The sequence below is a fragment of the Peribacillus sp. FSL H8-0477 genome, assembly GCF_038002765.1.
Lineage (GTDB): Bacteria > Bacillota > Bacilli > Bacillales > DSM-1321 > Peribacillus.
Genome location: NZ_JBBODE010000002.1, coordinates 1,843,156 through 1,900,826 on the forward strand (window position 1 = coordinate 1,843,156; position 57,671 = coordinate 1,900,826).

Genomic DNA, 57,671 nt, shown 5'->3' on the forward strand with positions numbered 1-57,671 from the left:
TCTGAATAAAAGTCTCCACGAGCTTGAATGTGAAATACTTTTTTATCATGAAGTAAGCCTACAGCACCAGTTTCTGTATATCTAAACGTCTTACCAGGTACAGCTACAGCATCAATGTATGTTTTCACAACTGCTGGGAATGAGAAATTCCACATCGGCGTTACGAATATCATTTTATCCGCTGAAATAAATTGATCGAGAACTTCGTTTAGGCGACTGACTTTTGCTAATTCCTCAGTTGAAAGAGCGTCCATTGGCTGTCCTGCACGAAGTTTTCCCCAACCACTGAAAACATCTGCATCTAAATTTGGAATATCGTCCTTAAATAAATCTACGGTTATAATTTCATCCATTGGGTTTGTTTCTTTATACGTTTCAATAAATGCCTTTCCTGCTGCCATACTAAACGAATAATTTTCATCGTTTGGATTTGCTGTAATAAATAATACCTTAGTCATAATAATCCCTCAAATTCATTTAAATTTACAACAACTGTTGTTAAACCTAGTATAAAATGATTGATCAACGAAACAAACCATCAATTTTATCAACTTGTTGCAAATCCAACATTTAGCTGGTAATAACTAAAAAGTGAATAATCAAAATAATGTTCAATTAGGTGTCTTGTCATTACCGATAATAGGGGTTTATGTTAACTAGGTTGTTGGGAAAATTACATTGATGTAATAGCTAAAGCTAAAAGCAATAGACCAAGTAGACCAAACCCGAAAAGCATAACGATAAAAGCTAATATCTTGCCGAATAGACCGATATTCACTGTAATCATAATATACACACCAATTATGACACCGAAGAGTCCTGCCGTAATCCAATAGGTATCTGCAAAGATACTATTAAAATCTACTAATTGATCTGTAAAATAGGTGTATAAAAAGCTAACTTGGTAGAAAAAAGATAAAACTAAAAGGACAAACCATACTTTAATCTTGTTCATTTATACCCTCCTGTTTAACAATAAATGGTGCTTTCTTAATGTCATATTACACTAATAGCAAAAATCTTTTAAAAAGAGCCTTTAATTATAATGAAAAACACTAAAGGTTTTTAAGACGTTATTGCTTTCTTCTTCGGTAAGGATCTGATGGGTGGGTAGACGGAGAAGGTCTCCAACACGCAGACCGGTTTCGCAGCCGAGGATTAAGAGGATGTAATCCCGTTCTGAACAGTGGCGCTTAAGCGCCCATTTCATATCGTCTAGTTGCTGCTGATTCCGGATCGGCTGCACATCTTTTTCTGCTTTCATGATTTCTCACCCTTTCGGTCGACATTCAAAAATAGGGTCTTGAAACCCTTGGTGTTCAACGATTTGAATGTATGATTTTTTCTCTTTTTTTAGTATAAGGAGAAAAAGAGAAAAAAGTCATGAAATCAAGGGTTTGAATGTTGATAATTACATAAATCATACATTCAAATTCAAGTAAAATAAACCCTTGTTCAACGATCGGAGTTTAGTGGAAGAAGGAATTTTATATGCAGATAAGGAATTAATATTAAAGTTATAATGTCGGAAAATCCAATTTTATATTAAGGGGGGAAGAATTTTTTGAAACTAAAATCTATGGTATTTATTTTCTTGAGTATGTTTTTTTTCGTTGTAGGTTGCTCTACAAATGAAACAGTTGAAAGTAAAGTGATTTTACCTAAAGATATACCAGAGTTTGTTGAAGAAAGTGATTTCGAGAAAATTGATTGGGATAAAAAAGCAGTGACGTTGGATGACAATATTATTGGGAATATAAATAAATCAGGAGTTATTGGTGTCGATATGCCAAGTTTAAACGGCCAAAAGTGGATGTGGCACCTTTGGGGGATTAAGAATCCTGAGGAAACCAAACTAACGGTCGTTGGTGTTCATAGAGAAACGGGAACTGTCCATCAAATCCTAACAACAGGTTGGACGATAAATCTCGCAGGAGAGAATAACGGAGCAGATGCACACGCACCTTCAAGTGTAAAGATTCCAAAGGCAGGAGAATGGGCAATATTACTTTATACGGATGAAAAATTATTTGACGAATTAATTTACGAAATTAATGAATAATGAGTTATGCTTTATTATTCTTTTTTTATAACGAAGTGCAGTAGTGGCATGAAAAGACCGCCAATTTGCGGTCTTTTCAATGTATGATTCTTAAACAAATCATACATTCAAATTCAATAAATACGATTTTTTCAGAAAAACTAAAAACTATAATAATAAAATATGGTACTATTTGTAAATAAACCTTGGAGTGTTGGGAGGGTTAATTTTGCTTAATTCTGTTATTTTTGTCTATTTTCCAATTGTTATTTCTTTACTAAGTATTTGGGGAATGTTTTGGGTGATTAAAAACAAGAAAAAAGAATATATTTCACCATTAATTCTTGTGAATTTAGGTATCGCAACGCATTTTGTTGGTTTGGAGGTAATTAGGGGATTTTCAGGAATGGGAGTTAGTATAGTAGGGGCAATTATTTTGGGAATAAGCATAATAATTTTCCTTTTAATATTAATTACAAAATTAAATAAGAGAAGAACCATTTGAATAAAGCCTTTTAAAAGTAGTATCCTCATACAATTCATTCAACTCTAAAATCCGGCCCAAGGCCAGCTTCCTAGATCAGATCTTATGTTAACTTAGCGAAAGAAAAAGGCTGCCAATGATGTGACCCCTAAAAGTTAGAGTTTATATTACGCAGCCAATTGGTTGGTGTGAAGACGGTATTGTACCGGGCTCATACCAGCCAATTTCTGTTTGATGCGTTGATTATTATAATAATGAATGTAGGACTCAATAGCCCGTTTCAGTTCCTCGTACGTGCGAAGTGGTTCACCATAATACATTTCTTGCTTTAATAATCCGAAGAAGTTCTCCATAGGCGAGTTATCTAAGCAGTTTCCCTTTCGGGACATGCTTTGGAACACGTTATGTTTTTTCAATGTATGGACCCATTTTCTATGCTGATAATGCCAGCCTTGATCTGAATGGATGGTCGTTCGGTATCTTGCCTCTTTTACTACTCGAAGAGTTTCCTTCAAAGGCTCTATTACAAAGTCCAGTGTCGGATGCATACTCATCCCATATGAAAGAATTTCACCATTATACATATCCAAAATCGGACTGAGGTAGAGTTTACCTCCATCCGCACACTTGAATTCTGTGATGTCGGTGGTGAGTTTTTGATAGGGAATAGGGGTCTTAAACCGGCGATGGATTCTGTTCTTCGCTACCGTGCCAATTGTTCCTTTGTACGAACTAAATCGACGTGATTTACGGATGAACTTATCCCCCTTTAACCCAAGCTTTCTCATGATGCGTTGTACTTTCTTATGATTCACTATGAGCCCCTGGTTCTTTAAGGCTAAACGAATTCTGCGATACCCATAGTTGCCATTATGCTCATCAAAAATAGATTGAATGATTTCTTCTATTTCTTGATGAGGGTTTTCTTGCTTCATTTTTTTCACATGGTAATGATAAGAAGATTCGGGAATACCTATGAACGGAAGTACATCCTTCAGTCGGAATTCTTCTTTGAGTTCGTATGATAGCGCTGCTTGTGCTTTTCGAGATAACCGTCCGGATCCATCTGAAAAGCGCGCAACTTTTTTAGGTACGCAACCTCCAAACGGAGAAGTTCATTTTCTCGTTCGAGTTTCTGTTCAACGGTCATCTCTTTTACAGGCTGTTTTCTTCTTTGACTGTTTTTCGCTTTGTCTGACATGGCTGGTCGTCCTCTCGGTTTGTCCAGGCTATCAGCACCACCCTCAAGAAGTTTTTTATTCCACGAAGCAATCATCGGTGGATTCGTTAACCCGAATTGAAGAGCTGTTTCAGTTATAGATGCGCCTGTCCTTTTCATAAAGCTTAGTACATCGAGCTTGAATTGAACAGGATAAATTTTATTGGTTTTTTTCCTAGAAAGTCCAACTACACCATGTTTCTTGTATACACATACCCAATTTTTAAGTTGCGTTGGAGATTTGATTTCGTATTTACGCACGATTCGTTCGTAGCTTAGGGGACCATTCAGATACTCTGTCACAACCATCAACTTAAACTCATCACTATATTTAGACATACTAAAACACCCCAAAGGTTAGATTTTGACTCTAACTTTTGGGGTGCACTTCACAATTGGCAGCTTTTTTGAATGTACGAGACTTACTAAAAATAATACATTCAAAATCAGATAAAATAACCCTGTTACTTTATGGTAAAATTAGTGAGTTGTATAGTTTTAGAGGGGGATATTGAATAAATGAGAAACTTTGTATACATCCTTTATGCTTTAATTTTAGGGGTAATATCTTTATTTACTGGGGAGATAGTTACTTTTGCTTTGTTGGGGGTTATCATTATTGCTTTGAATAATATAAATTCGACTCTCAAAAAGATTTATCTTCAAAATAATGAAAGAAGTGATTACAAAGATAAATAATTTGTTTATTCAAATTCACGTGAATAGATCCTGATTAACAATCAGTTTGGGGAAAGGGGTTTTTAATTGTTAAAGCTTTTGCACATTATATTAGCTATAACCACCATATCACTTGCAGGGTATGCATTGATTACTGAGGATTATACGATTCAACCATATATGATGTTATTTTTAAGTTTATCGATGCTCGTAATGGGATTAAGAGAATTTCAAAAAGGACACAAAGGGTACGGCTGGTTATGTATAGGTGCATTTATATTTATTTTATATGTATCAATCACAAGTTTCTTATTGAAATAACGGGGGCATTAGCTCCATAAGGAGTCCGCCAATTGGCGGACGTTTGAACGTATGATTCTTACACAAATCATACATTCAAACTGCATTTCAGATACCTCTAACTTAGTCACTTTTCTTAGGTATATCTTCAAATTCAATCACTTTCTCGTTTTTAATACCGAAATCATATGATCGTTGTGGTTGTTCTTTTAAAATTAAAGTGCCACCATATTTACTGTCACTAGATTCTTTCCAATTATACATCCCTTTAATTATCATAATATCTTGATTACCATATCCTTTTTCATTAATTAAGTAGTCTAATACAATCTCTTCTGATTCTTTTATTTTTTGAGGATTACCATAGATAAAATACTGATAAAGATTGTATATCCCCCATAAAGAAACAAGTAACATTAACATAAAAACAGCAATTTTTGATTTTTTTTTCATATTGAACACTTCTTTCTTCAGAATATTGCCTAATCCATAGATTATACAATATTTTCTAAAGAGTAATACCAGTTACTTTCTTTCTTAAAAACAGCAATCTGTATTTAAAAAATCCGGCATGGTCAGATTCCTAGATCAGGGGTTATGTTAAAAAATAAGAAAAAGGCTGCCACTGTGTAGTGACCCCTAAAATTTAGACTTTTTATGGAGAGGAAAATCCTCTCTATTTTTTTATTTTTATTTTCAGTAAACGATATACCGTCATTACCGGACTAGCTCCTCAAAAGAAGCGTGCGAATACTGCATTAAGTCTTGTTTCATAGTAGCTATATTATATGACTGTTTATTATTCACTAGGCTGCTTGGTTTTGCTGATAGTGTTCTCTGTACGTAACGGGACTTTGCCAATCTAATTTTGACTTCATTCGTTCAAAATTATAATAGTTGATAAATTGATCAATGGCTGTTTTAAGTTCTTCAAAGCTAGTATACGTATTTCCGTAATACATCTCTTGTTTCAAGATTCCAAAAAAGTTCTCCATGGGTGAGTTATCAAGGCAGTTGCCCTTTCGGGACATACTTTGAAAAATACCATGGTCCTTCAATTTGGTCCTTCAATTTCTTGGAGTAGCCCTTCATTTGGTAAGGCCATCCTTGATCAGAATGGAACGTTCGGCGGTATGGACAGTCAGAAGTGATTTGAATGGCTTCTTCAAGTGCCTCATTAATGGCTTTAGCTGTTAGTTTCTCTGTTACTCGATAAGACAGAATTTCCCCATTAAACATGTCCATGAAGGGATCTAGGTACAGTTTCTTAATATGAACGGAACCAGTTAGACTCTTTACGAAATACTTGAATTCTGTGGTATCAGTGGTGATTTTTTGGTGACAGACACTCGTATAAAACCGTCGGTGAATTCGATTTTTCGCAACGGTTCCCACTGTCCCTTTATAGGAACTATATTTTCTTGATTTCCGAGTATAGGACGTGACTTGAAGGCCCAATTTATTCATCAAACGTTGTACCTTTTTCATATTAATATGAATGCCACGATTTCGTAGCTCTTGTGTCATTCTGCGATAGCCATAGTCTTTATGTGAAGAACGTATCTCTTTCATTAGGAACTCAATTTCTTCATCCTTATTAGGCTCATCAAATCGTTTTACCCAGTAGTAGTATGTTGCCTTTCGATAGCCTGTTGCTTCAAGGATCACTGTTAATTTGAAGTCTTTGGTGAGTTCTTTGATGACTCTGGCTTCTGTTTTAGCAGTCGGCTCGGAATATTGTGCCCTGAAGCGCGGAGCTTTTTTATGAAAGCTAATTCCGCCCGTAGTTTTTCCGCTTCATGTTCCAACTCTTTTCTCGTCATATCTTTAAAATCACTACGTGATTGTTCTGTCATTTTTGAACGCCCCTTCGGTTTAGGCATCAGCCCCTGAGCTCCTCCTTGTTCAAATTTCTTCATCCATCTGGAAATCGTATATGGAAGGGTAAGTTTGAAGTGTTTGGCTGCTTCATAGGTTGATTCACCTGTCTCTTTCATCCAGTTTACGACATCCATTTTAAATTGACCAGAATAGATAGTTTTAGTGTTTTTCCGCTCTAAACCAGCTCGTCCAAGTAGGTTATAAGCGTTCACCCATTTTCGAACCATAGAGCGATCAATGGTGTACTTTTCACCCAAAGTCCGATAGCCCCCAACACCTGCCAAGTAGTCATTGACCACTGCTAATTTAAAATTCACATCATATTTAGCCATAAAAATACCCCCGAAAGTTATTGTCTAACTTTCGGGGGTCACATCAAGTGGCAGCCTTTTTGAATGTACGGATCTTACACTAATCATACATTCAAATTCAAGTGAGAAAAAACCCTTGGAGCTCTAAAGATCATCTATGAAATTGACTCGGGTATATGGACTAAAATCTTATTTTCTTAAACGCAATAATCCTGTCTTATTTTCGTCAATTAGTTAAAAATAGTCCATTTATCTACCATTTAGGTATATAACAATGTTTCCAAGGTAGATACTGTTGAAAAGAATATTTATATATTTCAAACTTTCTTCACAGTTCTTGCCTATAATAAAAATGAAATATCAGTATTGTGGGGTTAAATGCTATGGAAATTATCAAGACTGCACTTTTTCTACTCATTTTCTCTTTTTTTCTGCCAATTAATAGTTATGCAGATGAAACACTACAAAGTAGAATAGATCATGCTTCAAAAGGAGAAATAATTGAAATTGAAGAAGGTATATACGAAGAATCGCTTACCCTCAAAAAATCAATTAAGTTGATTGGCAAGGGGGATGTTGTGATTCGCTCCTGTGAAGAAAAGCCAGTCATTAGAATTGGAGGCATGAATAATACCTTAGAGAACATAAAAGTGGAACATTGCAGCGATGTAGAAAAGACCACTGCTATTTATGTAACCGGTTCGCGCCATATGCTGCAAGATATTCAGATTGATGCAGAACAGTTTGGAATTAAATTGGACAAGGCTAATCATATAACGATAAAAGATAGTTACGTCCTTGGTCATCGAAAAGGAAACGGCATTGATTTATGGGAGTCTACTTCTAATACTATTCAAAACATGAACATTTCAAGATTTCTCGATGGAATTTATATGGAACAAAGTAATCGCAATTTATTAAGAGAAAATACACTCACTAGTTCTCGTTATGGCATGCATTTAATGTATGCCAACGACAATATCCTCCAGAAAAATAGCTCTAGAGAAAACCTGACAGGCACGATGTTGATGGAAGCTAAAAGAACATCTGTTTTAGATAATGATTTTTCTTTAAATCTGGATAATGTGAATGCTCAAGGGTTACTCATGTACTATGTGACTGATTCTAAGATTATTGGAAATCACATGACGGAGAACCGTGTGGGAATCTATATGGAGGATTCCCACAATAATACGATGAAGTCTAACAAATTGACCAATAACTATATTGGGGTCCAATTTAAAAGATCGATTGATAATCAGATTACCCTCAATACATTTGCAGGGAATGTGAATGAAGCCCAAGCTATCGAGAGTTCGAAAAATACATTTATAAAAAATTATTGGGAAGCTTCCGCAAAAATTGATACAAGTGGTAAGGGAATAAGTGCCGTTCCATTTACTGCGGATCCTTATTTTTTGACCCTTACAGAGGATCTACCAGAGTATCAATTGTTTTTCCAGGCACCCGGACTCTCCTTGCTTCAAAAAATGCTAAAAAGTTCGAAGAATCAATTGTTACTTGATTCTTCCCCCTTAATGAAGCCTTCTGTGGAAATCGTAAAAGATGACTCTTCAGGCTTAATTTTATGGGCAATTAGTATCGTTATGTTGTGTGTAAGTTTACTATTATTTGTTTTTGGGAGGAAAAGAATATGATTAAAAAGATACAAGGTATCCTGCTCATGAGTATTATAGTCATTTTGGCAGCATGCGGGGATGAAGAGATTAAACCGGTTGCCATTGATGAAGCAACCGATACTTGCGCGACATGTAATATGGCTGTTGTGGATAATCAATTTGCCACACAGATTATTTTAAAAGATGGAAAATCATTTATTTTTGATGATATCGGGTGTATGTACGAATGGATGGAAAGTAATGAAGATAAAGAAGTCGAAGCAGAATTTGTCCGGAATTATGATGACAAAGAATGGGTTTTAGCTGATAAAGCTACCTATGTATATAATCAATCAGTAAAAACACCAATGGCTTATAACGTTATTTCGTTTAACGATAGTAAAGAAGCGGAAAAGTATGTGGCTAAGCATAAAGATAGCACGCTCATGACAGCTGAAGAATTAGGTGATCATTCTTGGGAGAGAAATCATGAAATGATGAAAAAAATGAAAGAGATGAATCATGGCAAAGGATCTGACCATTCTCATTCAGAAGATGGTGAGATGGAAGATAGCCATTCAGACGGTGATATGTAAGAATTATTGATTGAACACCGGCCTTCGTTTGGTCGGTCTTTTTTATGGAATGGTTTAAAGAATAAGTTAAAAAGGGGAATGACGATGTGGAATATATGGCGGTCGGAGCTACGAATGACGGTAAGACAAGGATCCTACTATTCGTTTTTAATTTTATGGGTGGCTGTTTTATCACTTTTATTTTTACTGCAAAGTAGTGCACCTTCTTTAACAGGATACACGAATACGACCGGGACTGTTGTCAATGTAGCATTGTATATCATTCCTTTGTTTATGTTAATTATCGGTTCGTTTACTATTGCTAATGAGATGGAAAACGGCCAATGGCGTTTATTAAGTACCTATCCACTATTTACCCTTTCCTATGTATTGGGGAAAATCGGGGGGCAGTTTACTTCTCAAATTATAGTGTTTACATTCAGTTATGGTGTTAGCTTGGCGATTGGTCTTGCATTTGGATTAGCATTTGCGGTCGAATGGCTGTTAGCCATATACTTTTTTTCTATTTCGCTTATTTTCTTCTTTCTTATAATCGGTATAATCGTCGGGACAATTGTTTCAACCAGATGGCAGGCGTTGTCAGTATCGGTAATAATTTGGTTTTTTCTAATAATGATTTGGCCAACTGCCTTAATCGGGGTGTTGGGGTTATTCCCTTATACAATGATTGAGACGCTCATGAAGGTAGCTTTATTCTTGAATCCGGCTGAACTGGTGAGAATCGTTTTAGTGATTGAACTTGATGGAGGTTCTGTATTTGGTCAAGCCTATGACTCGTTAGTGACCTTTATGGAAACCCCTGGCGCTACTCTTATTTATATTCTTTATGTGATAGTATTTCTAGCCATTAGTTTATTGTTTACGATGAGTATGTTGGAATGGAGGAAAAGAAGATGACTAAGTTTAGTGTAGAAAAAATATCAAAGGTATATAAACAGAAAACGGCCTTGAAGACAAGCTCGTTTGATGTAGAAGATGGAACGTGTGTCGTTTTGTGCGGTGGAAATGGTGCGGGTAAGAGCACCATGCTACAAATAATGGCTGGGATTATTGCCTCATCAAGTGGAAAGACTTCGATAAACGGTAAGGACCTCCAATATGATAGGGATAATTATCTACATGAAATTGGCTTTATGCCTGATGATTTTCATGCTCAGGAAACGATGACGGTCGAGGAATTCCTCTCATTTTACGGCTCTTTTCGAAAAGTGGGTAAGCAAAGGGTTGCTGAAGTTATTGAGCTGATTGGTTTAACCGAAAAAAAGCGTGAGTTTATTAAAAGCCTGTCGAAAGGTATGAGACAAAGACTGCTTTTTGGTCAATCAATTTTAGCAAAACCCGCCGTTTTATTAATGGATGAACCGACAAACGGACTTGATCCCTATTGGGTAAACCGATTTGTAGAGATTCTAAATGAAATGAAAAAAGAAGGGACAATTATTGTCTTTTCCACACATATGATGGATGTTGCTGCAGAAACAGGCGATGTCATTCTATTCTTGAAACAAGGAGAAATTTTTCAAACCATTAAAAATGAAGGAAAAGCAGAAGATACAACCATGAAACTAATGAAACTGCATCGCTATGCGTAAACAGCAGGTCTACTCTTTATGCTACTTTTGCGGGAATTCTTCTGCAGTAAGAATTTCTTCATTTTCAATATCTCTTAATCATTTTTTTATAAAGAAAAGAAAAAATCAATAAAATTAAGAATGATATGTATGAGTCTGGATCCATGAAATAGTTAACGAAATTATCTTATTTTTAGTATGTAATTAAATGCCTCTACAATAGGTATCCAGCGTTTGGAACTATAGATAATGTGGATAGAGAATTTAAGCATCTAAAAATCGGGCACATGGCCAGCTTCCTAGATCAGGGGTTATGTGAACTTAAAGAAAGATAAAGACTGCCAATTGGCAGCCATGAATGTACGAGGTTAGTATAATCATACATTCATATTTAAGGAGAAAAATGCTAATGAAGTTGGCTTATTTAGTTAGGGAAACCAAGAACATTTACTACCCTAACGATATTTCATATAATGAATTCAATAGCTATAATCAACATAATATTATAGTGAGGTATTTTGACCTTTTTGGCAAAGACCTATGTATTGCAGCAGATTATCACGGTTCATCCCCACATCAAGAAAGAGTAAAGAAAGGACAGGAGCCGCAGCCTGCCCTTTCTTTATGATATGAGGATATACACGTGATGAATTTACAACGTTCATAGGTTACAGGTTGACTCTCAAGGTGCCCAGCGCTTTAGCAATGTTCGGATCACGGTACGATAAGAAAAGACTTTTCTCCGTATCAAGGCTGGAAATTAACGCGATGTCGTCCGCGCTCAACTCAAAATCGAAAATGTCAAAGTTTTCGACGATCCGCTCTTTTCGCACCGATTTAGGAATAGCAACGACATCAAGCTGCACAAGCCAGCGCAGCACAACTTGAGCGACGGACTTGTTGTTTTTTTCAGCAATCGAGGTCAGCACTTCGTTGCCGAACATGTTATTTCGCCCTTCAGCAAATGGTCCCCACGACTGGTGCTGAACTCTCTGCTCTTTCATAAAAGCTGCGCTCTCAATCTGCTGATAGAACGGATGCGTTTCAACCTGGTTGACGGCGGGCACAATTTTGTTATGCACGATGAGATCCATCAGGCGGTCAGGTAGGAAGTTGCTGACTCCGATTGCCTTAATCTTACCTTCACGGTACAGGTCTTCCATCGCTCGCCAAGCGCCGTAGTAATCGCCGAATGGCTGGTGAATAAGGTACAAATCAAGATAGTCGAGTTGTAATTTTTCCAAGGATTTGGAAAAAGCTAGTTTAGCACTCTCATAGCCGGCATCCTGAATCCAGAGTTTGGTCGTGATGAACAGCTCCTCACGTGGTACACCGCTGCGCTTGATTGCGCGGCCGACCGCTTTTTCATTCAGGTAACCTGCTGCGGTGTCAATTAGGCGGTAACCGGCCACCAGTGCTTCGTATACTGCGTTCTCGCATTCTTCAGCATTAGGAATTTGGTAGACACCGAAGCCGATAATCGGCATCTTTACTCCATTGTTTAATGTTACGGTCTGCATTATTATTCCTCCCTTTGTTCAAATATGAAACAGCAAACAGCACGCATCGCAGGAATCCGGCAACGCAGCAATTCCAGTTACGGCTGATTTGAATTACTATCAGCATAGTACCTTCGTGTTACACGAAGGCAAGACGTTTTCAAAATTTATTTTCTAAGGAGGATTCGCATGCATACGGTCAAAGAAGCTGCCTTGATAACGGGACTAACCATACACACCGTACGCTTTTACACAGATAAAGGACTGGTGCCAAGCGTACAGCGTAATAAAGACAATATTCGATTGTTCGACGAAGAATCAATCAATTGGCTGTATGGAGCCAAATGCCTCAAGAAGACCGGGATGCCAATTAAAGTCATCAAAATGTATGTTGACCTCTGTCTTGAAGGGGATTCGACGGTTCCGCAACGTTGCGCACTAATGATGGAGTATAGAGAAGCGTCGCTCGTTCAGCTCGAAGAAGCAAAACGGCTCGTCGTCCATTTAGAACAAAAAGCAGCCCAATATCAGGACATTCTGGAGCATCGCACCCCAGACATAACCAATCCTGGAAACTGGCACAAAATTAAAAATGAACACACAGCAGCCGATTGAGAACCATCAAGTGCACATGTCTATTGTACGCTTGTTTCAACCACTCCCTTCGAAATCCGATTAGGTTTTAGATGAAGAATGTGTTAGTTGCGGAAAACTGCATTATATTATTCATGTATATGGTTTTTTTTGAATTCTGAAAATATTGGATATATATGCTATTTTTATTGAAAATTACGGTACAGAACTGGGGGAGGGGATGTATATGCTACAACAAGTAATCGATAGATTTAAGTTGAATGTGTTAATGATTGAGGATGTTCCGCAGTCTTTTAGTTCTTCAGTTTATAAAATCCGACTAATCGATCATCGTATAGTCTATATAAAAATTCCTTTTTCTAAAGCAAAGCTTGAACTTGAGTATACTGTACTTAAACGATTACGTCATGAGCTGCCTGTGCCAGAAATATTAGACTATTGGGAAGGGAATGAGGATGTTACTGGTGCTTTATTATTATCCGCAATTAAAGGTGTACCGATTAGAGAGCAAGTGGATACAACTCTGGCTTATGATATTGGAGTAAACCACGCCATGCTGCATTCAATCGTTCCAAATGAGCAGGATGATAAAAGTGCTGTTTCCAATGAGTATGGTCAATGGTTTGAGTTTATTAGGAGGCAATTTTATTCTTTTGCAGAAGATGTAAAAGAAGTAATTGATTCTCGTGTATACGAACAATCATTAAAGCACTTTGATCGGCAATTGAACGTACTTCCCTCTCCAGACGGACCTAGCTTTATACATATGGATTTTCGGCCAGGCAATATATTAGTTCATGAAAATCAAGTGGCTGGAATCATTGATTTTGAAAGTGTCCGCATTGGCGCAACTGAGATGGACTTCACAAAAATTAATCGCGATATTTTTATGAAGTTTCCTGGAACAAGGGATGCCTTTCAAAAAGGGTATGAGTCCATTCGTCCACTTATTGATTTGGAAGAAGTTTTACCATTTTATCGTTTTGCCGATGCATTTAATTCAATTGGTTGGTGTAAAAGAAGGGGAATTGAAAAGCATCAACCTTTTTTACAAGAAAACTTAACCTATTTAAATGGATTGTTAAATAGACATGATAGCTAAAAAATGATTAACCAGCTTAGTTATAGCTAGATCATCCAAATCTTTTGAAGAGTCCATAGCATGGGTTCTTTTTTTTTACGAAAATAGTTACATTTTGTGGCATGAAGTTATCATATAACTCTAGAAACTTATATCACATTATGATATATTAGTTTTAGATATATGTCGTTTTGTGATATATCTAATAAGATGGAGAAGGTGATTGGTTGAAGAAAAATGAACAATTAACGGATTCAATGTTTAACATTATGGCTGCTCTCACTAAACCTAGGCATGGATACGCTATTATGAATTTAATTGAAGAAACAACAAAGGGGGCAATAACCATAGGTCCTGCCTCAATGTACACCATTATTAAAAAGTTATTAAGTCAAGAGTGGATTTATTTGTATGACGGGACAGATTCAAGACGTAAAACGTATCTGCTTACTGAAAAGGGCAGAGAAGTATTGGAGGAAGATATTAAGTTAAGAAAACTAACGATTCAGTTAGCGGAAACTGGATTGAAGGAGGTTGAGTAATGAGAAGAACAAAATATATTATATCAGGTGGGTTAGCTTTTTCAGAGGATAAGGACATGGAAAAATTACGCCGATTTTCTTTGAAGGGTTGGCATGTCAGTGATTTTAAATTTATGGGATATTCACTTGAAAAAGGAGAAAGTTTAGATTATATCTATAGTGTAGATTACCGTTTAGTACAAGAGGATGAAGAAGATGAATACTTTGACTTTTTTCTCTCTTCTGGATGGTCACATATTGCCTCAAACGGAGATATTCATTTATTTCGAGCCAGATCTGGTACAAAACCGATTTATAGTGACCGAGATACACTGGTTGAAAAGTATAAAAATTTAAATAGTTCCATGAATTATGCAGCAGTTCCATTAGTTTTATTAACCGTATTGACCTGGGGTGGAACAATTCTAAGCTCAGGTCTCTTACAATCTATACTGCAGGTAATAGCTGTTATTCTTAGTGTGGTCGCCCTCCCAGCAGCTTGGACTGTAATCGCAACATACGCTAACAAATGGAAGGTAGAAGGAAAAAAAGGATTAGTCAATGTATTGAAAACGATACCATTCCTTGTGCTCTTACTAGCCATTGTTATTTTGTTAGTATTCGATGGGGTAGACAGTGCAGTTCTTATCTTAGTATATATGGTATTTGGAGCAGTTGCCCTTCCAACTATAATTTGGATTGTCATGTCTCTTTATCAAAAAACTGGGCGGAATAGTGTCAGAAAATAAATGTTTTAGAAAATGAGCTAAAAGGGGATATAGTTCAAAAAACATTTAATCTCATCGAATTAAACCAAAGCCTTATTACCTTCAATTGTAGTAAGGCTTTGGTTAGTAAAAATACAGTGCTTTCTCCGTAATGAGCTATACACCCCACAGCGTAAGCAGAGAAAGTGAATCACCATCGAATAATTTACCACTTGTTGTAATATGAACCTTCGGGATGATATAAGAACTTAAAACCGTGTTTTCTAGCCAATTGTTTGCTTTTTTCTTCATCTTTAAACGCAATGGTTACAACTTGTGTGTGGTATCGATTTCTTATTTGTTTTAATTGATCCATTTTTTCTAGTGCCCATTCATCTTCTCTAACAACCGAATACGAGAAGTCCTCCCACATAATGAAATCAACATAAGGTGCTGTATACTTGGCCAAGGTATCGAATCCCCAATTTTGAGCGATTGATAGATTGCCATTTTCGTTTTTAATTTTTTTTACAAATGATGTTAAGGCCTCATTTTGTGTTTTTTGTTCACTACCTGAAAGATATGAATCAATATTTCCTACGGTATCTAAAAAAACACCATCTAATTTTTTATCAGTAATTTGCGCTTTGATTTCTTCGAGCAGGATATGTTGATAATGTTCGGAAGACATATCCATTAAATATGAATCCCATTTCTCAAAGTACATCTTATTTCCATTTTTATCTTTATAAAAGTCATTCTCTAACAATTGATGATACAACGCTTGATTCCACTTATCAGCTTCCATCGAATTGATATACCCGTAAACAAGCGTTCCGCTGTCTTGAGCAGCAGTAATGTACTCTTCCTGCATGAGTATAGGTTCAATGATCACTAAATCAACCTTTTTCATTTCTTCACCAATTGCCTGAGTTCCTTCATCCAAGTAATAGTTGAACTGTTCTACTTCTGCCAATTTTCCTTTGATGTCTTCTGACTCCTTGAGCCTTTTTTCTTCCCCAACACCTTCCTCTGAAAATCCTCCGTTTAGCATATTTCCAATTAAAAGCGCACCTGAAAATAAAACAATAAGTAATCCAAATACTCTTTTCATAGTTATCACAGCCTATTTTTGTAGTGTTATTACATAGTATCTTATAGAAATCGATATTATGGAATTCATATAGTAAATCAGGAACTGTATGTTCAGAGGGGAGTTAATCATATTTTCCTATAGTAAATAATTGGGTTTATTAGTAAGCTGTTAAGGTACATTTAAAATCATGAATGTGAGTATTTCAATTAAAAGGAGGGGTTAAAGTGGATGGGATAAGTCTACTAGATGCTATCCTACTTTATTCAGTCTTATTTTTACCTATCGTAACTATGATTTTGTTATTTGCTTGGGGCGCTGCAAATATGAAAAATTCTTCAAAAGTCCAGTTACTTGTCGTAATTCTCGTATTCATACTTGGACTTCTGACCATTAACTCAATCATACTACCTATTATGATTGTTTCCATGATCTTGTTATTTATCTGGATATATATCAATAGGAGTGGGTTCGTACAAGGCCAATTACTTTTCATTTTTATCGTTTTTGGATTTCAACTACTGTTTTACTTCTTAGGGTTTTCAGTTATCGGTTTAGAATCGTCCTGGGCATTTATCATTCTCCTAATAGCACCAATCGTAACGATAGTTTTGCTGTTTCCATGGACATTGGGACGTAAAAGTACCTTAGCAAAAGGTCGAGTAATCGTTGTTATTGCGTTCATACTCCAGGTGAGTTTATTAAGCTTGTGTGTGTTTTTTTGGATATCAGCTCTTATGTAACCTCGCTACCTAGAACACTGATCTAACAACGTTCTAGGTGGTTTTTTTATTATTAATAAGCAACCAACTATATTTCATGGAAGTCTCACATTAACATCGAACATGTTTTCGTTTAAATCCAATTCGATTGCGTTCAGCTTCTTTTATAATATTTTCATATGCGTGAAGTATACTTGGTTTTTTATTGTCACGCTTTATTTCAATGGGCCCAACAATTTGTGCAATTTCAAGTGCTTGTTCATGTAACGGTTTAAAGGAAACACCAACAGTCGTTAAGAAATTATTCATTGAAACTTTTGCACGGTCTGGTGCTTCATGTATCGTGTTTTTGACAAGTTGTACCATGTCCAGTAATTTTGGAGCGGAAAATTCCTCATCTTTTCTACTCCCAAGAAGCCAGCAATAGCAGCTCCATCCAGCTGACATTTTCAGCTCATCATCACTTGCAATCCATTCATCGGCAATGTCTTGAGCAATAGGAGACTCGGCTAAGGTAACGGCAACAACATAGTCAGACAGCATATAAAAATAAGCAAGATCAATCCAACGGTTAAAATCATCATGAGTCATTTGATGAGGATCTGCAATAATCCCTGCAAAATACATCGCATCATAATTACCTGTAGTATAAAGCTGGTCGGCAAGAGGCTGATTGATTTTAATTAGTTTGGCGAGGGGCTTCATAGCACCCGTGGCGACACCAAATACAGGTTCCCTAGCTCCGTTAGATATGTATATTTTTTTCGTACGTTCTTTCCCTAACACTTCAAGTTGCTGCATCACTGATTCACTATTCATTACCACACCACTTCCTAAAATTTGGTATATCCTTTCTTGATAGAAATTGGTTTCTACGTAAAAAAAGATGGATAACTAGTTTCCTTAGATTTTTAGTAGTCACTATTTCAACTTCTTCCCACTCATTCAAGATACTCCTTGTTAGAGAAGGAAAAGAAGTTTGTACAAGCAAGGCGTATCTTATCTACTATTGTAAACTTCCTCTACGAAGTATAAACAATTTTATTTAGTGTGGTTTCAATTCCTCGATAACAGGAATATGGACAGCAATTTGAGCAAGAAAAAGCAAAAGCTTATCTTGGTAAGTCTTCACGGGAACTTGGGGAAACCGCAGATAAATTAGGATCTAGAAACTTCGCATTCTAGTGTAAAGATTACTCTTGCTAAAATGAACATAAGAAATGAGCTGGAAAATGTATCTCCTAGCTCGTGTGTTTTGCTGTCCAATTTTCACTAAAGCACCTGTTAGTTTATTATAGACTTATTCTTTAAAAACCGTTGTTTTCAATGTAATTGGTGATTAAACAAGTGTACGTTTTTTGCGATTTTTCACAATTAAAATGATAGAACAAAGCAGACTACCAACGATACTGACTATCACCATGATTTGTGCCTCTAACATAACAATTCCGTATGTTTCAGAATCAGGATTTTGAAGGATATTATCACCAAAGTCGTTTTGCAAAGTATAACCACCTGCATTGAGTCCCCAGTTCAAGTAACCAAACACTACTCCAAGTAAACTACTAATAAGAATGAAGAAAAAATTTGGTATGAAAGAGGTTCTCTCTTTTTTTATAGCCATTTTGTAATTCACTGTCAACAGTAGGAAGGGGGTAAATAGTTCAAATAACATTTCAATTAATGAAATATTACCAGTTTCATTTAGTCTTGTATTTGGTGTTAAGAAAAAAAATAAAGAATGGATAATTACGACAGGTAGTAAATTAATCGATAACAGCTTAAACATTTTCTTTACATCGCCTCTAAGTTGCTTATTTTATTATACTTTAACATAATTCTTCACAATCTATTGATTTTTATTGAATAGGATTCGGTTATGTTCTTAGAAGCAATATTTAGAAAACGAAGTAGAGCACGTTCAATAAAAGTCGTAAGGATTTCCTTCTATTATTTTTAGATAAGTGAACATTAAGATTTGTATTTTTTACATAGTAAAAGCTAACTAGCAAACCAATATACAGTTTTGAAAATTAGTCTATATAAGTGGATAGGATTTACTTAAGCAGATAATGTATTGTAAACTGATTTTATCGACTAATACATATAGAAAAAACCAAATACAAGGGGAAATGAATGTGACAAAAAGGTATGAAAAGGAGTTATCACCAGAGCAAAGTCAAGAATTAATTAGTGTATTGAAAGTCCGTTTTGAGAAAAATATGCCACGTCATAATGATATAAATTGGGCTAAAGTCCAATCAAAGCTGGTCGCTGTCCCTGAAAAAATGTGGTCGCTGAATGAGATGGAAGTAACCGGTGGAGAACCGGACGTTGTTGGGTATGATGAAGCTAGGGATGAATACATTTTTTATGATTGTTCAGCGGAGAGTCCTAAAGGTCGTAGAAGTGTTTGCTACGATCGTGAAGGCCTGGAGTCAAGGAAAAAACATAAACCAGAAAATAATGCGATTGATATGGTAACGGCCATGGGATGTGAACTTTTAACGGAACAACAATATCGAGCTTTGCAGAAACTGGGGGATTATGATTTGAAGACGTCCAGTTGGGTACAAACCCCCGCTGATATTAGAGAACGTGGGGGCGCTCTTTTTTGCGATTTTCGTTTTGGCCACGTATTCTTGTATCATAATGGTGCGGATTCCTACTATGGTGCCAGAGGCTTTCGTTGCTCTCTAAGGGTCTGAATTTTCTATTAGTATCTTGATAAGCATTCCTTCAGTGCGAATAAACAATGGAAAGTAATGACCTAGTTTGTGTTAAAAATTTGGTGCATAAACGTATGAATGTATATGTCTAATGAGAAGGTTGAAAAATGAGAAATTACTGTGTTTTTTTTCTGGTATTTTTATTAATTGGTTGTGAAAATGAACCAAATAATAAAGGATTAAAAGAGCCAGAAGTGCCTAATGTTAATGGAAATTCATATGGTAATATAATGAATGACGGATTTGTCTCTAACCAGGAAAACTTACTAATTTATATGAAATACAATGATTCAAAAATGCCTCTATTTAGCCATAATGATATTATGATCAAACAAGAAGATGGGAAAAATGAGGTAAAACTCACGTCAAAAAGTTTTGGGGATATAAATGTAATGAAGGAATGGATTTACTATACAGTAATGCCAATCTCGGATATACCAATGTTATATCGAGTGAAACTAGATGGAACAGCAAAAGAAAGATTAGTCAAAGGTGCAGAGTATGTTCAAGTGAAAAATGATGGAATTTACTATTACGATACGATTAAGAATGGTATTTATAAAATGAATTTGGATGGGACAAATACAGTTCAAATTTATTCACCAAAACAGGAAGTTACCATGAATTTCTTCGTTGATCGTGAACAGATTTACTTTTATAAACCGATAGATGAATTTGGTGCAGAAGGAAACCTATATAAGATGTCCCAAAACGGAGAAAACATAAAAAAAGTAAATGATGAAGTTTCGTATTCACAGATAATTAGTGATGCAGACGAGAAATATCTCTATTATATAGATGTAGATGAGCACTTGTATAAGATAGATAAACAAACCGGTAAGGAGATAAAAATAACTGATCAAAAGGTTTCGTCCGTTATTGGAGATGAACATTGGATCTATTACTCGAATCCAGGTAATCACTATTATTTATATAAAATGAAAAAGAATGGGGAACAAAATCAATTACTAATCGATCAAGAAGTATCAGACTTAAATGTAATCGATAATAGAATTTACTACAAAATAGAAGGAAATGAAGACGTCTTCCAAGTTAAAACAGATGGGACAGAAAATAGATTATTTTCTAAGCACAAGTAAAGTAAGGCTCTTGTTTAATGTTCCAATAACTAAACTCTCTCGTGCAACATATATTCTGTGTTGATTTTTTCGGTATAAGTGTCCTTTTAGTTATATAATTAGATGATTGATTACATAGAGGAGTTGAAAAGAAGTATGTTTACAAGAAACAAAGTATTATTTCTTGTCATTAGTGTAATGGCGATTTCTTTTGTTTTGGCAGGATGTGGTTCTGCAAAACAAGAGGAGAATAAGGACAATAAAAACAGCGCTAAAACGGACTATTCTACAAAAGTGAAAGAGAATCCGATTGTGACGATTACAATGGATAATGATGAGAAGGTAGTTATCGAATTAGAGCCTTCAGTAGCGCCCAATACTGTAGCGAATTTTATTTCTTTAGTTGAAAAAGGCTTCTATGATGGTCTTATTTTTCATCGTGTTATCCCTGACTTTATGGTTCAAGGAGGAGATCCTTCAGGAACTGGAACAGGTGGACCAGAGTATTCGATTAAAGGCGAATTTTCTTCAAATGATTTCGAGAACACCCTGAAACACGAACGTGGTGTTATCTCGATGGCACGTTCTAGTGACCCAGATTCTGCAGGATCACAATTTTTCATTATGGTAAAAGAAACAACAGATCTTGATGGAGAGTATGCTGCATTTGGGAAAGTACTTGAGGGAATGGAAACGGTAGATGCTATCGTTGGTGTAGATCGAGATAGCGCAGATAAACCAGTTGAAGAGCAGAAAATGAAAAAGGTTGAAGTGGATACAAAGGGCTTCGACTACCCAGATCCTGAAGTGCAAAAATAGGGATGTCGGTGAAACTAATCTTAGCCCTATAAAAAAAATTAAAGCCGGTTTCCATTTTTGGAGATCGGCTTTTATAAACTCTGCATTTCGATGAACCGATTTACTTTTCTGCTAATTCTAGGGTTTGTTCATAAGTAGCCGGATTGTTGAAGTCTTCTTTATCTATTTTTAGACTGTTACAAGCATATTCTAAATGTTCAAGCCAACAGTAATCTTTTTCTGTTAACGCTTGTTCACATTCTCTTTCTATATATGAAACACTTATCTTTTTCCCTATGTCCCTAAAAATTTCTATCGCCTCTAATGAACCAGGCCAATTTCTATCTTGTAATAGTCTTGCTAATTTAGGTAAAGCTTTTTTATTTCTTGGATAACCGATTTCTTTTAAAACAGTCACGCCATTTTGCCAACAATTTTGTCCATACTTTGGATTAATCAAATCAACTTTATCAGGTGAAAGTTGAATTAGGGTTGCCATGGCCCGCTGTTGGATATCTTCTGGAAGTAACCAATTTAAGTTGTAGACATGATAAATAATCTCTTCATCTTCAATCTCAATATATTCCATATAAAATCACCTTCCACATTGAAGTTACTTGGGGTAATGAAAGTTGTCCTAGGGTGTTTTTTCCCTAAGGGAATAAAAGTTTAATAGATTTTGATTAGTATATTACTTTATTATTAGTACCTTGTATAATGAAAATAGTTAGAATTGTTCAATTTTGAGTGTTTATCTACTGTACATAAAGGATGATGTGAGAATGAACTATAATCGTGAAAAAGTAACCCTTCAAACAGAAAGGCTCCTCCTTAGATTATTTCAAACAGGCGATGCGGAAACAGTCGTAACGCTGTGCCATAACTATAATCTTTATAAAAATACCTTGTATCTGCCTTATCCGTATACTTTAAATGATGCTCTAGCATGGATAGAACATCATCATGATCATTTTATGGCGGATAAATCGTATGAGTTTGCGGTAACAGACAAGGAAACCGGTGAATTATATGGAGCCATTGCCTTATCGAATAATAAACGTTTTAACCAAGGAGAGATTGCTTATTGGATTGGCGAGCAATATTGGGGAAATGGTTATGCGACAGAGGCAGCGCAGTCAATATTACGATTTGCTTTTGAAGAAAAGAAGCTGCACAAAGTGTTTGCCCGCTATTTTTCATCGAACCCGGCTTCAGGACAAGTGATGAAGAAGGTTGGTATGAAGCAAGAGGGGATATTAAAGGATCATGTCATAAAAGAAGGTACATATAAGGATTTGATATACTACGGAATAATTAATGAGAAGGGGTAAAGAATGTCTGATATCGGGCATGGGTCACGAGTTACAGTCTGATTTTAAGCCCAATGCGTGTTTAAAAAACTTACCAATTGGTTCGTAAACTAAGGCTGTCATAATTATTGGCAGCCTTAGTTTTTATTTTGTCCTTCACTAATTAGTTACACCTACAATATATCCAAAATTTACTTGACAAATTATTAAGAAAATATAATAATCATATAGTTAAGTATAATTGAGAACGATTATTATTATCATTATTTGGGAGGAGATAATAGTAAAATGCGCATGCAAGTTAGTAATGTTGAAGTTGGTTACGACAGAAAAGTAATTGTAAATGGGTTAACAATTGAGATTCCTGATGGGCAAATTACTACCATTATCGGATCGAATGGATGTGGGAAATCAACTTTATTAAAGGCGATGACAAGAATTATTCCTTATCAGAAGGGGCAAGTTTTCCTTGATGGAGCTGAAATACAAAAGAAAAATACAAAAGAGCTGGCAAAGGAACTATCCATACTGCCGCAGACACAAGATAGTGCTGTTGGGCTTTTAGTTGAAGAATTGGTTTCTTATGGACGGTTTCCTTATCAATCAGGTTTCGGAAACTTAAAAAAAGAAGATAAAAAAATCATTGATTGGGCTATGAAGTCTACTAATACATATGAGTTTAAAGATCATTTTGTGGATGAGCTTTCTGGTGGACAAAAACAACGGGTTTGGATTGCTATGGCTCTTGCACAAAATACAGACATCATTTTTTTAGATGAGCCTACAACCTATTTGGATATGGCACATCAACTCGAAGTTTTAGAGCTTTTACAAAAATTAAATGAACAAGAAAATCGAACGATTGTTATGGTTTTACATGATTTAAATCATGCTGCAAGATTTTCACAATTTATGTTAGCGCTTGATAATGGGAATCTAGTGAAAGCTGGTACTCCAGAAGAGGTTATGACACCGGAAGTGTTAAAGAGAGTCTTTAAAATTGACGCCGTCATTAGTAAAGACCCTCGTACATTCAAACCAATTTGTACTACATATGATTTAGTAAAGGGAGAATTATAATGAAAAAATGGATTTTATTTTTAGTAGCCGCTTTAATGGTCGTTTTAACAGCATGTGGTAATGAGGATTCAGCCTCTAATGAACCAGCTAAAGAGAAAGATGATAAGAAGGCTTCTGATACGATTACATATGAAGCAGAATCAGGCCCTATTAAAGTACCATCCGATCCACAGCGCGTGGTTATATTATCAGGGTACGTAGGAGATATGCTTGAATTAGGTATAAATGTTGTAGGAATGGATTCATGGTCATTTGATCATCCTGATTTCGCTAAGAAATACCCAGATGCTGAAGTCGTAGAAAGTTCTGATTTCGAAAAAATCTTAGAGCTTAATCCTGATTTAATTATTGGATCATCTGATATTGAAGATGCCGATAAACTGCAAGAGATTGCGCCAACAGTTTTATATACATATGGTGCGGTAGATTATATCGAACAACGTATTGAAATTGGTAAAGTCGTAAATAAAGAAAAAGAAATGAGAGCTTGGGTAAAAGATTTCCAAACACGTGCTAAAGAACTTGGCGAAAAAATTAAAGCTAAAATTGGTGAAGATGCTACCGTTACTATTGCAGGAAATTCAGATAAGCAAATCTACTTATTTGGTGATAGTTGGGGACGTGGCACAGAAATTATCTATCAGGAAATGGGCTTGGAAATGCCGAAAGCGGTAAAAGACGTAGTGAAACCAGGATACTTTGGGATTTCTGAAGAAGTATTAGGTGATTATGTAGGTGATTATTTCGTGCTGAACTTACTTAAAGAAGGCCAAGATACATCATTCCTAAAAACGGATTGGTATAATGATATTCCTGCCGTTAAAAATAAACATGTGTTTTATGCGGAAGGTTCTTCATTTATTTTTGCCGATGCCTATTCTTTTGATTACCAACTAGACTTCTTTGAAAAATCTTTTTTAGGTAACTAAGAAAGGAGTATTCAAATGAAGGCTTCCTATTCTTTTATAAGTAAAATGCTCCTCTCACTCATTATTTTGTTCCTTATCGTGTTAATCGCCTTAGGTTATGGTGCAGCAAGTACAAGTTTTCAAGATTTGTATGAAGCAGTGGTGGGTAAAAGCGGTGGACAATATTATAATATATTAAGAGAAATCCGCTTTCCTCGTGTTATTGCAGCATTTTTTGTTGGTGCTGCTTTAGCTGTTGCTGGAGCCATTATGCAAGGAATGACAAGAAATCCACTTGCTGAACCAGGGTTACTCGGTCTAACGTCAGGGGCTGACTTAGCGCTGTCGCTAGCTTTAGCCTTTATCCCTGGTATCAGTTTTTTAATGATTATGTTTAGTTCTTTTGTAGGAGCAGGCATAGGTATGCTGATTGTATTTGGAATAGGTGCCACATCAAGAAACGGTCTTTCTCCACTTAAACTAGTTTTAGCTGGAGCGGCCGTCTCTCTGTTTTTACAAGCTATCTCAAGCAGTGTTGCCATTCTCTTTAATGTTGCTAAAAATGTCAGCATGTGGACTGCTGGAGGGTTAATCAGTACCTCATGGGATGCTTTGATCATCATCCCTTTTATCGTAGTGGGATTATTTATAGCCATTCTATATAGTAAACAATTAACAATTTTAAGTCTAAATGAAGAATTAGCAAAAGGACTTGGACAAAAAACCAAGTTAATTAAGACCGTATTAATGATGGTCGTCATTATCCTAGCTGGAACAGCCGTTGCTTTAATAGGGAATTTAACCTTCGTAGGTTTGTTTATTCCGCATATTGTCCGCAAAATTGTTGGTGCAGATTATCGATTTATTATCCCGATGTCCATTATTGTCGGTGGGATATTTATGATTGGGACCGACTTTATTAGTAGAATGGTCATTGCTCCTTTAGAAATCCCTGTTGTTGCACTTGTTGCATTAGTAGGCTTACCTTTCTTCTTATTTTTAGTTAAGAAAGGAGGTCGTACGTTCTTTGCGTAAAAAATATAACATACGGTTTATGTATATTCTCATGATCGTATTACTACTCGCCAGTATCATAGCTGGTATTAGCTTAGGCCCATCAGCGGTTGGAATCAAACAAATTATACCGACGCTTTTTGGAAATGGGTCATTTAAAGAGGAGTTTATTTTATTTTCTATTCGTATGCCGCGAGTATTCGTGCTTACCTTAGCTGGAATGGCTTTAGCACTCTCAGGAGCGATATTACAAACATTGACGAAAAATGATTTAGCTGACCCGGGTATCATTGGCATTAATGCAGGAGCTGGAGTTGCCATTACAGTTTTTTATTTGTTTGTCGATGCGGGTTCAAAATATTATGCGTATCAATTACCCCTAGTGGGCTTTTTAGGTGCAATCATTACAGCTGGGTTAATCTTTATCTTTACGACTGATAAACAAAACGGGATCCAGCCAGTCAAGTTAGTATTAATGGGCGTAGGAATTGCTTCCGCTTTGTCAGGCTTAATGGTAATTATGATTTCCGGAGCTAAAAATGAGGATGTACAATTCATCACAAAGTGGCTTTCAGGTAACATTTGGGGAGCAGATTGGCCATTTATATTAGCGCTTCTTCCATGGTTAATTATAGCTATTCCCATTCTTCTTTGGAAACAAAAATCGATGAATTTGTTAGTGCTGGATGAAACCGTAGCAAAAGGATTAGGTGTGTCGATTAACCGTGATCGTATCCTTTTATTAGTCCTTGCTGTGGCATTAGCAGGTTCAGCAGTTTCTGTGGTAGGAAGTATTAGCTTTATTGGACTCATTGCTCCGCATATTGCCAAACAATTGGTTGGTTCAAAACATCAAAATTTTCTGATGTTATCACCCATAATCGGTGCTGCCATATTAGTTTTTGCGGATACGATTGGCCGAATTATCTATACTGAAACGATCCCAGCAGGTATTATTGTTGCCATTATCGGAGCACCCTATTTCTTGTACCTATTAAGAAAATCTATCTAGATAATTTCTTTTTCTTCCTTACCTATTGACGTAAAGGGGAAATTTGAATAAAATGTAAAAAATGATTAAAGGCAATGAAGAGAAAAAGTAAAATGAGTTGTTTTTCCTAAAGAGAGCTTCGGTAGCTGAAAAGAAGCAAAAACATTCATTTGAACAATGGTCTCTGAGCTTCGTACCGAACATACTTCACTAAGTAGGATACGACGAGATTTGGCACTCGTTATAAAATGTCACAGTATACGAGTAAGAAATTTTACTCCGTACTTGTCGAGGCAAATGGTGTGAGCCATTTGCGAAATAAGGTGGTATCACGTGGAAAGATAAACCCCGTCCTTAACTAATATAGTTAAGTGCGGGGTTTTTTGTTTTTTAAATGAGCTAGGAGGGGTATATTTATGAGTATTTTTATTGGTGGAGCATGGGCTTATGCTAATGGCTCCTTGCATTTAGGACATATTTCTAGTTTACTACCTGGTGATCTTTTAGCAAGGTATTATCGTTTGAAAGGTGAAAAGGTTTTATATGTTTCTGGTAGTGATTGCAATGGGACTCCGATTGCGATACGAGCAAAACAAGAAGACGTTACGCCTAACGAAATTGCAAATCGGTACCATGAAGAATTTGTAGATTGTTTTTCAAAATTAGGATTTTCTTACGATACCTACACAAGAACGGATACAGCCCATCACCATAAAATCGTTCAAGAGATCTTTTTAGTGTTGCTTGAAAATGGTCTGATTTATAAAAAAGAAATAGAACAAACATATTGCGAATATGATCAGCAGTTTTTACCTGATCGCTATGTGGAAGGGATTTGTCCTAATTGCGGTGCGCATTCACGAGGTGATCAATGCGATAGTTGTTCAACTGTATTAGAACCACTTGCGCTATTAAATAGAACATGTAAACTCTGTGGCAATCCGCCTTCAACTAGAAAAACAGAGCACTTTTTCTTTTCGTTAAGTTCTTTACAATCCAAGTTAGAAACCTATGTGAAAGAAGCTGAAAGGAATAATTTATGGCGGGAAAATGCGCTTTCATTAACCAAAAGGTACTTAAAGGAAGGGTTGCTGGATCGGGCCGTATCAAGGGATCTGCCCATCGGAGTGAATGTCCCGGTAGCTGGGTATGAAGATAAGAAAATCTATGTGTGGATTGAAGCAGTGTCAGGCTATTATACAGCAAGTAAACTTTGGGCGAAAGAGACCAACAATGATGACTCCGTGTTTTGGGACGCCTCTGCCACATCCTATTACGTTCATGGCAAAGATAACATCCCATTCCATTCCATTATTTGGCCGGGCATATTGGCAGGTATAGGGAAAGAATCTTTACCTACTCATATTATTTCAAATGAGTACCTGACATTGGAAAAAAAGAAATTATCAACGAGTCGTAATTGGGCAGTTTGGGTACCGGATCTTCTGAACAGATATGATCCGGATTCAATCCGATACTTTTTAACGATTAACGCACCCGAAAGCCGGGATGCTGACTTTTCTTGGAAGGAATTTATTTATAGTCATAACACAGAATTATTGGGGGCGTATGGAAACTTTGTCAATCGGACGTTGAAATTCATTCAGAAGTCCTTTAACGGGATTATTCCTGCAAACGATATTACTCCGGATATCCAAAATAAAATTACCCGATTATATGATGAAGTAGGAAGTTACATAGAAGCCGGTTCATTTAAACAAGGTTTAGAGAGAGTTTTCGGTATTATCAGATTCTCGAATAAGTTTTTTGACGAACAAAAACCCTGGATACAGGTTAAGGATGACCTTGAGTCTTGCCGACAATCACTGGCAGATTGCGTCTATCTTATAGCTAATTTAGCTCACATCCTTTCTCCATTCCTCCCTTTTTCAAGTAACAGGGTTAAAAAAATGATTAACACAACAGAAGATGGATGGAAGCCATTCATCGTTACACCAGGTCAACTGTTAAATGTTGAACCGTTATTTGTTCGAATCGATCTTGAAAGAATTGAAGCTGAACGAAATAGGTTAGCTGACCAAACTATTTGAGGTGTATCATGTTGGGGATTTTTATTGGTAAACAGCGACATCAATCATTCAAAAAGAATGATGATAATGAGCGTTTTCGATCCAATTGAAGGTGTCGTACATATGATAATCAAACGTACTAAACACGAATGCAGATTACCTCTAGAAATAGATAGCAGTAGGGTAGACAAGTATCATGCTATCTACCTTTAAAGTCATGTTGTTCAAAAAAACTAACTGTGTGATAATGTTATATAGTATTTTGGAGAAGAATAATGAGAATCAGACAAATACAAACTACAACATTGGTGACTGCTAAAGGAGATCATGATGGGGAAATTGGAAGAAAGTTATCTACTAGCAATCGAACAAACAAAATATAAAATTATACAAGACATAGATCGGTATTTAGAGGATAAAGAAAAGATGCCTGTATATACGGAGTATATTTCTGACCGACATACCTATTTAGAAGGTATTTGGTTAAATGTGTGGTTGAATAAAGCTTCAAATGACGTGCCTAGGAAAGAAAAAAGGTCCTATCTTAAGAGTAAGGGATTGAATACGAATGATATTCCACATAAAGTTCTGAATACGATGTTCCGTAACGAATTAAAAGGGTTTGATCCTTTTCCGGTGCAAGAGTGGGTTACGCAAATGTTTGCAGAAAATGCTAATGGATGGGAACAGCGTTATCTCGAGGCTAGAGCAAACTTTTTTAAAAGGCAGAATGAAAAAAAACTTGCAGAAGAGCGTTGGAATGTTCGCCTGCAGTTGCAGAGTGCGGTGCATGACTATATAGATAATCATTCTCTTCTCCTATATATATATGTGAGAAATCATGTGGCTGTAAAGTTAGTTGAGGATTTCAAACATAATCAACGCTACCAGAATATTGAACTGTTCGAGCTGGAAGAACGATTAATCGAGCAGGGGTCATTTGATACGAAGGATTATATTATGGTTGATGAATTCTTTGAAGAGTTAACAGGAGCGGTGCATTCTGTTTTTGATTGGGGCAGGAGCCGTTATGAGTATGAGACGTATTATTACCGTTATGAAAAAATAATACAGGATTTCCTTTCAGAATTTGTCCCTGAACTAGTGATTAAACATATACCGGAAGAGCTGCTTCAAAAATTTGCAGAGGTGTATGAGGAAAACATAAGTACGGTAGCCATTAAAGGACTATTAGGTGATGAGTTAAACGATTTCGCGGAAGCGTGCTTTGAAGAAATTCAAGACGAATACCTCTCCGATTTGGTAAAACTAATTGCCATTCCTTTTGACGAAGTCGTTCATCTTGAAATTTTTGAAAAAGATGAACAAGAGAGAGAACAAAGGAAAGCAGAAGCCCTGGCTGAACAGGCGAGGAAAAAGGAAGAAGAAGAACGGATTTTAAATGATATCTTTGGAAAGGCCTATGCCCCTTCCTTAGGAAAGAGCATTAAATATATTTTACACATCGGTGAAACGAATACGGGGAAGACGCATCAGGCGCTGCAAAAAATGAAGGAAGCAGAAAGCGGACTGTATCTTGCACCACTAAGACTTCTTGCCTTTGAAGTGTCCGATAAGCTCAATGCAGAAGGAATTCCTTGTACATTAAAAACAGGGGAAGAGGAAAAGGTTATAACAGGTGCTAAGCACTTTTCTTCTACAGTAGAAATGTTTCATGAGAAGGACCATTATGAGGTCATTGTCATTGATGAAGCACAAATGATTGCTGATAAAGATCGAGGCTTTTCATGGTATCGGGCCATAATGAATGCGAACGCAAAAGAAGTGCATGTCATCGGAAGCTGGAACATTAAAAATATGCTTTTAACACTTTTGGAAGAAAGTAATGTAGAAGTATACGAATACAACCGGGAGTTCCCTTTAGAAGTGGAATCAAAGGTATTCAGTCTTCGAGATGCTAAAAAGGGAGATGCACTTGTCTGTTTTTCAAGAAGACAAGTTCTCGAAACAGCATCAAGTCTGCAGCGCAGCGGTCATCGAGTAAGTATGATTTATGGCAGTATGCCTCCTGAGACGAGAAAAAAACAAATGGAACTGTTTACGAGCGGCGAAACGAACGTTGTGGTAGCAACTGATGCAATTGGTATGGGCTTGAATCTGCCTATCCGCCGCATTGTCTTTCTAGAAAATGAGAAGTTTGATGGAACGAGCAGAAGAACCTTAACGTCTCAGGAAATCAAACAGATTGCTGGACGTGCAGGGAGAATCGGTCTGTATGATATTGGCAAGGTAGCTTTTACAGGTGATATTAAGAAAATGGAGGCATTGCTTGAAAAGGTAGATGAACCGGTTCAAAACTTTGCCATCGCTCCAACTTCAGCCGTTTTTGAACGTTTTCAAAAGTACTATCGAGACCTTGGTACGTTTTTCGATTTGTGGATGCAGTTTGATCCGCCAAAGGGAACAAATAAGGCCTCTCTTATTGAAGAACGGGAGCGTTACGAGCTGGTTCGCGATACAGAGATAGAAGCGAGGTATTCCTTAATGGATTTATACGGATACTTGCATCTGCCATTCTCATCAAAAGAACCTGCACTCATTCGTCAATGGCTAAACACACTTGAAGCAATTGCTGAAGACAGAGAACTTCCAGAACCACTCATCAAAACGAGGAATTTAGAGGATATGGAGCTTTCCTATAAAGCAATCGGTCTGCATTTACTCTTTTTATATCGGTTAGGCAGAAAAACAGAAGCTGTATATTGGGAACGAGTCCGTGAAGATATTAGTAACAGCGTACACGATCACTTAAAAGATGAATTACAGAACTACCAGAAAAAATGCAAGCGATGTGGGAAAAAGCTCCCCGACGAAGCTCGTTTTCCAATCTGTGATGCTTGTTTTCAAAATGGACACAAAAGAAATAATCAAAATCGTTTTCATAAATAAAGTTACAAGCACCTTATCACCAAGATAAATTGGAGTGGGGTGCTTGTTCTAGTTCCCTGAGTTGGTCTTGGTTCTACCTTATAAGTCAAATTCTGAATTAAAGGAAGGTAGAATAATTTCTGTTCACAGAATGATTTTTATGAAATTAAATGAACCATAATAATGGATGTACTTCTATTGCCTTAAATTCTTCCATAATCTTATACCCTGTTTCACTGATAAAGGTGCTGGTTTTTTTATTTTCATTAGTCTTAAAAATAGCATTTGAAACATATTCATAAGAATCTGGTGGTTACTACAGGATTGGTGGATGGAGTAACTAAGAAACTGTCGATCTAAAGGAAATACGTTCTAGTTTACTTCCTCTTATTCAACTACCGGGCCAGATTAGTTGGATAGAGGATTTTTTTGAGAAAAGAAGTAAAAATCAAACATGGTCTAAAAAAGTAAATTTTAGGACATCTATACGACTCTGCACTATAAAGGTTCAGTATGAAGAACAACCATTTGTTATCCAAGCATATAAACAAGACCAATGGGTAATACTTCAGAAATATCATATCGAGTATTCCGAAGAGAGATTATCATATTAGAGTGGCTCTTAAAAGATTATCTTAAGCATCATCTATTACCAACCAAATATAATGCCTCATTTCTTTTACAAACGGACGATGAATAAGGAGACATCTTAAAGGACAAAAAAGTTGTTCTTTTCTCTTTGTTACTCATCACTCGATGTTAGTCAAAACGTTATTCGTTTCTTCTACGTACGCCAATGAAACTTAGTCAACTCAAGAATTAACTTTGGTCTAATGGGAGACTATTGTTAATAAAACTTTCAATTTAGAAGGAGAGACGTGCATGGAGTCACTATGGCTAGAGTATGCTTGGACATTGTTAATTCTAATCGGATTAGAAGGATTGTTATCTGCAGACAATGCCCTTGTAATAGCAGTTATAGCCAAACATTTACCCGAAGATCAGAAAAAAAGAGCTATAAATTACGGAATTATTATAGCGTTTGCTTTCCGATTTGCGGCACTTTTTGCCATTTCATTTATTGCAAATGTCTGGCAAGTACAAGCAATAGGAGCTGCTTATCTCCTTTACTTAGGTTTAAAGCACGTCATTCAAACACGATTAGGGAAAGAAAACGAGAAAATTCATCAGGACGATGAAAAGGCAGCAGCTGGAAAAGGGTACTGGGCAACAGTAGGGAAGATTGCATTAGCCGACCTTGCTTTTGCAATTGATTCTATTTTAGCAGCAGTTGCTCTTGCCCTAGGTCTTCCAGATTCACCCCTTAACGATTTCGGTGGTATGGATGGGGGACAATTTATTGTTGTAGTTTTGGGTGGTGTTTCTGGCCTTGTTTTAATTAAATATGCAGCAACGTGGTTTGTAAAACTTCTTGAAAAACGTCCAGCATTGGAAACAACCGCCTATGCAATTGTTGCTTGGGTCGGTGTCAAACTGGCTGTCATTACCCTTGCCCATGAGGATATTGGTATCTTAGATCATGATTTCCCCCACAGTACTACTTGGACCCTGATTTTCTATGGAGTATTGGTCGGTATTGCAATCATCGGTTGGTTTGCATCGGGTAGTAAGCCAGAGAAAAAAGTTTCTAAAAGATAAGTCATCTTGCGTTAGTCTGTTCTTTTCTCCAATCAAAAACACGAGGAAAAATTTCGAATGTAGCATCTCCACGTTTATCTGCTAATGATTTTACCCATGATCCAACTGTTCGATGAAGGAATATGGCATTCGATTACTTTCGATGAACAAATGGGGACTAGAACATTTACAACATATAAAAGAACTCAATGGTGGTTTGAAATAAAGTTTACTAACCGTTTAATAGGCTAAGGGACCAAGAGAGCTGGTCCCTTTTTGTATGAAATCAGACGAAAAATCATGTTACCTAATATCGGTTAAAAACCTCCATTTTTAATACAGTATCACCAGCTCTTATGTAATGGTATGACTAGGAAAAATAGAGTTTTCTATCTACTAAATACTCCTGTATACTTAACATAGGTAATACCGAAAAAGATAATACATAATGATTAATGTCTACTGTTCTAGGAAGGGGAGTCCTATGATTATTTCCATTATATTAGTGTGCGTTATTATGATTGCTGCTCTGATTGCTACCTTAGCATTAGGTGGAAAAAGTGATGAACATTATTCGCGGGCAACAAAAGGAAATTTGACGAGATTAACTTGGATCTATGTCATTCTAGGGGTTGGCTTAACGATTGGTGTAGGTGTGTATATCATCATCGTGTAAATAGTATTTGATGCATACGGGATATAGGAGCTGCCTAACCGCTGCTCTTTTGTCTTTTCCTAAATGTTTGTCCAAAGAAGATAATAAGGTTAAATCATAAATAAATTGTGTGGGGGAATTCATATGCAAAAGAAGATTTACATTGTCAGGCATTGCGCAGCACAGGGACAGCCTCCAGAATCACCATTAACAGAACAAGGTCTAACACAAGCAAAACAGTTAGGTGAATTCTTTATTCATGCAAAAATTGATCGAATCATATCAAGTCCGTTTCTGCGTGCTATTCAAACGGTGGAACCAGTAAGTAAGAGTACAACTAGTCATATAGAGATAGATGATCGTCTAGCTGAACGAATACTAAGTACAACGGATTTACCAGATTGGTATGATAAATTAAGCACTACATTTGATAATATGGAGTTAACATTTGAAGGCGGAGAGTCTAGCCAAGAAGCGATGAATCGCATCGTTAATGTTGTAGAAGAGGTTTTAGAAAGCGGGGCTAAAGAGACAGTGATCGTCAGTCATGGAAATATAATATCTTTACTTTTAAAGCATTATAATCCTGACTTTAACTTTGAATGTTGGAAAAATCTAAGTAATCCTGACGTTTTTCTTTTAACCTATGAAGAAAGTGAAGTACGCCTAAATCGTATATGGAATGAAAGAGAGTATAATAATCAGAAAAGTTAAAATTTTATTGACTGAAAATTATTTTGTATTTAAAATTAATGTAAGGAGGGAGTTGTGGCGGACTAAGATCTTCCCTTTATTAAAACGAGTATAGATAAATAAATCTCAAAATGTAAGCGTATACAAAAAGAAAAAGGAGGAACTTTATGAAGAAATGGCTTGTGAAGGAATTGGGAGAACCACAGGATGTGTTAAAGATTGAAGAAACCGATAGACCCGTGATCAAAGGTGGGGAAGTGATAATCGAAGTAAAAGCTGCCGCACTTAATTTTTTTGATATTCTCTTATGTCAGGGAAAATATCAGGAAAAACCACCGTTGCCGTTTACGATTTGTTCAGAAGTTTCGGGCGTTATTGCCAAAACCAATGAGGGGAGCCGGTTTTCGGAAGGCCAACGTGTTTTAGCGCTGCCTAAACTACCGAACGGAGGATTGGCTGACTTTGTTTCTGTACCAGAAACCTCTGTTTATCAGATCCCTGAATCGATGAGTTGGACGGAAGGAGCAGCAATGTTTATTACCTATCATACCTCCCATTATTCCTTATTTACTCGAGCCGGCCTGCAAAAAGGTGAAGTTCTTCTTGTTCATGCTGGTGCTGGTGGTGTTGGTTCGGCGGCCATTCAATTAGGAAAAGCTGCTGGGGCATTTGTCATTGCAACAGCAGGAGGACCTGATAAGGTCAAGATTTGCAAAGAGCTGGGAGCAGATGTGGTAATTGATTACGAAAATGAGGATTTCGTCGATATTGTAAAAAGAGAAACGAAGGGTAATGGTGCTAATGTTATCTTTGATCCCGTGGGCGGTCATGTATTCGACCGATCGAGAAAATGCATTGCCTTTGACGGAAGAATTCTTGTCATCGGTTTTGCCGGCGGAGAGATTCCAACCATTCCAGCGAATCATGTTTTAATTAAAAATTATTCGATAGTCGGTGTGCACTGGGGTCTCTTCAATAAACGAACACCAGAGAAAGTTTTTAAAGAACATGAAGAACTATTATCCCTATTCGAACAAGGGAAAATAAAACCGTTAATTTATGATGAATATGATTTTGAAGATGTGCCAGAAGCATTAAATTTACTTGCATCCAGAAAAACGTGGGGGAAAGTGGTTGTGAAGATGTAATGAGTTTGGTGAAAATCCTCATTCCAAGAGTAATTGGAATGAGGATTTTTTAGATTTCCGTAAAGTATTAAACACGTTTTCACTAAACATTCTTAACTTTGAAGAGATAAGTATTATGTTTTTGATAAAAAGAACCGATATAAGGTTAGTAGATATAAGCTATTTGGAAGGAGAAACAATGTAAATGAAAAAACACGCATTATTATCTCTAGGATTATTGTTTATGATAGTCAGTACACTAAGCGGATGTGGAGTTAAAGAAGAGAGCCCTTTGAAAGGAAAGATTAAGATAGGTATTATGTTGTCTGATGTGGGCTTAGGTGATCAATCTTTTTCAGATGCTGCTTTTACCGGGTTAGTAAAAGCCAGAGATGAATTAGGAGTCATCGTGAATTATCGTGAATTACAAGAAACTAAAACGTATGAAGCGGGACTAAGACAACTGATTGAAGAGGAGAATGACATTATTATTGGTCTGGGTTTCATGGTTCAAGAGGATATGGAAAAGGTAGCAAAAGAATATCCTAAACGTACCTTTCTTCTTGTTGACTCGGTTTCAGATATAGAGAATGTCACATCTTTAATTTTTAAAGAAGATGAAGGCAGTTATCTTGCGGGAATTGCAGCAGCGTTGGCAACGGAAACCGAGACTGTGGGATTTGTCGGCGGGGATGATGTGCCGCTTATTCATAAATTCGCAGATGGTTTTGAAAAAGGTGTTAAATCGATTAATCCAGATATAAAAATAATTACGAAATATGCCGGAAATTTTGGTGACGATGAATTAGGTACGAAACTAGCAAAAGAAATGATTTCGAATAAGAGTGATGTTCTATATGCTGCGGCAGGTCTAACAGGTATTGGTGTATTAAAGGAAGCTGAAAAACAAAACGTTTATGCGATAGGTGTCGATTCTGATCAGTATTATTTTGCAGAAAAAGCAGTTATTACTTCTATGATTAAAAATGTAGATACAGCTTTATTTGATATTGTTAAAGAGTATACAAACACCAAAAAGCTTCCTTCGAACTCTATTGAATTAGGGTTAAAGGAAAACGGTGTAGGTCTGGCACCAATACGTGTGATTCCTTTTGCAGAAAAAGACATGCAAATAATCGAGGACGCTAAAAGTAAATTAGCTAATTAATCAACCCATTAGTACACGGAGGATACAATGACAATTAAAAAGAAAATATTATTGAATTCACTTATAGGGTTAGTCCTATCTATTTTAATGATTGCCTTCATTATCTTTCGAATGTTATCAATACAAACGTCTAACCAAGATTATGTCAAGGTATTATTAACGGTAGGATCATTGAAGGCTGAAACAAATGCATCGATGCAAAGCTTAAATACATTTGCTTTTAATATGACGGATGCAAACAAAAATATAGCCATTAATGATTTAGAAAATACAGGAGCTACATATAAGGAACTGGATAGCATTCTCAAGGAGAAACAGAGCAGAAAAGTTCTGAAAGGCGCAGAAACGAAATTCAAAATCTTACAAAAAGAAGCAATAGCTGGCTTAACGGACTCTAATGCTTCAGAGGTGAAACGGCAGTCCTTGAGAACTAAAGGGATTGCGAATGATATTTACCTATTAGATCTTTATACGACTGAGCATTATACCTATTTAGAAGAATCTATGGAATCAGATATTGAGTTTGTCATTATCTTTGCTTTAATAGGAAGTGTGATAGTTGCCCTTATTACGATCCTATTAATACTTAGAATGGCAAATAAAATAACAAATCCTTTGAAAAAGTTAGCTGAAAATGCAAAGGAAATCGCTGCTGGAAATCTTCTATTCAGTCACGTTGACTATAAACATAATGATGAACTAGGAATACTGAATCACTCGTTTACCAAGATGGTCGACCAATTAACCAGCATACTTACTTCAGTAGATACTGCCAGTCAACGAATAGACCAATTTGCGCTAGAATTTGAGCTGGAGTATCATTCATTAACTGAATCTAGTAATCAGGTGGCGGTATCTACAGATGAGTTATCAAGAGGAACCCAAAGTATCTCTGAGGACTTACAAAGCTCAGTTGAATTAGTGGAGTTGATGGACAAAGAATTTGGAAAGAATGTTGCTCGAGCCCAGCAATCGGCTGAATATGCACATGGGACCAATGTGGTAATAAGTGCGGGTAGAGAGGCTATAAATGAACAAAAATCATTAATTACCAAAAATATGAAAGCAACACGTACCATTGAAGCAGCTACCAAGGACTTTTCAATCTATGCAGGAAAAATTGAGGATATGGCTAAAGCCGTTTCCGAGATTGCCAATCAAACCAATCTTCTGGCCCTTAACGCAGCAATTGAAGCTGCTCGAGCAGGAGAGGCTGGAAAAGGCTTTGCTGTTGTATCGGATGAAGTCAGGAAATTAGCTGAGCATTCAACAGAGGCGACCAAACAAATATTTGAAACAGTTAACTTAATTAAAAATGGGTTAACTTCGATTTCATCCTCTGTTGAAGTCGGAGTAGGAATAACCGATCAACAAAATACCAATATCAATCGTACGTTAGAAACATTTGAACAGATAGAAGAAAAGGTAACAGGAATATCAGAGGTTTTAGATCATTTAGTTACTGGTGTAGATACATCTAAAAAATCCAATGAACATGTATTACAGAATGTAGAGAGTATAAGTGCTATTGTCGAGGAAACTGCAGCGGGAAGTGAGGAGATATCCGCTTCTACAGTTGAGCAGCTACATTCAATAACTAAAGTTGTTGGGAAAGTTGCTTCTCTAAAAGAACTAACGGAAAGTCTGAATAAAACAATCTCTCACTTTCAATTAAAAAAATAATATGCAGAAGAGTATCCTTTGAAAAAGGGATACTCTTTACTCGTTGTAAGGCTGGAATTAACCAATAAGTGATTAAATTTCAACATTATTAAAGGAAATTAGGTGTTTTTGGAGAAGTGTACTTCTAATGACTCTTTTGCGGTGGTGATGGTTATTGAGTAAGGCAATTCAGGATTCTCCATTTATAATAAAAGACTGGTATATTCCAGCAATCGTCATTAATTCTACTTACGAGATTTGCTATTGGAGTGGTTACTTTAAGGAGTATTTTGAACAAGGTAAAAAGAAAGCGCTTTCAAATTATGAATGGCTATTTCTTGATGATAACCGATTGGCAACGGCAAGCTTTAATGATCAATCCTACCTATTTTTAACTGCAGCGACTATGGATAACGGCGATACACTGATGATTGGCTGCGCAACGTCTTTCCTGATTCAACAACAGGTTCGTGTTACTGAATTAGAAAAAATTAATCGTTCTCTTGATGCAACGATTGAAAATTCTTATGATGGAATTTATATCACTGATCAAAAAGGAATTACACTCTACACAAATTCAGCAATTGAACGGATAACTGGTATACCTAAAGAGTATTACCTAGGTAAATCAGTTGATCAATTAATTAAAAGGGGAATTCTAAATAGCTCCGTTACACATAAGGTCGTAAAGCAAAGAAGAACAGTTTCAGTAGTTCAAGAAAATTATGCTGGGAAAGAAACACTGATTACCGGAAGTCCTGTTTTCAATAATGAAGGTGACGTCGAACAAGTGGTGACAAATATTCGAGATTTGTCAGATTTAAATGAGCTGATGCGTGAATTAATGAAAGTGAATGAATTGAATCATCATTATAAGCAGGAAATCGAAAAGCTAAGAAAGATTACCAGCCATGATGGAGTTGTGTTTGTCAGTGAGAAGATGAAGATGATCTATGAGGTAGCTGACCGAATATCAGATATTGATGTGACTGTTTTAATTTTAGGAGAAACCGGTGTTGGAAAAGATGTATTGGCGCGTCATATTTTCAGCACAAGTGTTCGTTCGAAAAAAGGGGAGTTTATCAAGATAAATTGTGGTGCCATTCCTGAAGACTTATTAGAGTCAGAGTTATTTGGTTACGAGGGCGGTGCTTTTACAGGAGCAAATCAAAAAGGAAAACAAGGAATGTTTGAATTGGCTGAGGGCGGGGTCCTATTTTTAGATGAAATTGGCGAGCTGCCGCTGCAACTACAAGTAAAACTGCTTCGGGCCATTCAAGATCGAGAGATTCAACGAATAGGGGGGACAAAACCGAAGAAAATCGATGTGCGAATTATAGCTGCTACTAATCGGAATTTAGTAGAGATGGTGAAGACAGGAGATTTTCGAGAAGATTTATATTACCGGCTGAACGTAATCCCGATCACCATCCCTCCATTAAGGGAAAGAAGAGACGATATCCTAGCCTTGCTTGATCTATTTTTAGCAAAGGCCAACGAGCAATATCACTTTAATAAGACACTGGAATTATCATTAAAAGAGTATTTTTATCAACACAATTGGCCAGGGAATGTGCGTGAATTAATTAATATCGTGGAAAGGCTGGTTGTACTAACGGATAAGTCTCTTTTATCTATTAGTGATTTGCCCGTAGAATATAAACCAACCCATCAATATCAGATAAGCAAAACGATGACATTAAAAGAATGTGTAGAAAAAGCGGAAAGAGAAGTATTGGAACGAGCAGTCAAAACTTATCAGACGACCTATGAAATGGCTGAAGCACTAGATTCAAGTCAAGCAACCATTGTTCGAAAACTAAAAAAGTACAAGTTGAAAAAAGAATAATACAGGAAAAGGGGGTTCCGATAAAAGGAAACCCTTTTTTACGTGTCCTGAACTTAATTCAAAAATGAATTCTTCATTCAAAAGTGAATCATGCCAAAATCCTAGTAAAGAGCGTTCGTTACCTTTCGATTAATTCATTTATGAATTGGAGCATTCCGTTTCGCTTATTGCTATCATCATTTTAACGTTGGCATAGTATTTGCATAATAGTAAGACAGAGAGTAAGATTCTTAAATCATGCGAGGGAGGAGGCGTTACTAACACGTCTAGGATAATAAACATACATAAAAAATCGTTAGTAAAAAGGAGGGGAAGAATGGAGATTTTACTTCAACAGCTGTTTAACAGTTTAACAATTGGAAGCGTTTACAGTTTAGTTGCTCTTGGGTTGACGCTCGTTTACGGCATCCTGCATATTCCGAACTTTGCTCATGGAGCCCTTTATATGATGGGCGGCTATATTACGTTAACGATGATGACAGCCTACGGATTTAATTATTGGATTGCGATGTTCGTTTCGGTACTTGTTGTAGGCATAATTGGTGTGTTATTAGAACGGTTCGTGTTCCGTTTATTAAGAGAAGCACCGCCTTTGCACGATAAAATTGCTGCCATCGGAATTCTGCTTTTTCTTGAAGCATTTGCACAATTCGTTTGGGGTGCTGATTTTCAAACAATGACTTCTCCCTACGGCCAAGTTGTAACGATTATGGGTCTGACATTTACTATGCAGCGTTTATTAATTATTGTTTCTGCCATCGTTGTCATGATTCTTCTGTATGTATTTCTTAAAAAAACATTTACTGGAGCTTCTATTATTGCCATGTCCCAAAGTCGTGAGGGTGCTTCACTTGTAGGGATTAATATCAATAAGGTGGCAATGCTGACGTTTATGATTTCAGGAGGATTAGCTGCGATTGCTGCTTCTCTTGCTTCCCCAATTAATCTCGTCTTTCCTGGTATGGGGCACCTGGTCATATTAAAAGCATTTGTCATAATCATTCTGGGTGGGATGGGGAGTATACCAGGTGCGATTGTAGGAGGATACATCCTTGGATTCAGTGAAAGTCTTGGCGCAACTTATATTTCTAACGATTATAAAGACATCATTGCCTTCCTTTTGTTAGTGATTATTTTAACGGTGAAACCAACAGGTCTTTTTGCAAAGGGGGAGAGGTAGCATGAAGATCATGAATAATCGTACGTTCATGGTTGCTCTCATCGTAATCGCTATCTTATTTCCATTGATTTTCCAAAATGACTATTATACGCATATGTTAACACTCTCGTTTATTTGGGCAATTGCTGTTTACGGGATAAATTTACTGGCAGGGTATACCGGATATCTCTCTCTTGCTCATGCTGGTTTTTTCGCGATTGGTGCTTATTCACTTGGGCTTTTGACGGTCAAAGCAGAAATGAACTTTTGGCTGGCACTCGTTTTGGCTTGTCTAATCACCTCGGGGGTTGGACTATTGATTGGGATTATTGCATTACGGACAAAGGAACATTTTTTTGCCATATACACCTTATGTGTCGGCTATATCATCTATCTAGTGATAGATAAATGGGATGGGTTAACGGGTGGTGTTAGAGGATTGATCGGTATTAATGCTCCGGGCAATATTGGACCGATAACCTTTGAAACAGCTGAAAGCCAATATTACCTTGTCCTTACCTTTTTGGTGGTAGTTATATTCGTCATTTACCGAATCGTTCACTCACTTACAGGAAGAACCTTCTTAGCTATTCGCAATAGTGAGGAACTAGCTCAAACCATTGGTATTTCAACCATGAAAAATAAACTAACCGCATTTGTCCTTTCTACTTTTTTCGCCGGGTTAGCCGGAGCATTATATGCTTCATTCGTTCGCTTTATAGGGCCGGATATTGGATCTACAGCGATTATGTTTGATCTGTTAATGTATCTTCTCGTTGGTGGAATTGGAACCTTATCAGGTCCTTTAGTGGGAACACTCATGCTCGTCATCCTTTCACAAAACCTACAATTTCTTCAAGAATACCGCATGTTAATTTTTGGGCCGATTCTAACGTTAATTATTATTTTTTACCCGCGAGGAATATCCGGTTCATTCTTTGATTGGAAAAGGAAACGACGAAATCAAACAGGGAATGTGTTAAAGCCAATAAAGGTAAAGGAGGGCTGAATTTGTTTATTGAAACAAAGAACTTGACCAAAAAATTCGGCGGGTTAGCCGCGGTTAATAATGTTGATTTTCATATTGAAAAAGGAAAGATTAATGCCATCATCGGACCAAATGGAGCGGGAAAATCAACTTTTTTCAATTTAATCAGCGGTTTTCATCGCCCTAGTTCTGGAACCGTGCTTTTTAAAGGAACGGATATTACCAAACTTCCTGCAAATAAAATTGCTGGTTTAGGAATTTCTAGAACCTTTCAAACGACGAGTCTCTTTGAACAATCCACCGTTTTGGACAATGTAATTGTCGGTCATCGATTGCGAACTAAATCGAATTTATTTGATGCTATTTTTCGTACCAAACGATTAAAGCGCGAAGAAAAGGCTTGCCGGGATAAGGCAGTGGAGGTCCTTGAAATCGTGGGATTGACCCATGCTGCGGACAAAATAGTTGCAAGTATTTCACAGGAGGAAAAGAAGCGAACAGCAATTGCCCTTGCCCTCGCTACCGATCCAGAGATTATCTTCCTGGATGAACCGGCTGCGGGAATTAACTCTGATGAAACACAAGGGTTAATTAACTTGATTAAACAGCTCAATCAAAGGGGGCTTACCATCTGTTTAATTGAACACAAAATGAGTATGATCATGAATTTGGCCGATCATATCATGGTCCTCAATTATGGGGAAAAAATTGCTGAGGGTACCCCCAAGGAAATCAGCAGCAATGATGAAGTCATTAAAGCTTATTTAGGAGGGAGTGCCAGTGCTTAAGTTGATTGATGTGTCGGTCAATTATGGAAGCTTTACGGCAATTAAACATGTAAACATCGAAGTGTCTGAAGGCGAAATTGTTGTTTTATTAGGGGCAAATGGAGCAGGTAAAAGCACAACTTTCCGCGCTATCAGCGGGATCAATAAGCTTGATAATGGCGAGATTTATTTTCGAAACAATGCAATAAACGGCAGAGCTCCAGATAAAAATGTTCAAGCAGGAATTGTACAATGTGCCGAGGGACGAAAACTATTTCCGCAGATGACTGTTCAAGAAAACTTACGGATGGGAGCATACATCCATAGAAAGAAAAAGGCGGAAATCAAACATTCATTAGAAAACGTATATGAATTATTCCCTATTTTAAAAGAAAAACTTCACCATGATGCAGGGAGTTTAAGCGGAGGACAACAGCAGATGCTGGCCATTGGAAGAGCACTTATGTCAAAACCTAAGTTATTGTTGCTCGATGAGCCTTCAGTGGGATTGGCGCCTTTAATTGTAGAACAAATGTTTCAGGTCATCGAAGAGATTAATCGTGAGGGAATTACCGTCTTACTTGCTGAACAGAATGCTAATGCTGCACTTAGCATTGCAGATAAAGGATATGTCTTTGAAAATGGGGAAATCGTCGTCCAAGGAACCGCAAATGAATTATTGGCCAATGATGAAGTACGGAAAGCCTATATTGGTGCATAAGCGGAATTAAAAAAAGAATGGGGGATTTATATGAAAAAACTATTCCTTGTATGTATGCTGCTTGTCGTAACAGCCTTGGTCGGATGTAACAAGAGCGAGAACACATCATCCGGTGGAGGAGAAAAAGACAAAGAGGCTAATGTGGTAAACATTGGCTATAGTGGACCCTTAAGCGGGGCAGCCGCACTTTATGGAAAAAGAACATTGAACGGTGTCGAAATGGCGATAAACGAAATCAATGATGGCGGGGGTTTTGAGGTCGATGGGAAAAAGTATACCCTTAACCTCGTTGCTTTAGATGATAAATATCTGCCTAATGAAACGGGAGCGAATGCGAAACGGTTAATTCAAGAACATAAAACTCCAATCATTTTTTCACCTCATAGCGGCGGCATTATGGCGTTGCAGGTTTTTAATGAACAAGATAATTTTATCATTGGTGCGTATACGAGTGAACCGGCGGTTACTGCCAGTGGGAATGCCTTGACGGTTCGTTTTCCGCCTAATTACGAAGGATATATTGAACCATTTATTACGTATGAAATGGAGCGCTTCGGAAAGAAAATTGCCGCGCTTCCGACAGCTTCTCAATACGGAAAGGATTGGACGGAGGCTTTACTTCCGGAATGGGAAAAAAAGGGAGGAGAAGTTGTTTATAATTCTTCCATCGATTTCGCTAAAGAAACAGACTTCTTTACTATTGTCACGAATGCTTTAAAAGAGAAACCGGATGTATTATTCATTGGCGGTGCCTCAGAACCAACAGCCAAAGTTGCGAAGCAAGCACGCGAATTAGGATTTAAAGGCGGTTTCATTATCATGGATCAAGCGAAATTGGATCAGATGATGCCGATTACGGGTTCCTATGAAGCGTTGGAAGGTTCCATAGGTGTTTTACCGCTCATAGATTCAGACCAAGAAGCGATACCTGCTTTTGCTGAAAAATATAAAAAACTGTATAAGGAAGATGCAAGTTCTGAAGTGGGATTAAATTATCTAGGCATGTATGCTTTCGTTGAATCAATGAAAGCAGCTAAAAGCGTGGACGACGTCAAGGCAATCCGTGAACATATGGAAGATGGCGTGAAAAATTTAGGGAATGACCAAAAAATCTATGATATTAATTCAATCGATGAAGATGGAGGATTCGATATTACCATTGTCACAGGTGCAGTTGAAGATGGGAAAATTGTACCTATTCGTTAAGAAATTGAGTACTGAAGCATGGCCTCGGTAACTTGATTCCTGAGGTCATGCTGATAAATGGGAGGTGTGAGATTGCAAAACACAGACAAACGGCCTTGGCAACAGTGGTACAAAGGGCTAGAACCTATTGAATTTCCAGAGCAATCCGTATACAGCCTTCTACAAACTTCAGCAGAACGTTATCCTGCACGACCGGCAATTATTTATGAAAAAGAAGTAATAACGTATCACGAACTAAAAAGTCAGGTTGATTGCCTAGCCGGAAACTGGAGAAAGATGAAGGTTAAACAGGGGGATCGGATAGGGTTAATGCTGGCAAACCATCCGGCTTATATTATTTGTTATTATGCAGCTCAAGCACTGGGAATGATTGTCGTCCAAATAAACCCTATGTATACCCTTAGGGAGTTCTTGCAAATTAGCAACGATTCGAAAATAGATTATATAGTTTTTGATGACATAGCCGAAAAGGTAGTAAGCGAGGCCAAACATATTTACACCTTTAAGGAATGCATGCCTATCTCTCCTCAGGATGTTAATTCCATCCCATCTCTAATTAAATCAGGGATTCCTCTTGAAAGCTGTGAGGTTGTCGATCCGCATGATGATGTCGCTGTTATTCAATATACAGGAGGAACGACTGGAAAAATGAAAGGTGCTATGCTCACTCATTTTAATCTACTATCCAATGTGGTGCAGAGTTTTCACATGTATGGCGGATCCATGATACCTGGTAAGGAGACAGTTTTAGCTGCTACTCCGTTGTACCATGTCTATGCTATGACAAGTGCAATGAATTTGGGGATTTATATGGGAGCTACGATATTACTATTTAGAAAATTCGATCTCCCGGTAATTCTTGATTCCATACAGCTGTATCGTCCGACATTTTTTCCAGGTGTGCCTAAAATGTATGCCGCGTTCAGTACGTATCCAGGAATTGAAACATATGACTTAAGTTGTTTGAAGATGTGTTCTTCAGGTTCTGCCCCGCTTCCTCTTGAAATCATGAAGAAATTCGAGGCACTAACGAATACACGAATTGGTGAAGGCTATGGACTTTCGGAAGCCTCTCCAAGCACCCATCGTAATCCGCCTATAGGAAAACGAAAAGTTGGAAGTATTGGGATTCCCATGCCGGGCACTGACTGTTTAATCATAGATGAAAACCATCAGCCCTTAGGCGTGCAATGTGTGGGAGAACTGCTGATTTCAGGTCCCCAAATTATGAAAGGGTACTGGAATAACCAAGACGAAACAGACCTAGCGCTACGGAATGGATGGTTATATACCGGTGACTTGGCCTTGATGGATCAGGAGGGATATTTTTATATTGTCGGCCGTAAAAAAGAAATGATTATTATTAGCGGATTTAATATTTATCCACAGGAAATAGAAAGTGTTCTTTATGAACACCCGGATATACAAGAAGCCGCTGTCGTTGGTATTCCAAGTCTAGAAGCTGGGGAAGCAGCTAAAGCGTTTATTGTCCCTAATGAGAATGTAGAGATAGATCTGGATGAAATTAAAGGGTATTGCTATTCCAAACTAACACCTTATAAAGTGCCTAAGGAATTCGAAATAAGAAGTGAATTGCCCAGAAATACGGTGGGGAAATTATTAAAAAGATTACTAGTGAAACAGGAAATGGAGAAGGAAAAATAATGGTCTTATTTGGAGGGAATAATGACTCAATCTATTTTTAACTTAAGCGGGCAAACCGCGTTGATTACAGGTGGAGGAAGCGGGATTGGTAAGATTATCGCCGAAGCACTTGCAGAATATGGAGCGAATATAGCTGTTTGTTCACGGAAAGTGGAGAATTGTGTTGAAACGGCAGAATACCTAAAAGTCAAATATGGAATCCAGGCCAAAGCTTACCTCTGTAATGTTACAAGTGAGGAGGACATAAGTGAAACGGTAAAACGAGTGATCCAAGATTTTGGTCAGATTGATATTCTTGTCAATAATAGCGGAGCAACTTGGGGAGAAACGGTAGAAAGGATGCCAATTGAAGCTTGGAACAAAGTAATGAATGTAAACGTCACAGGTACATTTATGATGTCTAGAGCCGTGGGGATACATATGCTTGAACGCGGTTATGGGAAAATCATTAATATTGGTTCAGTAGCTGGTATTAAGGCAGAGCCAGGAGATGTGCTAAACGCAATAGGGTACAGCACAAGTAAAGCAGCTGTTCATCATTTTACGAGAGATTTAGCTAAGAAATGGGCCGAACATGGAATCTATGTGAATGCGATAGCCCCAGGTTTTTTTGAAACCAAGATGACGAAGCATGTGCTGGATAGGCATCAACGGGAAATCATTAATCGTAACCCGCTGAAAAAACTGGGAGATCCTAATTCATTAAAAGGAACAGCTCTTCTTCTCGCTAGTCATGCTAGTGATTATATAACAGGTCAAATTATTGTGGTTGATGGAGGAAGCACATTGTAAGAATCATAGAACGAAAAATAGGATAGGAGTGAATGGCATGCATTTACGTTTAACAGAAGAACAAACGATGGTGCGTAAAACGATCCGGAAATTTGTTGAGAACGAATTGATTCCGCTTGAAAATGAAGTGTTAAAGAATGAGAGAGAAGGCCGCCCAAGTATTTCAGCGGGTAAATTAAAAGAGCTGCAGCTGAAAGCAAAGCTATTTGGTTTTTGGGGAATTAATACGGCGGAAGAATATGGCGGTGCAAACCTTGGTCAAATGATGTTAGCCATCGTCTTAATGGAAGTATCAAAGACCTTTGTTCCATTCACGTTTGGAGGTTCAGCTGACAATATTCTCTATTATGGTAATGAAGAACAAAAGAAAAAGTATTTGATTCCAACTATTAATGGAGAAAAGAAGTCATGCTTTGCGATGACAGAGCCTGCTGCTGGTTCAGATACACAAAATATTAAAATGACAGCAGTTAAAGATGGTGAGGAATGGGTGCTGAATGGGGAAAAAACATTTATAACGGGAGGAAATGAAGCGGATTTTGTCATGGTTATCGCGATTACCGATAAAGAAGCGCATGAAGCGACAGGCAGAGAAGGTGTGACCTGCTTTATTGTGGATAGAGAAATGGGATGGAAGTCTGAATATATCCATACAATGGGTGAATGGGGACCTGCGGGCTTAGTATTTGATAACGTTCGTGTGCCTGAAGAAAACATTTTAGGAGAAATTAATGGCGGCTATAAACTTGGTTTAGAGTGGATTGGTTTTGCTAGGTGGGTTGTTGGGGCACGCGCAGTCGGAACAGCTGAGCGTTTACTGCAAATGGCCATTGATTATTCAAAGGAACGGGTTACCTTTGGCCGTCCGATTGCAGACAGGCAGGCAATTCAATGGCAGATTGCTGATTCGGCTGTTGAAATTGAAGCGGCTAAATGGCTCGTACTTAATGCTGCATTTACACTTGATCAAGGTGAGGATAACCGTCATCTGGCAGCGATGGCGAAATTATATGGCGCAAATATGGGGAATCGGGTTGTTGATCGTGTGCTCCAAATACATGGAGGTATGGGGTATACAAAGGAATTGCCGATTGAAAGATGGTACCGTGAAGCGAGATTGTGGAGAATTTATGATGGAACGGATGAAATTCAGCGGATGATTATTTCTAGAAACCTATTAAAAGGGCATGTGAAAATCGGTCAGTATATGTAAATATGAAGGAGGTTGATAGAATGGCAGGAAGATTCGGGGGCAGAACTGCTTTTGTAACAGGAGGAAGTCGTGGTATTGGGAAACAGATTGTCGAAGAGTTTGCAAAAGAAGGAGCCAATGTCGCCATTATTGATATAAACGAAGAAGCGTTAAATCAAACTGAGGAAGAGTTGTCAGAAAAAGGCTATCCTGTTTTTGCGAAAATCGCGAGTGTTACCGATCGCGGTGAAATCGAGACAGCCATGCAAGAGGCGGCTGATCGGTTTGGAACCATCGACATTCTTGTAAATAATGCGGGTGTAATTAGAGATAACATGTTCTTTAAAATGACGGATGAAGACTGGATGATGGTAATGGACGTTCATTTGAAAGGTGCGTTTTTTGCATCGCGCTCCGCACAAAAATATATGGTGAAAAATCATTATGGACGCATTATTAATATTTCTTCCACATCTGCGTTGGGGAACAGAGGACAGGCTAATTATTCCACCGCGAAAGCAGGGTTACAGGGTTTTACGAAAACCCTCTCGATTGAACTTGGTAAATTTGGGATAACCGTAAATTCTGTCGCACCTGGATTTATAGAAACGGATATGACAAAAGCCACTGCTGAAAGAATCGGTCTAACCTTTGATGAGCTGATAAAAGCGAATGTTAGTAAAATTCCAACAGCAAGAAGCGGAAAACCGGAAGACATCGCGAATGCTGTTGCTTTTTTTGCAGATGAGCGATCTTCTTTTGTCAGTGGACAGATTTTATACGTTGCCGGGGGTCCTAGAAATTAACTAGATTACTAAAGGAGCAGATGAAAACATGAGAGAGGCTGTAATTGTTTCTGCTGTACGAACGGCAATTGGTAAACAAGGGGGTACACTTGCATCCGTGCCTCCGCATGTTTTTGGGGCTGAAGTAATTAAAGAGGCCATGAAAAGGGTAAAGATCTCACCGACGTTGGTGGAGGATGTTATTTTAGGTAATGTTTTAAGCGGCGGGGGAAATATAGCTCGATTAACCGCCCTTCAAACAGGTCTATCTATCGAATTGCCTGGTTTGACCATCGATCGTCAATGCGGCTCGGGTATTAATGCGGTTATGTTGGCTGCACAAGCGATTCAGGCTGGAGATGGAGATGTTTATGTTGCTGGAGGCATTGAAAGTATGAGTCGTGCCCCATACTTGATGGACCGTCCAGAAAAGCCTTACAGTACTGTGCCCCCAAGAATCAGGAAATCACAGCTTTCCCCTGTAGAGATAGGTGATCCACCGATGGGGATAACAGCAGAAAATTTAGCGAAAAAATATAAGATAAGCAGGGAAGAACAAGATGTATTTGCTGCAAACAGTCAACAAAAAATGAAAAAGGCGATAGATGATGGCCGGTTTATTGAGCAGATTGTCCCAATAAATATTCCTGTACGGAAAGGAAATCCGGTCGTTTTTAAGCAGGATGAACATCCACGTCCAGATTCGACAAACGAAGTCTTGGCTAAACTTCCTCCTGCATTTCTAGAAGCAGGAACAGTAACGGCAGGGAATAGTTCAGGCTTAAATGATGCAGCAGCAGCGCTTATAGTGATGTCAAGAGAGAAGGCTGAAGAGTTAGGTATTAAGCCCCTAGCGGTGATTAAAGCGCATGCAGTTGCGGGTGTGGATCCGGCAATTATGGGAATAGGTCCTGTACCAGCTACACGGAAAGTGATGGAGAAGTCTGGACTCTCATTAGAAGATATGGATATTATCGAAATAAATGAAGCATTCGCCGCACAAGTTATTGCTTGTGACCGCGAGTTAAATATGAATTTAGAAAAAGTGAATGTAAATGGTGGTGCAATCGCTCATGGACATCCACTGGGAGCTACAGGAGCAATTCTCTTAACCAAAGCAATATATGAACTGGCAAGGATAAACGGCAGATATGCACTTATTACGGCATGTATCGGTGGAGGGCAAGGGATTGCTGCGATTATTGAAAGAGAAAAGGATGCGTTTTAGGAAAGAATATCCGAATTATTGTGACCCCTTAAAGTTAGAGCTTACTATTATGCAGCTGACTGGCTGGTGTGCAGACGGTATTGAACCGGACTCATGCCAGCTAATTTCTGTTTGATACACCTGTTATTGTAATAATTGTAAAACGTAATGTTAGTATTGCAATGAATGATGAATATAGAATCTTAGTTGAATTAAATAAGGAATTAAATAAGCGATCATTTAAAGATTCTAATTGTGTTAGATTAACCTACAATAATTACATAGGAAAGTAGTGGATTACATGCATGTATGGTTTGAAGAGTACCTATAATTATTCTTTGAGGATAGAGAAGCTAGTCACTGCTATAAGAATCAACATATTCCTAAAAAACTTTACAAGTACCAACCTATTAGTGATAGAATAAGAAATCAGAGAATCCAAGCAATAAATGAAAATAATTTATGGTTAACAAAAGCAACATATTTAAATGATCCATATGATTGTAATGCTATATTTTATAATGATTTGGAATTGAGAATGTTTATTCAAACTAAAATGCTCAACTTAAAACAGGAAATCCGATTGATTATATTATAAGTTCAATAGGTGAAACCTTAGAGGTATTTAGAAAAAAATTGAAAGTAACTTGTTTTTCAGAAGTTCCATCCAATATGCCACTTTGGGGAAATAACGCTGATAAACATAGAGGTATATGTATTGAATATGATTTCACCGAACTCAATGTAAATGACAACTTCTCAAATATGTTGTATCCAGTGGGTTATGAGAAAAAACGATAAAACATTACAAATCTATTAAAAAGCATAGTAAATGATGATAATAAATCCAATCCATATAATTTATTTTTCTTGCTTTCATGAAGCATGAAAGTTTGAGTTATGAGAGAGAATGGAGGGTTATTGATTTTGATTTTAATAACTCAAACGGGATTGGATCATCTCTCATGATACCTGTACCTCCTTCAGTAATTTATTTTGGAAAGAACTGTGCGACTAAAGATATTGATGAAATATGTGCTTTGATAGATTCTAATAAAATTTCTTGTACAAAATAGGAACAAAAAATAATGAATTTTTCTATATGAATGTTCTTTAATGATTTTTATGTAGCTTGAATAATGAAGTGAACATAGAATAGAATAATTAAAATGTTAAAAAGTGAGTGAGATTAAATTGAAGATTTGGAAATTTAGCCAGGAAATAATTTCTGTAATTTCTTTATTACTAACAGTAGGGGGGCTTGTTCTAGCTATCCATGTATATAATAGAGATATTCGACCAGTAATAGAAAATACAGAATTATTTGAAGAAATAAATGAACTAGAAACTGAAAGTGATTCATTAAAGGAAGATATAGGGATATTAAAAGAAGAAAGAGTAGTTTTAAACTCGGATCTTGAAAAGTTAGAGGATGAAAAAAATCATATTCAAAAAGAAACTGTTAAAAGTTATAAAATGTATTATATAGATAATATATATGAGGAATTATTACAAAAGTCTCTTCTTGCGATTGCTTTTGATGATGATGAAACGCTAGATGTAAAAGAATTCGCTTTGAAAGAATTAAATAAAATAGATGAGACTTCTTTATCAGACCTACAGACTAAGGGATTTAATGAAGCAATGGAGTTCGTAAATTTACATATTACTGAAGAATCTACAAGGAATGATTTATTAAATTATAAGATTATAGATATGGAAGAGGAAATTAAAGAATTATCAAAGTAATGCAGAATCGAATTTTAAAATTCTCTTTTTATTTTATATGTAAATGGTATAATGTGGTTAATTCGGTTTATAACCAAGTTCATGTATGATGTATTACACCCTAATAATAAAATAATTTAAATAAATTATGGATGTCTGCAAGAGATTTCCAATTTAGTGTACAAGACGCCCGCTTGTCGGCATAATGCTACGCGAAACTTTAAATAGGCAAGATACATGCGTAGAAGCTTAAGTGTTGGAGTTTCTGGACGCGGATTCAAATCTCGCCTCCATATATTAAGAAAGGATATTAAACGGGGATTTAAACCTCGTTATAGTGTCCTTTTTTTTATGCCATTGTCTAATAAACGGTCAGAGAACTTCGACATTTGAATTGACAACTCCGTTTTATTGAAATACATTTTAGTTACATATAAAGAATACTCATGGCTTTAGAGGGCATCGGTAGTAATTGGTTATACGAGGTTACGATTAAAACTGATCCAATTACTAATAAGCGAAAGAGAAAGAAGAAAAGGGGATTTAAAACCAACCGAGAAGTAGAAAAAGCATTAGTTGTGTTAATTACTACTGTATATAGTGGAACGTATTTTGAACCATCTACAATGCTTTTTGAAGAGTATTTACACGAATGGTTTCAGACAAAGAAAAGTCAAATAGGGAAACAGACTGCTAAAAATTATGAATCCAATATACGGTTTCATATAGTTCCGTATTTAGGAAAGTATCCTTTATCTAAGCTAAATACACTTATTATCCAAAACTTAATCAATTTATTAGTTGATAAAGGGTTGTCCAATGCAACTATTAAAAAGATTTATAACATCTTAAAAAATACTATTCAGAAGGCTTTTATTCATGAGTTAATATCTAAGAATATAGTGTCAATGGTTGAATTACCGAAAGTTGTTAGAAATGAGTTGAAGGTATGGAATACTGAAGAAGTAAAATTATTTCTAAACGCAGCAAAGGAAAGTAGATATTATATTGCATTTCACTTAGCCCTTACAACTGGAGTGAGACAAGGGGGACTGTTAGCTTTAAGATGGAAAGATGTTGATTTAGAACGAGGAACGATTCATACCAGACAAACTTTAAGTCTTGATGGAAAAGAGTTTTTATCAGGGGCTAAAACCTCTTCTAGTATTCGTCCAATTAGGTTGTTATCTGAAACCAACAATACGCTGTAAAAACATAAGACTGCAATTGCAAAAGAAAAGCTAAAAGCTGGAACAGACTATAATGATAATGATTTAGTAGTCTGTACGTGTTTTGCAACCGTGTTAACTCCTAGCAACTTAACAAGGACATTTAAAGGATTCATTCAAAAAGCGAATGTACCTATTATTAGGTTTCATGATTTAAGACATACACATGCTACTTCACTTTTGATAGAAAGGATACATCCAAAGATTGTTGCGGAACGGTTAGGTCATAGTAGAGAAAGCATGACATTAGACATCTATTCGCATGTATTACCTAATATGCAAAAAGAAGCGACAGAGAAGTTGAATAAGACTCTATTTGGATGACGAATAATGTACCTGTCGCAAACAGGTCGCCAAATCCGTCGCCATTTAGCCCAATGCATTTTAACCGTTTCAAAATTTAGTAATTGAAAAAACGGCTAATCCTTATTATATCAAGGCTTGTGACTTATATCTAATGATGGTTCCGACTGGTCTCGAACAAGCGACCCCAACCTTGTCGAAGAAAGGATCACTCTCTACCATCGAATTTGCTCCCACAGCTCAAGTGTTTCGTTTCTAACCCCTTGTTACAAGCTGCCAAAAGATCGATTTTAGAATGGACATCAAACATATCAGGCGGCCAATCCCACGGATATATCCTGTTTCAATCGCTAGAATTTCTAAAACCATTTCTGAAAAAGGCTGCATGAATTCGACTGCTGTAAAGGTAAATGGATCATTTTCTGGAAAATCTTTATTACTTCGTATCGTAAGCCTGCGATTGCCTTCAAGTATTTTTAATCCTCAATCTACAAGCTTACTTATAAGATTCGATACATCTGATCATCCATACTTTTTGGACAAAAGGTATAGACAATCTTATAAATAAGTAACGATTTGTCTAGTGAATAAGCTAGTCAAAATCGATATAATAAAATCATTATAGACTAAAAATTCAGACAAAAGGAGTTGTGACCTATGAAAAAACAAAAGGTAATAATTAATGGTACGAGGTTAAAAGAGAATCTTGAAAAATTTGCGAATTTTGGCCGCACGGAAAACAATGGAGTCACACGCTTATCTTTAACAGAGGAAGATCGATTAGCCAGAGATTACTTTTGTTCATGTTGTAAGGAATTAGGAATGAATGTAACGATAGATGATTTAGGGAATATATATGCTGTTTTAGAAGGATTGGAAAAAAGACCTCCGATTGTTATGGGTTCACATTTAGACAGTGTGAAAAAAGGAGGGCGATTTGATGGGGTTTTAGGCGTAGCGGCCGGATTAGAAGTGGTACGAACATTAGTAGAGAATGGAATTGAACCACGAATTCCCATTATGATTGTTAATTTTACAAATGAAGAGGGAGCACGATTTGAGCCTTCCATGATGTCATCCGGAATATTGTCAGGAAAATTTGATAAGACTACCATGTTTAATAAAATAGATAGTGACGGAATTAAATTCGGTGATGCTTTACAGTCGATTGGTTACTCAGGAAACATCGAGTCACGACTGGATGAGGCTGAGGCATTTTTAGAATTACATATTGAACAAGGACCCATTCTTGAAACAGAATCTTTAAGTATTGGTGTGGTTGAATGTGTACTAGGAATGGTTTGTTATGAGATAGAAGTTACAGGTGAGTCTGACCATGCCGGAACCACCCCAATGGAAATGAGAAAGGATGCTTTTTTTACAACGAATAACATCATTATGAAGGCGAGGCAAGCATTAAGTGCTTTAGATCAAGATTTGGTCTATACGATTGGCCGGGTAAATGTATTTCCGAATATACACACGGTGATTCCGAATAAAGTGATTTTTTCAATAGAATCTCGACATAAAGAGCCAGAGGTTATTAAGCAGGTGGAAGAAATTATTCACGGATTTACCAGCTCTAGTGTAAAAGAAGGCTGTGAAATTAAGACAACAAAATTATGGAAGCGGGATACGGTTTGGTTTGATGAGAATATTTGTGATCTAATCCAACAATCTACGGAGTCATTAGGCTATTCTTATAAAAGAATGGTCAGCGGAGCGGGACATGACGCCCAATTCATGGCCAGCTATCTTCCAACAGCTATGGTATTTGTTCCAAGCATTAACGGAAAAAGTCATGTTGAGAGTGAATGTACCGAATGGGAAGATTGTGAAAAAGGCGTAAATGTCATTTTAGAAACCGTACTAACCATCCTATCAACCTAACAATTTTTGAACCTGCTGGAATACAGCAGGTTTTGAAGACAAAAAAGATGAGCAGACAGTCTGCTCATCTTTTTGAATGATCACTCGTTTAATAAACTTTATCACCATTGAAAATTGAATTCTTTACAATAACATAATCGACTGTACGAATAGCTTCTAATTTTGTTCCTCCAGCATAAGAAATAGAAGATTGAAGATCTTGTTCCATTTCATTCAGGGTATCCACTAATGAACCCTTGTGCTCGACATACACTTTTTTACCTTCGACATTTTTCTTTTCACCTTTTTGGAATTCTGAGGCTGAGCCGAAGTACTCTTTATATCGTTTTCCCTCTTTTTCAATGGTTTCACCTGGTGATTCTTCATGTCCGGCAAATAATGAACCAATCATGACCATTGATGCACCAAAGCGAATGGATTTAGCTACATCCCCATGTGTACGAATGCCTCCGTCAGCAATAATGGGCTTACTTGCTGCTTTTCCGCACCAGCGAAGAGCAGCTAATTGCCAGCCGCCTGTACCAAAGCCGGTTTTGATTTTCGTGATACATACTTTACCAGGTCCAATCCCTACTTTCGTTGCATCGGCACCAGCATGTTCTAATTCTCGGACTGCTTCAGGCGTTCCGACGTTGCCAGCAATGACAAAACTTTCAGGAATTAGTTTTTTTATGTATTTAATCATCTCAATGACTGCGTTCGAATGACCATGGGCAATATCAATCGTGATATATTCAGGTACTAATTTTTCATCGGCTAATTGTTGGATAAATGCGTATTCCTCTTCTTTGACACCTACACTGATTGATGCAAGTAAATCCCGTGATTGCATATCTTTAATGAAAGAAATGCGTTTTTCTGGTTCAAAACGATGCATTATATAGAAATAACCATTTTCAGCTAAGTACGTGGCTATTTTTTCATCAATAATCGTTTGCATATTAGCTGGAACGACAGGTAATTTAAATGTATGTTTTCCTAACGTTACCGTAGTATCACACTCAGAACGACTGTTTACTACACACTTTGCAGGAACTAATTGTATATCTTCGTAATCAAACACATTTTCCATGCTTTACACCCCTAAATACGAATATTAAAGTTAAGTTAGACGAAAATGTTCGTCTAACTGTAATTTACCCCATATTTATTATTTTGTCAAAGTTTTTAAATTCGTTAAACGAATCGCTTGGTCTTTCGTGATCATATATGACCTATATGTATAAAATTCTAGGTCAAGAGTATGCTACGAACGTACGAAACGTTGGTCAGGAGGTGAGTATGAATGAGTAATGATGCAGGCGGGTCTAAGAAAAATCAACCAAGTGATGCAAACCATGTGAATGCAGAAACAAAAGCCTTTCAAAAACGACTTTCAGAAAAGAATAAAGACGAGCATAATATTGGTGGGAAGCATAAAGAGTAAATTACTAGAGAACTGATGATTATCATCAGTTCTCTTTTTTTAGGTATCAGACATACTAACTATTTTGCTGTATGCA

General features: G+C 37.0%; 55 protein-coding genes, 5 pseudogenes and 1 other annotated feature (1 of these 61 running past the window's edge). Of the genes and pseudogenes, 45 read left to right on the plus strand and 15 right to left on the minus strand.

What is annotated here, in order from left to right; genetic code table 11:
* From MHI18_RS20665 to MHI18_RS20675, 3 genes and pseudogenes are all read right to left on the minus strand, one after another.
* Window positions 1–458, minus strand: partial view of an FMN-dependent NADH-azoreductase gene (locus MHI18_RS20665; RefSeq protein WP_340850194.1) — the 5' portion only. Its footprint begins 178 nt before the window's first position; the window shows 458 of its 636 coding nt (coding positions 1–458); the start codon lies at window positions 456–458; its stop codon lies beyond the left edge, outside the window.
* 215 nt (window positions 459–673) lie between these two features.
* Window positions 674–955, minus strand: a complete 282-nt coding sequence (locus MHI18_RS20670) for a hypothetical protein (RefSeq protein WP_340850195.1) — start codon at window positions 953–955, stop codon at window positions 674–676.
* 138 nt (window positions 956–1,093) lie between these two features.
* A pseudogene (locus tag MHI18_RS20675) lies at window positions 1,094–1,264 on the minus strand (site-specific integrase); the annotation flags it as partial.
* Window positions 1,265–1,564: 300 nt separating this feature from the next.
* Here MHI18_RS20675 and MHI18_RS20680 point away from each other — a divergent pair.
* Together MHI18_RS20680 and MHI18_RS20685 are read left to right on the plus strand one after the other, a co-directional pair.
* The gene (locus MHI18_RS20680; protein WP_340850196.1) at window positions 1,565–2,062 is read left to right on the plus strand and encodes a hypothetical protein; all 498 of its coding nucleotides are present in this window, start codon (window positions 1,565–1,567) and stop codon (window positions 2,060–2,062) included.
* A gap of 208 nt (window positions 2,063–2,270) precedes the next feature.
* Entirely contained in the window at window positions 2,271–2,546 is a 276-nt protein-coding gene (locus tag MHI18_RS20685) for a hypothetical protein (RefSeq protein WP_340850197.1), read from the plus strand.
* Window positions 2,547–2,692: 146 nt separating this feature from the next.
* On the opposite strand, the pseudogene MHI18_RS20690 reads toward MHI18_RS20685, so the two are convergent.
* Window positions 2,693–3,526, minus strand: a pseudogene (locus tag MHI18_RS20690) (IS3 family transposase); the annotation flags it as partial.
* Entirely contained in the window at window positions 3,520–4,083 is a 564-nt protein-coding gene (locus tag MHI18_RS20695) for a helix-turn-helix domain-containing protein (RefSeq protein ID WP_340850198.1), read from the minus strand. The pseudogene MHI18_RS20690 and the gene MHI18_RS20695, both read right to left, overlap by 7 nt.
* Window positions 4,084–4,263: 180 nt before the next feature.
* Between MHI18_RS20695 and MHI18_RS20700 the strand changes: the two genes are divergently transcribed.
* Both MHI18_RS20700 and MHI18_RS20705 read left to right on the plus strand, forming a co-directional pair.
* On the plus strand, window positions 4,264–4,443 hold the full coding sequence (locus tag MHI18_RS20700) for a hypothetical protein (RefSeq protein WP_340850199.1): 180 nt from the start codon (window positions 4,264–4,266) through the stop codon (window positions 4,441–4,443).
* A gap of 78 nt (window positions 4,444–4,521) precedes the next feature.
* Window positions 4,522–4,743, plus strand: coding sequence for a YczI family protein (locus MHI18_RS20705; protein WP_340850200.1), 222 nt, complete (start codon window positions 4,522–4,524; stop codon window positions 4,741–4,743).
* 102 nt (window positions 4,744–4,845) lie between these two features.
* Here MHI18_RS20705 and MHI18_RS20710 read toward each other — a convergent pair whose 3' ends face one another.
* Both MHI18_RS20710 and MHI18_RS20715 read right to left on the minus strand, forming a co-directional pair.
* On the minus strand, window positions 4,846–5,175 hold the full coding sequence (locus tag MHI18_RS20710; protein WP_340850201.1) for a DUF3139 domain-containing protein: 330 nt from the start codon (window positions 5,173–5,175) through the stop codon (window positions 4,846–4,848).
* 353 nt (window positions 5,176–5,528) lie between these two features.
* Window positions 5,529–6,935 (minus strand): annotated as a pseudogene (locus MHI18_RS20715) (IS3 family transposase).
* A 362-nt stretch (window positions 6,936–7,297) separates the two neighbouring features.
* Here MHI18_RS20715 and MHI18_RS20720 point away from each other — a divergent pair.
* The 4 genes from MHI18_RS20720 (at window position 7,298) to MHI18_RS20735 (ending at window position 10,721) form a co-directional block, all read left to right on the plus strand.
* The gene (locus MHI18_RS20720; protein ID WP_340850202.1) at window positions 7,298–8,572 is read left to right on the plus strand and encodes a right-handed parallel beta-helix repeat-containing protein; all 1,275 of its coding nucleotides are present in this window, start codon (window positions 7,298–7,300) and stop codon (window positions 8,570–8,572) included.
* Window positions 8,569–9,129, plus strand: coding sequence for a nitrous oxide reductase accessory protein NosL (locus MHI18_RS20725; RefSeq protein ID WP_340850203.1), 561 nt, complete (start codon window positions 8,569–8,571; stop codon window positions 9,127–9,129). The genes MHI18_RS20720 and MHI18_RS20725 overlap by 4 nt, the downstream gene beginning before the upstream one ends.
* Window positions 9,130–9,213: 84 nt before the next feature.
* Entirely contained in the window at window positions 9,214–10,026 is an 813-nt protein-coding gene (locus MHI18_RS20730; protein ID WP_340850204.1) for an ABC transporter permease subunit, read from the plus strand.
* Window positions 10,023–10,721, plus strand: coding sequence for an ABC transporter ATP-binding protein (locus tag MHI18_RS20735; protein WP_340850205.1), 699 nt, complete (start codon window positions 10,023–10,025; stop codon window positions 10,719–10,721). Before MHI18_RS20730 ends, MHI18_RS20735 begins: the two co-directional genes overlap by 4 nt.
* Before the next feature lie 482 nt (window positions 10,722–11,203).
* Here MHI18_RS20735 and MHI18_RS20740 read toward each other — a convergent pair whose 3' ends face one another.
* Both MHI18_RS20740 and MHI18_RS20745 read right to left on the minus strand, forming a co-directional pair.
* On the minus strand, window positions 11,204–11,365 hold the full coding sequence (locus MHI18_RS20740) for a hypothetical protein (protein WP_340850206.1): 162 nt from the start codon (window positions 11,363–11,365) through the stop codon (window positions 11,204–11,206).
* 3 nt (window positions 11,366–11,368) lie between these two features.
* Window positions 11,369–12,220 carry an aldo/keto reductase gene (locus tag MHI18_RS20745; protein WP_340850207.1) on the minus strand — a complete coding sequence of 284 codons (852 nt, stop codon included), beginning with the start codon at window positions 12,218–12,220 and terminating at the stop codon, window positions 11,369–11,371.
* 168 nt (window positions 12,221–12,388) lie between these two features.
* Between MHI18_RS20745 and MHI18_RS20750 the strand changes: the two genes are divergently transcribed.
* From MHI18_RS20750 to MHI18_RS20765, 4 genes are all read left to right on the plus strand, one after another.
* Window positions 12,389–12,814 (plus strand): MerR family transcriptional regulator, encoded by a 426-nt coding sequence (locus tag MHI18_RS20750; protein WP_340850208.1) that lies wholly within the window; start codon window positions 12,389–12,391, stop codon window positions 12,812–12,814.
* A 199-nt stretch (window positions 12,815–13,013) separates the two neighbouring features.
* Window positions 13,014–13,895: a phosphotransferase family protein gene (locus MHI18_RS20755; protein ID WP_340850209.1), complete on the plus strand. Its 882-nt coding sequence runs from the start codon at window positions 13,014–13,016 to the stop codon at window positions 13,893–13,895.
* A gap of 206 nt (window positions 13,896–14,101) precedes the next feature.
* Window positions 14,102–14,416 carry a PadR family transcriptional regulator gene (locus MHI18_RS20760; protein WP_340850210.1) on the plus strand — a complete coding sequence of 105 codons (315 nt, stop codon included), beginning with the start codon at window positions 14,102–14,104 and terminating at the stop codon, window positions 14,414–14,416.
* Window positions 14,416–15,144: a DUF2812 domain-containing protein gene (locus MHI18_RS20765; protein ID WP_340850211.1), complete on the plus strand. Its 729-nt coding sequence runs from the start codon at window positions 14,416–14,418 to the stop codon at window positions 15,142–15,144. The genes MHI18_RS20760 and MHI18_RS20765 overlap by 1 nt, the downstream gene beginning before the upstream one ends.
* A gap of 184 nt (window positions 15,145–15,328) precedes the next feature.
* On the opposite strand, the gene MHI18_RS20770 is transcribed toward MHI18_RS20765, so the two are convergent.
* Entirely contained in the window at window positions 15,329–16,216 is an 888-nt protein-coding gene (locus MHI18_RS20770) for an endo alpha-1,4 polygalactosaminidase (RefSeq protein WP_340850212.1), read from the minus strand.
* 206 nt (window positions 16,217–16,422) lie between these two features.
* Here MHI18_RS20770 and MHI18_RS20775 point away from each other — a divergent pair, with 206 nt between their 5' ends.
* Window positions 16,423–16,938 (plus strand): hypothetical protein, encoded by a 516-nt coding sequence (locus MHI18_RS20775; RefSeq protein WP_340850213.1) that lies wholly within the window; start codon window positions 16,423–16,425, stop codon window positions 16,936–16,938.
* Window positions 16,939–17,028: 90 nt separating this feature from the next.
* Here the strand turns inward: MHI18_RS20775 and MHI18_RS20780 are convergent, their stop codons facing one another.
* Window positions 17,029–17,736 (minus strand): DNA alkylation repair protein, encoded by a 708-nt coding sequence (locus MHI18_RS20780; protein ID WP_340850214.1) that lies wholly within the window; start codon window positions 17,734–17,736, stop codon window positions 17,029–17,031.
* A gap of 202 nt (window positions 17,737–17,938) precedes the next feature.
* On the opposite strand from MHI18_RS20780, the pseudogene MHI18_RS20785 reads away from it, so the two are divergent.
* Window positions 17,939–18,102 (plus strand): annotated as a pseudogene (locus MHI18_RS20785) (IS1595-like element ISSpps1 family transposase); the annotation flags it as partial.
* Window positions 18,103–18,256: 154 nt separating this feature from the next.
* Here MHI18_RS20785 and MHI18_RS20790 read toward each other — a convergent pair.
* Window positions 18,257–18,706: a hypothetical protein gene (locus tag MHI18_RS20790; protein ID WP_340850215.1), complete on the minus strand. Its 450-nt coding sequence runs from the start codon at window positions 18,704–18,706 to the stop codon at window positions 18,257–18,259.
* Between the two features lie 343 nt (window positions 18,707–19,049).
* Between MHI18_RS20790 and MHI18_RS20795 the strand changes: the two genes are divergently transcribed.
* The 3 genes from MHI18_RS20795 to MHI18_RS20805 all read left to right on the plus strand — a co-directional run bounded on the left by MHI18_RS20795 (window position 19,050) and on the right by MHI18_RS20805 (window position 21,544).
* Complete coding sequence (locus MHI18_RS20795; protein ID WP_340850216.1) at window positions 19,050–19,625, plus strand: DUF4256 domain-containing protein; 576 nt, start codon at window positions 19,050–19,052, stop codon at window positions 19,623–19,625.
* A gap of 128 nt (window positions 19,626–19,753) precedes the next feature.
* Window positions 19,754–20,746, plus strand: a complete 993-nt coding sequence (locus tag MHI18_RS20800) for a DUF5050 domain-containing protein (RefSeq protein WP_340850217.1) — start codon at window positions 19,754–19,756, stop codon at window positions 20,744–20,746.
* Window positions 20,747–20,881: 135 nt separating this feature from the next.
* Window positions 20,882–21,544 (plus strand): peptidylprolyl isomerase, encoded by a 663-nt coding sequence (locus MHI18_RS20805; RefSeq protein ID WP_340850218.1) that lies wholly within the window; start codon window positions 20,882–20,884, stop codon window positions 21,542–21,544.
* Between the two features lie 100 nt (window positions 21,545–21,644).
* On the opposite strand, the gene MHI18_RS20810 is transcribed toward MHI18_RS20805, so the two are convergent.
* Complete coding sequence (locus tag MHI18_RS20810; protein ID WP_340850219.1) at window positions 21,645–22,112, minus strand: hypothetical protein; 468 nt, start codon at window positions 22,110–22,112, stop codon at window positions 21,645–21,647.
* Window positions 22,113–22,305: 193 nt separating this feature from the next.
* On the opposite strand from MHI18_RS20810, the gene MHI18_RS20815 reads away from it, so the two are divergent.
* The 24 genes from MHI18_RS20815 (at window position 22,306) to MHI18_RS20930 (ending at window position 51,040) form a co-directional block, all read left to right on the plus strand.
* Window positions 22,306–22,854, plus strand: coding sequence for a GNAT family N-acetyltransferase (locus MHI18_RS20815; protein ID WP_340850220.1), 549 nt, complete (start codon window positions 22,306–22,308; stop codon window positions 22,852–22,854).
* 267 nt (window positions 22,855–23,121) lie between these two features.
* A complete protein-coding gene (locus MHI18_RS20820) occupies window positions 23,122–23,913 on the plus strand; it encodes an ABC transporter ATP-binding protein (protein ID WP_340850221.1) in 792 nt (263 codons plus the stop codon).
* Window positions 23,913–24,842, plus strand: coding sequence for an ABC transporter substrate-binding protein (locus MHI18_RS20825; protein ID WP_340850222.1), 930 nt, complete (start codon window positions 23,913–23,915; stop codon window positions 24,840–24,842). Before MHI18_RS20820 ends, MHI18_RS20825 begins: the two co-directional genes overlap by 1 nt.
* A 15-nt stretch (window positions 24,843–24,857) precedes the next feature.
* Window positions 24,858–25,856 (plus strand): FecCD family ABC transporter permease, encoded by a 999-nt coding sequence (locus tag MHI18_RS20830; protein WP_340850223.1) that lies wholly within the window; start codon window positions 24,858–24,860, stop codon window positions 25,854–25,856.
* Window positions 25,857–25,875: 19 nt separating this feature from the next.
* Window positions 25,876–26,847 carry a FecCD family ABC transporter permease gene (locus MHI18_RS20835; protein WP_340850346.1) on the plus strand — a complete coding sequence of 324 codons (972 nt, stop codon included), beginning with the start codon at window positions 25,876–25,878 and terminating at the stop codon, window positions 26,845–26,847.
* A 65-nt stretch (window positions 26,848–26,912) separates the two neighbouring features.
* Window positions 26,913–27,185, plus strand: a binding site (T-box leader).
* A gap of 57 nt (window positions 27,186–27,242) precedes the next feature.
* Window positions 27,243–28,877, plus strand: a complete 1,635-nt coding sequence (gene metG, locus MHI18_RS20840; protein WP_340850224.1) for a methionine--tRNA ligase — start codon at window positions 27,243–27,245, stop codon at window positions 28,875–28,877.
* A gap of 309 nt (window positions 28,878–29,186) precedes the next feature.
* A complete protein-coding gene (locus MHI18_RS20845; RefSeq protein WP_340850225.1) occupies window positions 29,187–31,766 on the plus strand; it encodes a DEAD/DEAH box helicase in 2,580 nt (859 codons plus the stop codon).
* Between the two features lie 861 nt (window positions 31,767–32,627).
* A complete protein-coding gene (locus MHI18_RS20850) occupies window positions 32,628–33,404 on the plus strand; it encodes a TerC family protein (protein ID WP_340850226.1) in 777 nt (258 codons plus the stop codon).
* Window positions 33,405–33,867: 463 nt separating this feature from the next.
* Window positions 33,868–34,059 carry a hypothetical protein gene (locus MHI18_RS20855; RefSeq protein WP_040374958.1) on the plus strand — a complete coding sequence of 64 codons (192 nt, stop codon included), beginning with the start codon at window positions 33,868–33,870 and terminating at the stop codon, window positions 34,057–34,059.
* Window positions 34,060–34,182: 123 nt separating this feature from the next.
* Complete coding sequence (locus MHI18_RS20860; RefSeq protein ID WP_340850227.1) at window positions 34,183–34,752, plus strand: histidine phosphatase family protein; 570 nt, start codon at window positions 34,183–34,185, stop codon at window positions 34,750–34,752.
* A gap of 146 nt (window positions 34,753–34,898) precedes the next feature.
* The gene (locus tag MHI18_RS20865; RefSeq protein ID WP_340850228.1) at window positions 34,899–35,879 is read left to right on the plus strand and encodes an NADPH:quinone oxidoreductase family protein; all 981 of its coding nucleotides are present in this window, start codon (window positions 34,899–34,901) and stop codon (window positions 35,877–35,879) included.
* Window positions 35,880–36,063: 184 nt separating this feature from the next.
* Window positions 36,064–37,026 carry a BMP family lipoprotein gene (locus MHI18_RS20870; RefSeq protein ID WP_340850229.1) on the plus strand — a complete coding sequence of 321 codons (963 nt, stop codon included), beginning with the start codon at window positions 36,064–36,066 and terminating at the stop codon, window positions 37,024–37,026.
* Between the two features lie 27 nt (window positions 37,027–37,053).
* Entirely contained in the window at window positions 37,054–38,709 is a 1,656-nt protein-coding gene (locus tag MHI18_RS20875) for a methyl-accepting chemotaxis protein (RefSeq protein ID WP_340850230.1), read from the plus strand.
* Window positions 38,710–38,863: 154 nt separating this feature from the next.
* Window positions 38,864–40,537, plus strand: a complete 1,674-nt coding sequence (locus tag MHI18_RS20880; protein WP_340850231.1) for a sigma-54 interaction domain-containing protein — start codon at window positions 38,864–38,866, stop codon at window positions 40,535–40,537.
* Window positions 40,538–40,853: 316 nt separating this feature from the next.
* Complete coding sequence (locus MHI18_RS20885; RefSeq protein WP_340850232.1) at window positions 40,854–41,717, plus strand: branched-chain amino acid ABC transporter permease; 864 nt, start codon at window positions 40,854–40,856, stop codon at window positions 41,715–41,717.
* Between the two features lies 1 nt (window position 41,718).
* Window positions 41,719–42,705 carry a branched-chain amino acid ABC transporter permease gene (locus MHI18_RS20890; RefSeq protein WP_340850233.1) on the plus strand — a complete coding sequence of 329 codons (987 nt, stop codon included), beginning with the start codon at window positions 41,719–41,721 and terminating at the stop codon, window positions 42,703–42,705.
* 2 nt (window positions 42,706–42,707) lie between these two features.
* On the plus strand, window positions 42,708–43,472 hold the full coding sequence (locus tag MHI18_RS20895; RefSeq protein WP_340850234.1) for an ABC transporter ATP-binding protein: 765 nt from the start codon (window positions 42,708–42,710) through the stop codon (window positions 43,470–43,472).
* On the plus strand, window positions 43,465–44,172 hold the full coding sequence (locus tag MHI18_RS20900) for an ABC transporter ATP-binding protein (RefSeq protein WP_340850235.1): 708 nt from the start codon (window positions 43,465–43,467) through the stop codon (window positions 44,170–44,172). The genes MHI18_RS20895 and MHI18_RS20900 overlap by 8 nt, the downstream gene beginning before the upstream one ends.
* 30 nt (window positions 44,173–44,202) lie before the next feature.
* Window positions 44,203–45,378 (plus strand): ABC transporter substrate-binding protein, encoded by a 1,176-nt coding sequence (locus tag MHI18_RS20905; protein ID WP_340850236.1) that lies wholly within the window; start codon window positions 44,203–44,205, stop codon window positions 45,376–45,378.
* A 72-nt stretch (window positions 45,379–45,450) separates the two neighbouring features.
* Complete coding sequence (locus tag MHI18_RS20910) at window positions 45,451–47,043, plus strand: long-chain-fatty-acid--CoA ligase (RefSeq protein ID WP_340850237.1); 1,593 nt, start codon at window positions 45,451–45,453, stop codon at window positions 47,041–47,043.
* A gap of 18 nt (window positions 47,044–47,061) precedes the next feature.
* Entirely contained in the window at window positions 47,062–47,835 is a 774-nt protein-coding gene (locus MHI18_RS20915) for an SDR family oxidoreductase (protein WP_340850347.1), read from the plus strand.
* 37 nt (window positions 47,836–47,872) lie between these two features.
* On the plus strand, window positions 47,873–49,048 hold the full coding sequence (locus MHI18_RS20920) for an acyl-CoA dehydrogenase family protein (protein ID WP_340850238.1): 1,176 nt from the start codon (window positions 47,873–47,875) through the stop codon (window positions 49,046–49,048).
* A 20-nt stretch (window positions 49,049–49,068) separates the two neighbouring features.
* Complete coding sequence (gene fabG, locus MHI18_RS20925; RefSeq protein ID WP_340850239.1) at window positions 49,069–49,833, plus strand: 3-oxoacyl-ACP reductase FabG; 765 nt, start codon at window positions 49,069–49,071, stop codon at window positions 49,831–49,833.
* A 28-nt stretch (window positions 49,834–49,861) separates the two neighbouring features.
* Window positions 49,862–51,040 carry a thiolase family protein gene (locus MHI18_RS20930; RefSeq protein ID WP_340850240.1) on the plus strand — a complete coding sequence of 393 codons (1,179 nt, stop codon included), beginning with the start codon at window positions 49,862–49,864 and terminating at the stop codon, window positions 51,038–51,040.
* 47 nt (window positions 51,041–51,087) lie between these two features.
* Here the strand turns inward: MHI18_RS20930 and MHI18_RS22180 are convergent, their stop codons facing one another.
* Window positions 51,088–51,216, minus strand: coding sequence for an IS3 family transposase (locus tag MHI18_RS22180; protein ID WP_445670050.1), 129 nt, complete (start codon window positions 51,214–51,216; stop codon window positions 51,088–51,090).
* 982 nt (window positions 51,217–52,198) lie between these two features.
* On the opposite strand from MHI18_RS22180, the gene MHI18_RS20935 reads away from it, so the two are divergent.
* From MHI18_RS20935 to MHI18_RS20945, 3 genes and pseudogenes are all read left to right on the plus strand, one after another.
* Window positions 52,199–52,768: a hypothetical protein gene (locus MHI18_RS20935; RefSeq protein ID WP_340850241.1), complete on the plus strand. Its 570-nt coding sequence runs from the start codon at window positions 52,199–52,201 to the stop codon at window positions 52,766–52,768.
* A gap of 425 nt (window positions 52,769–53,193) precedes the next feature.
* Window positions 53,194–54,300, plus strand: a pseudogene (locus MHI18_RS20940) (tyrosine-type recombinase/integrase).
* Window positions 54,301–54,936: 636 nt separating this feature from the next.
* The gene (locus MHI18_RS20945; RefSeq protein WP_340850242.1) at window positions 54,937–56,169 is read left to right on the plus strand and encodes a Zn-dependent hydrolase; all 1,233 of its coding nucleotides are present in this window, start codon (window positions 54,937–54,939) and stop codon (window positions 56,167–56,169) included.
* Window positions 56,170–56,257: 88 nt separating this feature from the next.
* Here the strand turns inward: MHI18_RS20945 and guaC are convergent, their stop codons facing one another.
* The gene (gene guaC, locus MHI18_RS20950) at window positions 56,258–57,241 is read right to left on the minus strand and encodes a GMP reductase (RefSeq protein WP_340850243.1); all 984 of its coding nucleotides are present in this window, start codon (window positions 57,239–57,241) and stop codon (window positions 56,258–56,260) included.
* 213 nt (window positions 57,242–57,454) lie between these two features.
* Here guaC and MHI18_RS20955 point away from each other — a divergent pair, with 213 nt between their 5' ends.
* Window positions 57,455–57,595 carry a hypothetical protein gene (locus MHI18_RS20955; protein WP_169732066.1) on the plus strand — a complete coding sequence of 47 codons (141 nt, stop codon included), beginning with the start codon at window positions 57,455–57,457 and terminating at the stop codon, window positions 57,593–57,595.
* The last annotated feature ends 76 nt before the right edge of the window (window positions 57,596–57,671 follow it).

Bases quoted from the DNA above. Each gene is read 5' to 3' on its own strand.
- MHI18_RS20670 (WP_340850195.1), bottom strand. From the start codon at position 955: ATGAACAAGATTAAAGTATGGTTTGTCCTTTTAGTTTTATCTTTTTTC.
- MHI18_RS20695 (WP_340850198.1), bottom strand. From the start codon at position 4,083: ATGTCTAAATATAGTGATGAGTTTAAGTTGATGGTTGTGACAGAGTAT.
- MHI18_RS20700 (WP_340850199.1), top strand. From the start codon at position 4,264: ATGAGAAACTTTGTATACATCCTTTATGCTTTAATTTTAGGGGTAATA.
- MHI18_RS20710 (WP_340850201.1), bottom strand. From the start codon at position 5,175: ATGAAAAAAAAATCAAAAATTGCTGTTTTTATGTTAATGTTACTTGTT.
- MHI18_RS20720 (WP_340850202.1), top strand. From the start codon at position 7,298: ATGGAAATTATCAAGACTGCACTTTTTCTACTCATTTTCTCTTTTTTT.
- MHI18_RS20725 (WP_340850203.1), top strand. From the start codon at position 8,569: ATGATTAAAAAGATACAAGGTATCCTGCTCATGAGTATTATAGTCATT.
- MHI18_RS20730 (WP_340850204.1), top strand. From the start codon at position 9,214: ATGTGGAATATATGGCGGTCGGAGCTACGAATGACGGTAAGACAAGGA.
- MHI18_RS20735 (WP_340850205.1), top strand. From the start codon at position 10,023: ATGACTAAGTTTAGTGTAGAAAAAATATCAAAGGTATATAAACAGAAA.
- MHI18_RS20740 (WP_340850206.1), bottom strand. From the start codon at position 11,365: ATGAACGTTGTAAATTCATCACGTGTATATCCTCATATCATAAAGAAA.
- MHI18_RS20745 (WP_340850207.1), bottom strand. From the start codon at position 12,220: ATGCAGACCGTAACATTAAACAATGGAGTAAAGATGCCGATTATCGGC.
- MHI18_RS20750 (WP_340850208.1), top strand. From the start codon at position 12,389: ATGCATACGGTCAAAGAAGCTGCCTTGATAACGGGACTAACCATACAC.
- MHI18_RS20755 (WP_340850209.1), top strand. From the start codon at position 13,014: ATGTATATGCTACAACAAGTAATCGATAGATTTAAGTTGAATGTGTTA.
- MHI18_RS20765 (WP_340850211.1), top strand. From the start codon at position 14,416: ATGAGAAGAACAAAATATATTATATCAGGTGGGTTAGCTTTTTCAGAG.
- MHI18_RS20770 (WP_340850212.1), bottom strand. From the start codon at position 16,216: ATGAAAAGAGTATTTGGATTACTTATTGTTTTATTTTCAGGTGCGCTT.
- MHI18_RS20780 (WP_340850214.1), bottom strand. From the start codon at position 17,736: ATGAATAGTGAATCAGTGATGCAGCAACTTGAAGTGTTAGGGAAAGAA.
- MHI18_RS20790 (WP_340850215.1), bottom strand. From the start codon at position 18,706: ATGTTTAAGCTGTTATCGATTAATTTACTACCTGTCGTAATTATCCAT.
- MHI18_RS20795 (WP_340850216.1), top strand. From the start codon at position 19,050: ATGAATGTGACAAAAAGGTATGAAAAGGAGTTATCACCAGAGCAAAGT.
- MHI18_RS20800 (WP_340850217.1), top strand. From the start codon at position 19,754: ATGAGAAATTACTGTGTTTTTTTTCTGGTATTTTTATTAATTGGTTGT.
- MHI18_RS20805 (WP_340850218.1), top strand. From the start codon at position 20,882: ATGTTTACAAGAAACAAAGTATTATTTCTTGTCATTAGTGTAATGGCG.
- MHI18_RS20810 (WP_340850219.1), bottom strand. From the start codon at position 22,112: ATGGAATATATTGAGATTGAAGATGAAGAGATTATTTATCATGTCTAC.
- MHI18_RS20815 (WP_340850220.1), top strand. From the start codon at position 22,306: ATGAACTATAATCGTGAAAAAGTAACCCTTCAAACAGAAAGGCTCCTC.
- MHI18_RS20820 (WP_340850221.1), top strand. From the start codon at position 23,122: ATGCGCATGCAAGTTAGTAATGTTGAAGTTGGTTACGACAGAAAAGTA.
- MHI18_RS20825 (WP_340850222.1), top strand. From the start codon at position 23,913: ATGAAAAAATGGATTTTATTTTTAGTAGCCGCTTTAATGGTCGTTTTA.
- MHI18_RS20830 (WP_340850223.1), top strand. From the start codon at position 24,858: ATGAAGGCTTCCTATTCTTTTATAAGTAAAATGCTCCTCTCACTCATT.
- MHI18_RS20835 (WP_340850346.1), top strand. From the start codon at position 25,876: ATGTATATTCTCATGATCGTATTACTACTCGCCAGTATCATAGCTGGT.
- metG (WP_340850224.1), top strand. From the start codon at position 27,243: ATGAGTATTTTTATTGGTGGAGCATGGGCTTATGCTAATGGCTCCTTG.
- MHI18_RS20845 (WP_340850225.1), top strand. From the start codon at position 29,187: ATGGGGAAATTGGAAGAAAGTTATCTACTAGCAATCGAACAAACAAAA.
- MHI18_RS20850 (WP_340850226.1), top strand. From the start codon at position 32,628: ATGGAGTCACTATGGCTAGAGTATGCTTGGACATTGTTAATTCTAATC.
- MHI18_RS20855 (WP_040374958.1), top strand. From the start codon at position 33,868: ATGATTATTTCCATTATATTAGTGTGCGTTATTATGATTGCTGCTCTG.
- MHI18_RS20860 (WP_340850227.1), top strand. From the start codon at position 34,183: ATGCAAAAGAAGATTTACATTGTCAGGCATTGCGCAGCACAGGGACAG.
- MHI18_RS20865 (WP_340850228.1), top strand. From the start codon at position 34,899: ATGAAGAAATGGCTTGTGAAGGAATTGGGAGAACCACAGGATGTGTTA.
- MHI18_RS20870 (WP_340850229.1), top strand. From the start codon at position 36,064: ATGAAAAAACACGCATTATTATCTCTAGGATTATTGTTTATGATAGTC.
- MHI18_RS20875 (WP_340850230.1), top strand. From the start codon at position 37,054: ATGACAATTAAAAAGAAAATATTATTGAATTCACTTATAGGGTTAGTC.
- MHI18_RS20885 (WP_340850232.1), top strand. From the start codon at position 40,854: ATGGAGATTTTACTTCAACAGCTGTTTAACAGTTTAACAATTGGAAGC.
- MHI18_RS20890 (WP_340850233.1), top strand. From the start codon at position 41,719: ATGAAGATCATGAATAATCGTACGTTCATGGTTGCTCTCATCGTAATC.
- MHI18_RS20905 (WP_340850236.1), top strand. From the start codon at position 44,203: ATGAAAAAACTATTCCTTGTATGTATGCTGCTTGTCGTAACAGCCTTG.
- MHI18_RS20920 (WP_340850238.1), top strand. From the start codon at position 47,873: ATGCATTTACGTTTAACAGAAGAACAAACGATGGTGCGTAAAACGATC.
- fabG (WP_340850239.1), top strand. From the start codon at position 49,069: ATGGCAGGAAGATTCGGGGGCAGAACTGCTTTTGTAACAGGAGGAAGT.
- MHI18_RS20930 (WP_340850240.1), top strand. From the start codon at position 49,862: ATGAGAGAGGCTGTAATTGTTTCTGCTGTACGAACGGCAATTGGTAAA.
- MHI18_RS20945 (WP_340850242.1), top strand. From the start codon at position 54,937: ATGAAAAAACAAAAGGTAATAATTAATGGTACGAGGTTAAAAGAGAAT.
- guaC (WP_340850243.1), bottom strand. From the start codon at position 57,241: ATGGAAAATGTGTTTGATTACGAAGATATACAATTAGTTCCTGCAAAG.
- MHI18_RS20955 (WP_169732066.1), top strand. From the start codon at position 57,455: ATGAGTAATGATGCAGGCGGGTCTAAGAAAAATCAACCAAGTGATGCA.